Here is a 57,671-nt window from a genome sequence, read left to right as displayed (position 1 = left end):
GTTTTAGTATAGTCTACTGGTCCCCTTAAGTCTAGACAAACGCTTTCTTCTAGCCCTGACCCAACTAGCGCGCGGGGCGAGACTTTGTTATACTAGAGGATGACAAAGGAGCGATATCAACCATGACATTTTCTAAGTTTTCTGACAGCAACTGGGCCAGCTGGGCCAAGATTCTGATTATCACTGCCCTGGCCTATGCCATTGAAAGCCTGGTGCCAGCCCTAGGGGCTTCTATGCTGGCCATTCTGCTGGGCATGGCCCTGTCCGCCTGGCGACCACCTGCCTCGACCAAACCAGCCAAGCAAATCAGCGGCCAACTGCTCAAAATCGGCATTGTCTTTTTAGGCTTTGGCTTGTCCTTTGCCAAGTTACAAGCAGTGGGCCTCAAGGTCTACTTGGTCTTGATTCCGGTCGTGGCGGTGGCCCTCTTGAGTGCCCGCTACCTAGGTCGTTGGATGGGCATTGAGTCGCGTTCAGCCCTCTTAGTGGGTATGGGGACGGCCATTTGTGGGGGCTCGGCCATTGCCGCTGCTGCACCCATTGTGGAAGCTGAGGACTCAGAGATTGCCTTCGCCATCACCACCATCTTCCTCTATAATACCCTGGCCCTCTTCCTCTTCCCTCTCTTAGGGGCTTGGTTGGGCTATGGCGACCAAAGCTTCGGCCTCTTCGCCGGGGCGGCCATTAACGATACCTCTTCGGTCGTGGCTGCTGGCTTCGCCTTTAGTGAGGCCGCCGGCACCACCGCCACCATCGTCAAGATGGCCCGGACCCTACTTATTGTGCCGGTCTGCCTAGGCCTGGTTGGCGCCCGCTATCAACAAGCAAGCGCTCAATTGGCTGACGGCCAAGGGGCTCAAGTCAGCTTGTGGGAACAAGCCCGTCGCCTCTTTCCTAGCTTCATCGCCTACTTCCTCTTGGCGGTCCTGGCTAGCTCCCTCCTGCCTCTACCGGCATGGCTGCTGGACAGCTTCAAGTTATTGGCCCGCCTGACCATGATTGCGGCCCTAGCTGGGGTGGGCTTGGCAGTTGATCTGAGACAGTTGCGCCGGGCCGGTAGCCAGTCCATCTTGCTAGGGGGCCTCTGTTGGGCCCTGGTCATTGCCACGGCTAGCCTAGCTATTCATTTCTTCTATTCTTAAGACAAGCAGCGAAAGGATGAGGACCTTGAAGCATCGCGATAAAGTCGATCTCTTCTTGACCCTACTGGCCGGCCTGCCCCTCCTGGCCAGCGGCCTCTTCGGCCTTACTTATATCACTAGCCTCATGCTAAGTGACTATCAGCATGCCCTCTGGATTGCCCAGGCCATGTCAGCCCTACTCATTTGGATTGGGGGCTATTTCTGCTATTATGCTTGGCGCAAGCGACGACGCATCTTGAGCGAATATGATCTCCTCTACCGCCACTATCCCGAACTGGCCGACGACTGGAGTCGACTCAGTCGCCAGTCTCAGGTGGGGGATGAAGATCTAGGCCTCTATTGCTACAAGGACCACCTGGTCATCACCGCTCAAGGTCTCTATATTTGCCCCCTCAAGCAAATCGCCGCCGTGGGCTACCAGGTGCAAAAGGTCCCAGTCAGCCGCCACCTCAAGGAAGCCCATCTCCTGCTCTACTGCCGCGACCTGGCTGGTCAGAAGGAAATGCGGGACCTAGGCCGACAGACAGGCGACCGTGAACGTGCCCTAGCTAGCTTCTTAACCGACCTTAAGACGCTTGCGCCCCAGGTCCAAGATGTCGGTCATAAAAAATAAGCTCACACAAGAAAGAGCCCAGCTGAGCTGGACTCTTTTTTCATATTATTTGTCTGCCAAGGCTGGCAGAACCGACACCACTTGGTGCTGACAGTCCACCGAAGCCTCAAGCGCCGCTAGAATGTCGTCCACTCGCTCCTGAGGACAGAGGGTCAAAATGCTAGGACCCGCCCCCGAAATGACGGTGGCATAGGCGCCCTTTTCAAGGGCCGTGGCCTTAACCGCTGGAAACTCTGCAATTAGAGACTGACGGTAAGGTTCATGGAACTTGTCTTGCATCATGAGTTGACCCATGGTCGGGTAATCGCCCTGCATCATGGCCATTAACATGACACTGGTCAGGGCATTCTGGGCAATGGAATCCGGCTTGGAGTAGACCTCAGGCAAGACACTGCGGGCAGCCGCCGTCGACAACTCATAGGCTGGGGTGGAAATAATGACCCCGACCCCTTCCAAGTTAGCTACTTGATAGAAGAGTTGATCCGTCTCCGGCTCATAGTAACCCACGAAGAGGCCACCGGTGATGCAGGCCCCCACATTGTCGGGGTGGCCTTCCTTGGCACTGGCCAGGCGCACCTTGTCAAAGGTCGACAGACCCAAATCAGCAAAATCATTGGCTAGCTCAATACCGGCCACAATAGCTGAGGCAGAGCTACCCATGCCATGGGTCAGGGGAATCTGACTCTTCATGGTCAGATGCAGGGGCGCTAAGGTCTTACCGTAGCGGGCCGCCGTTTCCAGGGCCACTGCCACTACTAGGTTAGTCTCATCCTGGGGCAGGCCGGCCATAAAGTCGGTCTCAAAATCCACCTGCCAGCGCTCAGCCGGACGGGCCGTCACCCTTAGATAGCGGTCAACCGCAATTCCGATTGAGTCAAAGCCCGGTCCCAAGTTGGCACTAGAGGCAGGAAAATCCTTTTGCCATACCATGAATTCCGCCTCCTAGACCATGAGGTAGCGGGCTACCACAGTGGCATTGGCTTCTAACTTAGCCAAGACTGCTGGGCTGATGGCTTCGGTCTTAATGGTCAAGCCTGGCGCTTCAGCCAAGGTTAAGTAGCCGATTTCTAAGGTTTGGAGGACAGCGCGAACATGGCTAGCTGGCGCATCAAAACGTAGGTAGTAACAAGCCGGTGCTTCCTGGCTGACAATGGCTAATTCTTGACTTGGCAAGACAGCCGGAATGAAGCCACGGTCGGCAATTTGCAAGATGTCAGACACCACGGCAGAAGCAGTCTCCAGACTACCGGCACCCGGCCCCCAGAACATGGTTTGGCCTACCGCATTGCCTTCCACATAGACGGCATTGAAGGCTTCAGAGACACCAGATAAAGGATGGGCGTTTGGCAAGAGGACAGGCTCAACCCCGACTTGAATGCCGGCAGCTGTCTTGGTGCTCTTACCCAAGAGCTTCATGGTGTAGCCGGCTTGTGCCGCAATGGCGATGTCGCTAGCATCCACTGTGTCAATCCCCTTGACGCTGACTTGATGGAAGTCCACACGGGTGTCATAAGCCAAACGAGACAAGAGGGTAATCTTACGCGCTGCATCAAAACCGCCCACATCATTGGTTGGGTCGGCTTCGGCATAGCCCTTTTCTTGAGCCACAGACAGGGCATGGTCATAGGTCCAGCCGTCTTGAGTCATGTGGCTAAGCATGTAGTTAGTGGTCCCATTGAGAATCCCCATGACGCCAGAAATTTGGTTGGCTGCTAGGCCTACTTGGACCCCGTTAATAATGGGAATCCCACCGGCTACACTAGCTTCATAGAGCAGGCTGACGCCCTTTTCATTGGCTAGGGCTTGCAGCTCATCAATGTGGAGGGCTAGCAGATCCTTGTTGGCAGTGACCACGTGACGGCCTTGGCTCAGGGACTGACGAATAACTTGATAGGCAAAGTCCACGCCCCCCATGACTTCTACCACTAGGTCGATGTCCGCTTCATAAATATCTTCTACCCGGTCGGTGAAGACTGCTGACTCTAATCCTAGACGGTCCACCTTGTCGGGATCCCGGGTCAGAACATGGCTGATGACTAGGTCTTCTTTGTATTTTGCTTGGAATTGGGCTTGGTTCTCAGCTAAGACCTTGACGACCCCGCCACCTACCGTACCGATACCACATAATGCGATTTTCATTCCTGCTCGCCTCCATTTCAATTCTACTCCTCTAAGTTTAGTGGGAATGGCCTGTTTTTTCAAGTAAATTTCATAAGAAAGTATATCGTTTGGGCAAAATATAGTGTATCATAGTAACTGTTAGGCTCTAGCGCCAATCTGATAGAAGGATGGATAGATATGATGATTGTAGCAAAATTCGGAGGCTCCTCCCTGGCCAACGCCGGCCAGATTAAGAAGGTAGCCGCCATCATCCAAGGTAAACCAGAAATTAAAGCCGTCGTCGTTAGCGCCCCAGGCAAGCGTTTCGCTGAGGACATTAAGGTCACCGACCTACTCATCGCCCTCTTCGACGCGGTGCAGGCAGTGGCAGGCCAAGTAGGCCACCAGACTGAGGCCCTATTGCAGGCTGAGCCAGTGGCTGAAGCCCGTCAAAAGGTGCTGGACCGCTATGCCAGCATCCTAATCGAGCTGGGCCTGTCGACAGAGCTTTTGGCTTATTTTGAAGATATCCTAAATGGCTACATGGCCGATATTCAGGAGCCTGAGCGCCTGCTAGATGCTCTCAAGGCTTGCGGCGAGGACTTCAACGCCCAAGTAATTAGCCACTACCTAGTCAGCCTGGGCCTTGACGCCCACTATGTGTCGCCTAAGGAAGCCGGCATCTTAGTGACGGATGAGCCCTCTAATGCCCGCCTCTTTGACGAGTCCTACGCCCAAATCGCCAAACTACGTGACCGGGCTGGCGTCCTCATTATTCCAGGCTTCTTCGGCTACTCCAAGGGTGGCGACATCGTGACCTTCTCCCGTGGGGGCTCCGATATTTCCGGGGCGATCATCGCCAACGGCCTAGGCGCCGACCTCTATGAGAACTACACCGACGAGTCCTTTATCTACTCCATGCACCCGGGCAAAATCGCGCGGCCGCATCCCATTAAGGAAATTACCTATAGCGAAATGCGGGAGCTATCCTATGCCGGCTTCGGGATTTTCCATGAAGAAGCCCTGGAACCTGTCTACCGCAATGACATTCCGGTCATGATTCGCAACACCAATCAGCCTGAGATCGCCGGCACCAAGATCGTCTCCAAGAAGGAGCTAGATCCTCGCTATCCAGTCACCGGGGTCAGCTCGGCGACCGGCTTCACCGCCATCTCCATCAGCAAGTACCTGCTCAACCGGGAAATGGGCTTCATGCGCCGCGCCATCCGCTTCTTCGAGGAAGCCGGCGTGCCGGTTGAACACGTGCCTTCAGGCATCGACAGCATCTCCCTGGTTATTCGCTCGGCTAATATCCAATCGCCAGAGCATTTGGCCGGCATCCTAGAGACCATTCAGGACAAGCTCAATCCTGACTCCATCCAAGTGGAAGACGACCTCTGCATCTTCGCCATCGTCGGGGAAGCCATGCGGGAAAACGTCGGGGTTGCGGCCGCAGCCAGCCGGACTTTCGCTGAAAACCACATTAACATCCGCATGATCAGCCAAGGCGCATCCGAAATCAGCATGCTCTTCATGATCAAGGCCGAGGACGAAGACATTGCCCTCCAAGGCCTCTACCAAGCCTACTTCCCACGCGAAGCCCTAGCCACCCTAGCCGCTGCCGCCCAAGGAGAATAAGTCAGATAAATGAGAAAAGTGCAGTTCAGGACCTGAACTGCACTTTTTGTCTGCTGGTTGGGTTGAGGTTGGTGGCTCGCTCACAATTGCGGCCTAACCACCTTTTTTCTGGCCTAAAGTCTCGAGCTAGTGGTCCACTCGACAAAGTGGTCCACTGGCTCATTCATTTTCGGCGCAAACCACACTTTTCTGGCCTATAAGCCAAACTAGTGGTCCACTCGACAAAGTGGACCACTGGCTCATCCATTTTCGGCGCAAACTGCCTTTTTCTGGCCTATACACCCAAGCTAGTGGTCCACTCGACAAAGTGGACCACTGGCTCATCCATTTTCGGCGAAATCCGCCCTTTTTCCGGCCTAAAGCCTCGAGCTAGTGGTCCACTCGACGGAGTGGACCACTAGCTCGGCCACAATCGGGGCAGAAACCTTTTTTCGCGCCAAAGGGCTTGAGGCAGCTCACCCATTTACCTAGTCCATGACTAGCACCAGAGCTTGATAGGGCGCTAGCTTAAGGACCTGATTTTCTGTTGAGTCTAGCTCCTCTAGATTATTAAGAAGGACACTTTGCCATTTTCGCCCTAGATCAAGGACCTGCTCTTGCTTTTGATAATTCAAGACAACCCAGAGACAATGCGTCTGATTAGAGCGCTCGAAAGCCATGAGGTTCTTGACATCCCGGAAAAGCGGCAAGAAACTTCCCGACACAATGACCTCTCCGTATATGGAGCTAGTTCTGAGTCGAATTAAGGTCTGATACCAATACCAGAGGGACTGCTTATCCTCTAGTTGGCTGGCCACATCTGTCAAGTTACCTTTCACGGCGCCCTGCAACCAAGGCTGGCCCGTCGTAAAACCGCCCCACTTATGCTTGTTCCATCTCAGCGGAATCCGCGCATTATCCCGAGAGTAGCGATTTAGAATCTCAAGCGCCTCTTGGTCCGTCAGCCCGTTAGCAAGGACATTATGATATGCATTAATGGAAGCAATGTCGTTGACTTGCGCTAGGCTCTCAAATTGACGGTTTTCTGTCCCGATTTCTTGGCCTTGATAGATAAAGGGCAGACCCCGGCGCATCATGAGCATGGTCGCCAATAGCTTTTTGCTGCTATCATTGATTTCCTGGCCTTGCAGATAGAAATTCACCCCGCGAGGTTCGTCATGATTCTCAATAATGGTCGACCAGTAGCCTGCCTCTTGCGTTTTGGCTTGGGTCTGGAAAATGGCCTCCTTAATCATTTCAGCTGTTACCGGCTGATGATCATACCAACCTAGAGGGCTCTTGCCTAATTCTGTCTGACTAAAGTCAAAGATAGAAGAAAAGTAGCCCTGATTGCCCATAAACTCATGAAGCTCTGATTCCGATGCATCAAAGACCTCCCCTACCGTAAAGGCCTGGTGGGGCTCAAAACACTCTGCCTTAAGTTCATTAAGGAAGGGCTCAATAGGCTGGGCATCTTGCAGTGAACGTTGCACCGCCACTAGGCCGTCTGGCCGGTCGGCTGGATAAGATTGCCAAGTCAGATTCTTCTTGATATTAATAATGGCATCAATGCGGAAGCCGGCAATGCCCTTTTCTAGCCACCAATTGACCATCTGATAGATTTCCTGACGCAAGCGCGGATTCTGCCAATTTAAGTCGGGCTGGGTCTTGTGGAAACTATGCAGGTAGTAGGTGTTGGTGCCTGGCAGCTTTTCCCACACACTGCCGCCAAAGTAGCTGCGCCAGTTATTGGGTGGGCCATCTGGACTTTCCACAAAGTAGAAATAATCCGCATAGTGGCTGGATAGGTCATTAAGCGCCGCCTGGAACCAAGGGTGCTGGTCCGAACAGTGGTTTACCACCAGGTCCATGACAATTTTAATGTCTCGTTTATCTGCTTGTGCAATCAATTCATCAAAATCCTCCATAGTCCCAAAAATCGGGTCAATGGCATAGTAGTCGGATATATCATAGCCTTGATCAACAAAAGGCGACTGATAAATAGGCGAAATCCAGATAATCCCGATTCCTAGCGAATGGAGATAGTCCAGTTTCTCAATAATACCGCGGATATCGCCCACCCCATCGCCATTACTGTCCTTGAAACTCTTAGGGTAAATCTGATAGGCGACACGATTTTGCCACCAATTGCTTTCAACCATGCTTGTCACTCCTTACTTACAATGTCATCCCAATTGACCTTAGCTAGGTCCCTGGTAGACGATAAATGATAATTGGCTGGGACCTGCTCTAGCGATGGGCCAAGGGCAATCGCGGTCATACCGGCCGCCCGAATGGCTTCTAGTCCTGCTCTGGCATCCTCTACCCCTGCACACTTAGCTGGGCTCAGGCCCAGGGCAGCGGCCGCCTTAAGGTAAATTTCTGGGTCAGGCTTACCCTTGCTCAAACTTCTTGGATCTACCATGGCCTCAAAATAAGACTCAAGGCCTAATTTTTTGATAATCAGCCCAGCATTTTGACTGGAAGAAGCTAGGCCAATTTTGATGCCCTGCTTTTTTAAGTCCCTGAGACAGTCGCCTATGCCTGGCAGTAGATCCTGAGGGCCCAGGCTTTCGAGTGATGCCACATAGGTCCTGTTTTTTCTATCCGCCAAGGCTTGGCGTTCGGTCTCTGTATACTGATCATATAGTCCCGCCTCTTTTAGAATCAGCGTCAAAGTCTCCTGACGTCCCAGACCCTTTAAGCCTTCATTGAGCTCCAGAGTGATTTCCACACCTAGGGAATCCCCTAATGCCTTCCAGGCCAAAAAATGCAAATACGCTGTGTCTGTAATAACGCCATCTAAATCAAAAATGACCCCTTGAATCGCCATCAGCTGTCCTCCCTATCTGGTTTGAAATTCTGGTCGGCATCTTAAGCCTTCTGCTAGCTTACTAGGGCCCTTGGGGCTATCACTCACTCCGTCACCAGCAACTCAATCACAGGCTCCACAAGCTCCGGCTCTAGGCCTAGACCTTGGAGTTCCAACATCTTATAGGCAATCGGCATGTCCTTCTTAACCAAGGCCCAGATTTGGTCCTTGGCCTGGTTCTCCATTTGGGCTTGCTCGATATAAGAGAAAATGACATCTAAACGCACTTGTTGCGAGTCACGTGGCGCCTGCTTGAAGGAGAGGCTGGCAGGCTCGTCCAATTTCAGCCTAAACCACCCTTTTTCCGGACTAAAGCCTTGAGCTAGTGGTCCACTCGACAAAGTGGACCACTAGCTCATCTAATTCCGGCGCAAACCGCCCTTTTTCCGGACTAAAAGTCCGAGCTAGTGGTCCACTCGGCAAAGTGGACCACTGGCTCGTCTAATTTCGGCGCAAACCGCCCTTTTCTGGCCTAAAAGCCTGAGCTAGTGGTCCACTCGACGGAGTGGACCACTGGCTCGGGGCGAGGGCTAAGGCTCCGTCACCAGCAACTCGATAACGGGCTCAATAACCTCCCGCTCTAAGCCTAGGCCTTGGAGTTCTAGCATCTTATAGGCTAGCGGCAGGTCCTTCTTAACCAGGGCCCAGATTTGGTCCTTGGCCTGGTTTTCCATCTGGGCTTGCTCGATATAAGAGAAAATGACATCTAAACGCACTTTCTGCGAGTCTCGCGGCGTATGCTTGAAGGAGAGGGTCACAGGCCCATCAGCTTCAAGGTGCACCAGGCTGTCGCCCTGGTCATTGTGGCTAACATCAACTAGGCGACCCTGACCGGCTAGCTCTAGGTCCGTCAAACAAGCTCCCACAAAGGTTAGCTCATAGGTCCGAAGCCCAGTTCCTTGAGGCGCCAACTTGAATGCTTTGCCTTCAAGAAAGGTCAGCCCGGTCGTAAGGAAGGCCGTGCCATCAGCTACAGTTTCAGCCTCTTCCACCAAGTCAAAGTGACCATCGGCGCCAGTGAAGACCTTGATGGCCAAGACGCTTGGATTAGCCAGCGAGTTGTCAGTCCCATCCTCCCCAGACAGAGGCAGGATGGCGCCCGCCTTGGCGAAGAGCCCCATGCGTTCCAGCGGCCGATAAATCGATAAGCGTCGGCCGCCACTATAGCGCAAGCCAGTCTGAATATCATACCAAGTCCCCTCCGACAGCCAGCCATCGAAGCGAGAACAGAGCGAACGCTGATGACGCGGCTGGGTCAGGGGCATGACCATGATTTGGCTACCAAAATAATACTGATTAGCAATCTCATAGGTCGCCTCCTCTTCAGGGTGCTGATAGTAGAGGGGCTCAATCAGAGGCTGAGCCTGATAGGCCGCCCGGTAGTTCATGGTATAGAGATAAGGCAGGAGCCGGTGGCGCAGGCGCAAGTAGTCCTTCATACTGCTAGCATAAGGCTCCGGATAGCGCCAGGGTTCTTTGCCTAGGAATTCTGAAGACGAACTATGCAGACGCATAATAGGAGAAAAGACACCCAGCTGGTACCAGCGCAAGGCCAGCTCATTGTCGCGGTAGCCGAAGATGTGGCCGCCGATATCATGACTCCACCAACCATAGCCGATATTGCTGGCCGTCGCCGTGAAATAAGGCTGGAAGTCCAGCGATTCCCAGGTCATGTGGCTGTCGCCCGAGAAGCCCACTGGATAGCGGTGACTACCAGGTCCGGCATAACGCGAGAAGGTAATGCCTTGAGGGCCACGGGCTTGAATATCGTGGTAGTGATAGTGGTTGAGCACCCAGAGTGGGTCCACGCCCTTGACGGTCTGGCCTTGTTGCCAGTCAATCCACCAGAAGTCTACCCCCTGCTCTTCTTTTGGATGGTGCAGGTGTTTGAAATAAGCTTCTAGGAAGCGAGGTGAGGTCGGGTCGAAGACCACGTATTCGCCACCCTCCCAGTCCAGGCCCAGCTCTTGAGCCATTTGCTGGTACATGGACTCAAAAGGCCGCACCCCATCGGCCGGATGGACGTTAAGGGTAATGCGTAGCCCATGCTGGTGGAGCCAGGCCATAAAACCCGCAGGGTCCGGGAAGAGCTCCTCATTCCAGGTGTAGCCGGTCCAGCCGCTGCCATATTGAGGCGGAACGGAGACCACATGCCAATCCATATCGATGACCGCCACGGTGAAGGGCAGACCCTCGGCTTCAAAACGTTCAATCAGCTGGCGATAGGTCGCCTCGCTATAACGATAGAAGCGACTCCACCAGTTGCCCAAGGCATACTTAGGTAGGAGGGGCTGGGGCCCGGTCAAACGATAGAAGTCGGCCAAGCAAGCCCGGTAGTCATGGCCATAACCAAAGTAATAGAAGTCTAGGCTGTCGCCTTGCTTGACCTGGTACCAACCATCCTGGGTCAGCTGCAGACTCTGGCTGTCATCCAGGACGCTGAAGCCAAAGCGGGACATAAGCCCCCGCTCTAGTGGCACCGCCCCATTGGCATGGTCCAAGGTTTGAGCCGTCCCACCCAAGTCTTGGATGGGGTCGCCATAATGCCAATCACTGTGGTAGATACTGAAGTAACCCCGCAGCTTGAAGACCAAGCCCTCTCTAGAGAAGGCCTGCTTGTCATATTGGATGAGCACATGGTCGGTGATGATTTCCAGTAGGTCCTCCCGCTCCCGGATCTCATAGTGAGGCACAGGAAAGTCCCGGTTCAAGACCGTCTGGGTCTGACCATCATAGAAGGTCCCCGTCGGACTATACTCGGCCCGAATCAAACGGGAAGTCAGAATAGTGAAGCGATAATTTGGCCCCTGAATGATGGCCCCCGGCGCCGCCAAGGGCTGATAGTCTCCATAGACAGCTTTAATCATGGCTAGTACTCCCTTCTAAGGATAAATTCTTGTTAATGAGGTTGGCGGGGATGTATTGCTGGCGCTGGTCGTGAGCGGTCTGACCTGAATGTAAGACGCGACTCAAGCTAGCCATGGCCTCTTCCCCCTTGTGAACCTGATTGAGGTCAATCGTATTGACCTCGGTCGCCAAATACTGAAGATAAGGAATGTTATCAAAACTCATGAGGCGCCGATCTGGGTCCCACTGGCCTAGCTGGCTTTGGCTGACCTTGACTAATTCCATAGCCAAGACATCGGCAGTCACCATCAGGCCCCGGTAGTTGGACAGGTCCTTGATCAAGTCATCCAATTTAGTGTTAAGGTAGAGGGGCAAATCCCCCTGCCCGCCAGCCGCCTGATAGGCTGCATTGGCTCCCGCATAACGGGCCTGAATAACCCCCACTTGGTCGGGGTCAAATTGATAGCTTAAGAAGGCTAGGTCCAAGCCCTGGCTGCGGGCTAGCAATTCTACTCCGGCATAGGCTAGGTCATAGTCCTTGGAGTTGAGTAGCTGCACATGGTCAGCAGCCTCGACTAGGGCCTGGCCTTGCGCCGTCAAATAGGTGTCAATGAAGACCAAGGGCTCGCTGACACTTTCTATCATGGCCGCTGCCATATGAGCATCACAGCCTACCACGATATGGCCCGCAAAGGCCCACTGGCGTCTGACTTGGTGGACGGCTTCTAGGCTCTCAATATTATGAAGCAGGATGTAGTAGTTCTCTTGCCTGGCAATGCGCTCAATCCCCTCTAGGAGGGAAGCCACAAAGGGGTCAGAATAATTAAAATCCCGTCCGCCACTATAGAACAAGACACTGACCAAGCGCGAAGCCTTAGTCACTAGGGCTTTGGCATTGAGGTTGGGCATGTATTGCAGTTCCTGGGCCAAGGCTTGAATCTGGGCTACCGTCTCCTGGGAGACCTTGTGGTGGCGGTCATTCAAGACATTGGATACAGTCGCGATACTGACATTAGCCGCTTGGGCAATGTCTTTTAGGGTTGCTTTTTTCATTGGGGTCGCCTCAAATCTGACGATTACTTGCTGGAACCTGTCGCAATCCCGGCAATAAATCGTTTTTGGAAAATAATATAGACAATGACAATCGGAATGATTGAAATGGTCGTGGCAGCGAAGAGGCCGCCGTAGTCGGTGCCATACTGGCCATTGAATTGACGTAACCCAACAGCCAAGAGTTGCTTGGACTTGGTGTTAATCATCAGGTAAGGCCAGAGGAAGTCTTCCCAACTCCATAAGAATTGGAAAATGGCTAAACTGGAAATGGTGTTACGTGACATCGGCAAGATCAGGCGATGGAAGATGTAGAAATCCGAACCCCCATCGACTCTTGCTGCTTCAATCAACTCATTGGAGATGCCTGAGATACTTTGTTTGAACATGAAAATCCCGAAGCCGCTGACCATACTTGGGATAATCAGAGACTTATAGGAATCCAGCCAACCGAACTTAACCATCATCTCATATTTAGGAATAATGGTCACGGCCCATGGCAACATCATAGTACTCATGACCACCGCGAACAGCAAGGATTTGCCTTTGAAGGTGAACTTGGCGAAGATGAAGCCAAAGAGCGCGGAGGTATAGATAATAATGGCCGTAATGGTCACCGAAATCATCAAGCTATTCCAGAACATGCCCATGAAATTGAATTTTTCCTGGATATTGGTGTAGTTGTTGAAGGTAGACATGCCCGGGAAGAGACCCCCACCTAACTTGACAATCTCACTATTAGGCGCAAAGGAAGACACCAGCATCCAGATAAAGGGAATAATGGTGATAATGGCCAGCGCCGCCAAAATCAGATTCAAAATCAGGGTTAAGATGCCTTTGGATTTCATTGTTGGTCACCTCCCATATCCATATAGCGGAACATTAAGAGCGTTAGAATGGCAATGACGACGAAGAGAATGACCGCAATGGCCGAAGCCGTCCCAAAGTTATAGTTGACGAAGGCCTCATCAAAGATTAAGTAGGAGATAACGAAAGTCGAAGTCCCCGGTCCCCCTTCCGTCATAATCAGAATTTGAATATAGGTTTGGAAGTAGGAAATGAGGGAGGTAATGGTGACGAAGAGAGTCACTGGCTTGAGCAGGGGCAAGGTAATATTCTTGAAGGTCTGCCAGCCATTGGCCCCATCAATGCGACTAGCTTCATAGACCTCTTCCGGCAGGCCCATGAGCCCCGCTAGGAAGAGGACCGTCGCATAACCAAAATCTTTCCAGACGGTCATGATGATAATGGCAATCATGGCCCAGTTAGAGTTCTTGAGCCAGTTGATGTCCAGATGGAAGAAGCGATTAATGAGCCCAAACTGGGGATTAAACATCCACATCCAGACGAAGGAGACGGCCACCATGGGGGTGACAGTCGGCATATAGAAGAGGCCTTGGAAGAAAGTCCGCATCTTGGTCATGCGCGAGAAGAGCATGAGGGCCAAGGCCAAACCCACTACCAACCGCAAGACGGTCGAGATAGCGGTGAAGAACAAGGTATTAGTCAGCGACTTCCAAAAGAGCTTATCCCCTAATACGAAGCGATAGTTCTCCCAACCAATATAGTTGTACTTCTGGGTCAGCGGATTCCAGTCATGCAGACTCCCGGCAAAGGCCTTATAGATGGGATAGAAGAGGAAGACGGCAAAATAAACGATCAGGAAGAGGACCGACACATTACGAAAGTTGAGTTGTTTTTTCAGGATATTCATCATTTTAACTCCTTTTAACAACGAGAGTGAGTGAGTAGCTGACTACCCCCTCACTCTCAGATTGAGATACTGCCTCATGCCTAGCGGCCTGGGGCAGATCTGCTATTCTTATTGATAGGCTGATTCCAGCGACTTGAAGGACTCATTGCGCATGTCGCGTTCCATTTGACGTTGCGCATTTTCTAAGGCTGAATCCAGATCCACGCCATTATAGAGCACTTCTTCGGCTGCCTTCTTGGCACTGGTTTCCATGGTAGCAGGGAATGGGCCAGGCCAAATCAACTTCTTGATACGTGGCGCAATGACAGATAAGACAGGGTCTGACTTGAGTGATTGATCTTCTTGGACACTATTCTTAGTTGGATAAGAAGCATAGGCTTTGGCTGCTTCTAGTGAGTATTGGTCGTTAGCCAAGAGATACTTGAGGAAGTCTTGGGCCACTTTTCTTTGTTCTTCTGATTGGTTCTTGTTAATACCTGGGGTGCTTTCGCCGTTGTAGCGGTCATAAGCAAAAGGCTGATCCTTGCTGAAGGTTGGAGTCGCGAAGACGCCATATTCCACATCTGGATACTTGGTCTTGAGCTCGTTAGCGAACCAACCCCATTTGTAAACCATAGCAGATTGTTGGTTACCGAAACTTTGGGTATCGTCGGTCCCGAAGTCCTTAGAACCCACGCCATCCACTTCATAGAGGTCTACGAGGAACTTGAGGTTTTCTTTGGTTGTCTCGTTATTGTAGTTAGGCGTAGTACCATCTTCTTGGAAGAGCAAGGTCCCCTTTTGGTAGTTGAGGCCTTGATAGAGGCCGGCATAGGAGCCATTCCAGTTGAAACCGGCTTGAACTAGGTTGTCGCCTTCCTTGATGGTTAATTTCTTAGCCACTTGGCGGAACTCATCCCAGGTCTTAGGAATGTCCTTGTCCGTTAAACCGGCTGCTTGCCACATCTTCTTGTTATAGTAGATGTTACCCGTATTCATGACGATATCGATATAGTTGACTTTACCGTCCACGACATGGGGCTCTACCCCGGTGAAATCTGCCTTGAGATCTTCGGTTGGAATATCATAAGCTTCTAGGTAGCTTGATAGCAGCTTGTCTTGGGAGTTATGAATATTGAAAATGGCTGGACCATCCGAACCTTGTAAGGCCAATGGCAACTTGGTCCAGTAATCATCCCAAGGATGGTTGACCACTTCAATTTTGACGTTAGGGTGTAACTTTTGGTAGGACTCCGCTAACTTGATAGCTGGGTCGCCGTCATTCCAGGTCCAATACTGAATGCTGATATCCTTGCCATCATTGACAGGCGCCTTGGTGTCATATTGGACTTTCTGGCCGAGCGTGTCGTTAGCCTGAGCAGAGCTGAGGGGCACTACACTGGTAGCTAACAAAGCAGAAAAGGCCACTAGTAGTGACTTCATCAACGGTTTTTTCATAGGGAACAGTCCTTTCTTCTGGTTAGGTTAAACGTTTAACCTTTACTTGAGTGTAGCACTCGGCTTAAGGTTTGTCAAGCGCTTTCTTTTTGTTTTGGAGAAAATTCCTGATTTCTGCCTAAAACCGCCGAGCCTCCCCCTTTTTCCGGCAAAATCAAAGGAGCTAGTGGTCCACTCCGGAAAGTGGGCCACTAGCTGGCACGAAATCGGGGCTTTTCCCCGCGTTTCCGGCTAAATCTAAGGAGCCAGTGGTCCACTCCGAAAAGTGGACCACTAGCTGGCACGTAATCGGGCCTTTTCCCCCGTTTCCGGCAAAATCAGAGGAGCTAGTGGTCCACTCGAGAAAGTGGGCCACTAGCTCATACGAAATCGGCGCTTTCCCCCGGTTTCCGGCTAAATCAATGGAGCCAGTGATCCACTCTGGAGAGTGGGCCACTAGCTCATACGAAATCGGGCCTTTTACCCGGTTTCCAGCCAAATCTAAGGAGCCAGTGGTCCACTCTAGAAAGTGGACCACTGGCTCGCACGTAATCGGGGCCTTTACCCGGTTTCCTGGATAAATCTGAGGAGCTAGGCTTGGGACTTGCGGAAGGAGCGCCACCAACGCCAGACTAGGACTAGGGAGAATAAGCCTATCAAGCAAAATAAGGTCGGTAGGACGACTTGTGGCACTAGTAGGTCAGCCTGGAAGTTGGCGCTTCTGACTAGGGCGGAATTTAGCCAGTCAAAAATCACATGCGCCAATAGATGAATGACATAGAGGACTTCCAGAATGAGCACGGCAATGATCAGCCCTTGCGACTTGTGGGCAAAGCGCTCTGATAATAGGACGACTTGAATGGCGAAATAGACTACGAAGACTAGGATTGAATTGAGGCTGGTAGGCTTAAGCGAAGCCTGCATCTGTAGGAATCTCAGCAAAACGAGTCCAGCAAGCAGTAGGATTCTTGTGAGTAGGTAGAAGGACTTATAGCGCGCACGTTGCTTGCGCCCTTGCTCTTGAATGGAAGAAAATTGGTCGGTCATGATATTACTCCTTTGTTAAGGTGGCTAGGGTGTACTCTAAAATCCTTACCGCTAACACCGCTTAAGTAATTACTAATCTGATTATAGCAAATCTTAGCACAAGAGGTAAATGGAGAGGTGCTTTATTAAGCGAGAAGTTGCTCTGGCATCCGCCGCGATGCCGTCACCGTCTACGATGAAGTCGCTTGAGCTAGTTACACCTATTGCCACTTGTCAAGGACTTTTTAATCAAAATCATCTTTTTTTTCATTCGATTTTCTCCTAAGCTCCCTCAGCATTATTCTTGTAAGTTTATCTTGCATTGTTTCAGTTGCATTTTCATCGAAATGGACAACAACCTCATAGGTGGTCTTTCCAATCTTTCTCTTTGTGCTAATGCCTTTTTTATCTGTGTTTTTCAGTTCTTCCATAAATTCTCCTTTCCTCGTTGAAATAAAAAAAGCGATTAGATTTTTTATTTTCTAATCGCTCTTACCAATATTTTGAAATTAGTTCTAAAACCAAGAAGCTCAATCATCTCTAAATTGAGGTTTCTCACTATTTTCATATGGATTATAATGATTGATGTTGCAGCCAAATTCTTTTAGTTTCTTGATTTTATTCTCCTTTGTCCACTCAACCAACGATATACCATCAAATCCTTCTATTCTTCCATCATTCATCTTACTTTTGAAGTACCATTCAACAACTGTTTGATGTTCACTATGGAAAAACTGCTTTATATCCCACGCAAGCACTTTTCCTCTTGTATTCCACTCATTAAACCAATGCTTTACAGTTGCTCGATTTTCATATTTAGGACACCAACTTTCAGTATAAACAACATCTTCCGCAAATATATCGTCTATTCCTAAATCTTGTTGTTTGAGCCACATATCAAACCATAAGCTAATGATCTTCTCTCGGTTTTTCATATTTATCACGCTCCTAATGCTCGGACTTATAAATCCATTTTTAGATAAATCATATGCACCCTTGCTCTTGAATGGAAGAAAATTGATTGGTCATGATATTACTCCTTTGATTGAAATGAGGAAGGGTCCGGGGCTTCCTGCGACAGTCCCTGTCACCTCTATAACTCTAGGCGCCCCTATGAACGCATCATCTGAGCACCTTCCTGTTTGCCGTCTAACTTTCTATCGCCTTGTCTTCCTCAGTCGCGGCAATATCCTGCTGGGACTTGCGATAGGAGCGCCACCACAGCCAAGAGAAAGTAAGCGACAGCAGACCTAGGCCCAGTAAGATGGCTGGAAAAAGGAATTTGAAATAAAACATTAGTCTCTCGGTATTCTGTGACTTTACATAAACAAAGTTCATCCAACTAAACACAAAATGAACAAAAAGGTGTAAGTCATAGAGGGCATCCGATACGACAACGCCCACCAATATCGCGGCTGACTTACGTCCAAAGTGCTCTGATAACAAAACTAACTGTGCAGTGAAGACTAGTGCGAAAAGCACCAAGGGCATCGCTTTAAATTCTTTGATTTCCGCGAGAGCTTGTAGGGCACTTAAGACTATCAGACCAAGGAGAAGCAGATATTTTGTCAGCATATAGAAGGATTTATAGACTAAGCGCTGATTGCGTGGCTTGTCTTCTAGATTAGGCGACACTTCCAATCCTTGAATCAGAAGATAGAGAGAATCACTTGGGCTATCTTCTATTGCGGACCATTCCGACTCCCAGACTTCCAATGCAGTGCGACGAACTTTTTTAAGGGACATGACTAGCAGTAGCATAGATAAAATAGATAAACAAGCGCCTATAACTAATCCAGCTGTCAAGAGTGCGACATAGATAAGAAGAGCCAAACCTAATCCACCTTCACCATAACCATGTCGACCATTCGTATTAAATATCATAGCAATAATCAAGGCAATATTGACTAAATCCCAGACCATGAGAACAACATAGGCACTAGACTGGTAGCGAAAGCGTCCGAAGAGAGAGATACCTAAGCCAATTAAAGCCGGTAGCCCCACCCAAAGCCATATTCCATATACCGGTCTATACTCCAAAAGTAAATCAGGTATCCACCAGAAAAAAGCATAGATAATCAGCATAGTCAGACGAAAGATAAGCGTGACATGGTGAGTGAATTTAAAGCCTCTTTTGGCTTGCCAGAAATCCTCGCGATTCTTTCTATCTTTGTCAGAAAGTTGTCTTGTCATCGGAACACTCCTTTATTTAAGCGGCTGGGATGGCCCCTCTATCCCTAGCCCTGTAATGGAAAATCATTAACCTAATTATAGCAAATCTTAGTATAGAAGGTAAACGGATTATTTTAGGAGTTTTAATGGAGGGTGGCGGTTGGCTAGGGTTGGATGCTTTTTCTGCCTGAGCCCGTCCATTGTTCTGGCTATCTATGGACGGGCTCAGAAATAGATGCTGCCTCCCCATTAAATAGAGAAGCCCAGTGCAATTGAATTGCGCTGGGCTCTTATCAAACTAGCTGACTAGTTATTATTGAGATAATGGTAGAGCGAATAAGGGACTTCGTGCTCCAGTTCCAAGTTCATAGACACTACCGAGACGGGCTTATCGCCTGTCTTCATAATCTCTTGGAGGGCTGAACCCTTCTGATAGTGGACCCGCCCCAAATAATAGAAGTCGGTCCCTTCGCTATTGTCCTTCTTAATGAAGAGGTGCATGGCCAGGCCCGTCTCATCCGCATTCATCATTTGTTGAACGTCATTGGATTCCAGGCGTCGCTTGCTCTTGGAGAAATAATGCAGCATCTTCTCATTGATGAAGGCATCTTCATACTTGGTCGTATCACTAATCTCATCACTCTTATGATAAGTCACATAAATCGGCATGGTGTTAGTCTCGGCATCGATGAAGTAACCGCCGATATTCTGCGGCACCACATTAATCTTCCAATTAAGGAGATGGCAGACATCCTTCCGGCTATAGCGCTCACCCAACTTGAAAGGCGAGTCTTGGCTGTCGTCAGCATAGCGCTCTGACCGCTTCAAGGCCGTCTCCAGCATATCCAGCGTCAGTTCCTTAATTGAGGCATGGCGTAAGAAAGTCTGTATGGTCGCATTCAAGCGGAACACCGGCAGTCCTGGCAAAATAATGGGTTCGCCATACCTCCCTGCGGCTGTCTGAGCGAAGAAGGACAGATCTAAGAAGCCTTCAATAGACCGCCGGATAGCTGGCGACACATCCAGGTTCATTTGCGCTAGAAAGTCATAGAAGGATTCCTTATCCAGGTCGCCTTGCCCTTCCACTAAACGCTTCATAAGCCAGATTTCATGCGGCCGCTTGCCAGGCAAGAGCTCTTCGCAGATAAATTGCAGGAATTGGTCCAGTTCTTTTGAACTTGGAAAATCAACATCCTCTTCAAACTTATCAAGGACTTGCCCATAATGCTTGAAGCTTCCTTCGAAGAAAATAATGGGATCCAGGCTGTCTTCCAAGAGGAAGTCCATGAGACGAGGCACCCGGCCCTTGCGGTTACGCATCTCAACGTAGGCCTCCTTGAGGTTCTTCATGCTAGATAACTTGGTCTGCTTAATTGAGGAGAAGATCTGCTCACGAGCCACCGCCTCGAAGTTAATGGTGGTCATACCGCTCAACTGCTGGCGGTTGACCAGCTTACGGCGATACTCATCCTTGTTCATGGAACGGTCGCCATAGAGGGCGATTGGGATTAGGTAGTTGTTTTTATAATTGCCGATGAAGTCAATAATGGTCACAAATTCCTTGCTGTCATGCTTACGCAGACCGCGACCTAGTTGCTGGATGAAGATAATGCTGGACTCAGTATTACGCAACATAATGACCTGGTTGACACTTGGAATGTCGATCCCCTCATTGAAGATATCGACAGTCAAAATATAATCCAAGTCTCCCGCTTCTAATCTTGCCACCACATCTTGGCGGACTTCCTGGGAATCTTCCCCTGTCAGGGCTTGAGTCCGGTAACCACGTTCATTGAGCTTATGCGATAGCTCATAGGCTTCATCCTTACGCGAACAGAAGATAAGACCCTTGACGGTCTGCCCGCTGACGCCATAATAGCTGACCTTCTCAATCAGGTGGTTGACCCGATTATCCGCCACCAATTGGGAGAAGTCGCTGGTCTCATCTAACAGCTGGCCGTCTAGTTCGATATCTTTAACCCCATAATACATAAAGGGACAGAGCATATCTTCGTCCAGGGCTTCCTGGAGACGAATCTCATAGGCCACATTATAGTCGAAAAGCTCATAGATATTGAAGCCATCCGTCCGCTCTGGCGTCGCCGTCATACCTAGGAGAAAGTCCGGCTTGAAGTGGTCGATCACCTTCTGATAGGTGGCCGCCCCTGCCTTATGGACCTCGTCAATCAGCATATAGTCGAATAAATCAGGCGCCAATTCCGCCAAGTTAGCATCCCGCGATAGGGTCTGAATGGTGACGAAGACATATTGCTTATCTGCCAGGTCCATACCAGGCCGGTAGATGCAGGACTTGTCCATCTGGAAGCCAATAACCCGTTGGAAATCCGACTGAGCCTTGCGCAGAATCTGCTCGCGGTGAACCACGAATAGCATGCGACGGGGCTTATATTGCTCCACATCGAAGGCTGACAGATAGGTCTTACCAGTCCCGGTGGCACTGACCACTAGGGCACGACGGGCGCCCTGATCACGAACTTGCTGCAGTGAGGCTAGGGCTTTGACCTGCATCTTATTAGGTCGAATGACTTGCGTCTCATAAGGCGCTAGCGGCTCCTTGGTCAGAGGCGCAATGGACTCCTGGGCATGCGACGTTTGTTGGAAAAGTGGCCGTTGCCAATCCCGTTCAGGTAGGTGATCCCGCCCTGGCGTCTCGCCAAGCACTGTCAGCTCCTTCTGACGGGCCAGGTCATATTGATTAATGATGAGCTCGTCCAAAGGCAGGGACTCCTGCCAAAGCTGGTCGTATTCCTGGTACATCTTCTGAATGAAGTCCCCACTCTCAGCCGAGGTCAACTTAATGTTCCATTCATAGTTTTTCTTAAGTGCCGTATAAGTTAAGTTAGAAGATCCCAGAATGACTACATGCCGCTCCCCCTGTTGGAAGAGATAGCACTTGGCATGCATATTGAGCTCCTCACGGGTCAGCCGCACCTGAACATTGGATAGCTTGAGCAGCTCCCGCATAGCATCCGGATCATTGAAACCTAGATAGGGCGAAATCAGGATGTAGCCTTCTACCCCGCGATCAGCCAGATCCGAGAGTTGAGTCTTAAGCATGGCAATCCCAGCCTTGGAGATAAAGGCCACAGAGAAGTAGAAACGATCACACTTAAGAAGCTCATCTTGAATAGCGGTGAGAACATGGGCCCCCTTGGCCGGCTTATTAATGAGAATCTGCGGGGCATAGTTGCCATCCGGATAGTCATGGCGATGAATGAAGCCATGCTGGAGAGATTTAGTAAGTTGCGATTGAAAATAATTGGACACGGTGAGGGCTCCTTTTGATGGTAGGATACAGTCATATTATACGAATAAAATACTATAAAAACAACGCTAGTTGACGCTAGCGTTGTTTTGTTTATATAAGGCCAACCTAGGGTTAGTACTAAGTTATGGTTGTGCCTTTTTGACCCCTTGCGGGGAATGAGGTATCTAAATGTTAAAAAAACCACAATCGCAGTACGCTTTAGAAGTTTCCGTCCCCTCGCGGGGAATGAGGTATCTGAACAGACCAATTCAATAAGAAAACCAAAGATTATACATATTTCCGTCCCCTCTCGGGGATTAAGGTATCTGAACGACTTAACGCCGATTGATGATGAACTGAACGGCGGTAGTTTCCGTCCCCTCTCGGGGATTAAGGTATCTGAACTCTATATCTTGTGTCACCCTAGACACGATATACAATATATAGATTTCAAGGGTTTTCTAGTATCAGATACTCCCTTAATTACTACTCTTTATTATACCATAAATGCCTAAAATTCTCAATATTATAACAAAAAAAGCGCCCTCCCGGCGCTTTTTCTCTTATCCTCTAACTTGCCAATTTCTCATTCACCAATTCCTGCAGAACTTGCGCATCATAACCCGCATCAGTTAGCCGGTCGATTCGTTCCTGTCCATTGCCCCAGTCACCTCGGATAACTGACCAGACCACTTCATCTAGGTCGCTAGCTGCATCGACACAGCCATTCGGATGATTAGCTCCCCCAGCTTCACTGCCAGTGGCTACACTCCCAGCCCTCGCATCATATTGAGGCCGGGCATAACCTAGGATGCGCCAGTCGTCACTAGCATAATGACGGCGGACAACCTGGTTGAGCCAGTTACCCTCAATAGTATTGACGGTTTCGCTGTCGCCGTCCACACTTTCCACAATGCCGATGTGAGATGCAGGCCCACCCCCAAAATCGAAGAAAATCAGATCGCCAGCTTGAGGCCAGACATGGCCTAGCCAGATGCCCTGCTCTTGGCACCAGGTCAGATGACGAGGCACGCCGCATTCGCGCCCAATCAGATGAGCGATGCCGGCCTGGTCTCCCATGACGGTAACGAAGACATCGCACCAGTCGTCGCTGTAGGTAACTGCGTAGCCGACCGGCAGGGGTTGGACAGCGTTATAGGCATCAACGAGGCCCTGATGGGTGGGACTTCCGCCTTGGACGCCTAGGTAGGCTTGGGCCTTGGATAGGAGTTGTTGAATTTGTGGCTTCATGAGTGGGTTCCTCCTTTGGATGGGATGAGATGGGTTTGGAGTGCGGGCTATGTGGCTAAGGGCGTGAGCGGAGAGCCTAAGCGGACTTTGCCTTGCTCCTAGTCTTGCGTCGGCCATAATGCCAGCCTTGAAGTAGCGCCCCTAGGAAGACGCCGACTAGATTGAGGGTGCCAACCAGGCGACGAGGCCAGGGGTCGGGCCAGGCATAGAGTTCGGCTAGACCTTGGACTAGGACCGCTAGCGCCGGAATCAGGATCAGTGCCATCCATTGAATCGTCGTATAGGCCTTGCGACTAGTGGGAAGATGCATAATGACTGCCTCGCTTTCTTTGCTTAGAGATAGAAGTGCCTGGCTGCGTCAAGCCAGACTGTGGACCCGCTTGTCTTCCAGACGTCCCAGACGTTGGCGGACGCGGGACAGGTCCTGTGCAACTGTTGTGACTTGAGTCTGGGTGGCACCTAGGTCGGTCTGAGTGACCTGGAGCTTGGCTTGGGTGGTGGCTAGGTCATTTTGCGTGGCATGTAAGTTATCCTGAGTTGTCGCAAGACTGGCTTGCGCGCCTTGCAGGTTACTCTGCGTGCTAGCTAAGTCCGTCTGCATGCGCTCGATTCGAAGAATCAGCGTCTGGATCGCCGCAATCAGGCGCACCAACTTGCCCAGGAGGGTCGCGCCCGCGACTAGGCCGGACGCCAGCGTCGTAAGCTGTAGCCATGTCATGATGAAGGCTCCTTTCTGAATAATGATGGGGTGGCTGAGTGGCTGGCGCCAGTCCATTGTTCTAGCTATCCATGGACTAGCTTGTCGCAAATCCAGTAAAATGCCCGGTTTTCGCCACCTAGCGACCGAGCCAGTCCACCGTTCCCCCTATCTATGGACTGGCTCGTAAGATACTAGGTGTCTTTGGCTGAGCCATGTCGCGTTGGAAGCCCAATGCGACGTGGCTCACGCCCAACACGACGTGGCGGGTGCTCTTTCGCCATTTTTCAGGCTAAAAGGGAGTTTCCTGCCGCAGCCATGTCGTATTGGAGCCCCAATGCGACGTGGCTCACTCCCAACACGACGTGGCGGGCGCTTTTTCGCCATTTTCTGAGTTAAAAGAGGGCGTACCGCCTTAGCCATGTCGCGTTGGAAGCCCAAAGCGACGTGGCTCACGCCCAACACGACGTGGCGGGCGCTTTTCGCCATTTTCTGAGCTAAAATAGGGCGTGCCGCCTTAGCCACGTCGCGTTGGAGGCCCAATGCGACATGGCGCTCTTCCAACACGACATGGCGGGGCGCCCAACTCACCCTAAGCCTCAGCCTTGTAGACTTCCTCTACGGTGCGGGTGACGTAGTTGGCGGTCTTCTCCTTGGCGAACTGGTCGACGGCGTCCTTGGTGAAGATGTCCTTGCCTACGATGGTGGCCATGGCGGCTTTGGCCTGGTCCTTGGTGATGTCTGCCTTGGCGTGGCGCAGGCTAATCTTCTTAGACTTGCCGTCTGCGGTCGCGAAATTCATCTCAAAAGTCTTAATGGTTTTGTTAGCCATGATGGGTTCCTCCTTAATTCACTGCTCTACTCAACAAGCCGACTAGTTGACGCTGAAGACCTCGGTCACCTGGGTCTCGGTGATGGGATGCTCAACCAGGGTAGCAATAGCGTCGCGCACGGACTTGATGTCCTCGGCGCTAGCGTTCTCTACTAGGTTGGGCATGGAAACATTCTCCGCCTTCTTGTTCTCATCTAGGGACTTGAACTTGAGGATACCCTTAACATATGATCGTGCCATAATGAATCACTCCTTGAACTAGTTTCTTGTAACGTTACATACTTAAAAAGAATTAAGCCCCCTCCTCATGCCCAAGTCAGCCCTAAAAATTTATTTTTCTGCAAAATAAAAAGCCCCCTCTGCGGGAGCTGGAGAAAAAGAGCTGAGCAAGGCACTCAAGCTGACCAGTCACTGGCTTGCAGTGTCTGACGCAGGCACTCAAGCCGACCAATCGCTAGCTTTCAAGGTCTGGCGTAGGCACTTAAGCCGACCAGTCGCTTGCTTGCAGGGTCTGGCGTAGGCGCTTTAGGCGGGCATAGTAGGTATTCTTACATATGCCCAGCTCTTGGCATTTGGCCCCAAGCGAGAGTTGCTCGTTCTGGGCCACACAGAGGAAATGATAATCGGTTGGCGACAAGACTTGCGACAGCAGCAGCGAGTTGACCAAGTCGTCCATAGGCGGGCGACTGGCGCCAGCCTGTTCGGCAAAATGCAGGACCTTCTGATTGCCAATCAGGCCTTGAGCCTGACGTGATCGTTTGGCTAGGAGTTGACCCAGATGCCAACTCAGGCCCCGCTGAGCATAGCCCACGAATCGGAAGCGGTCAGACTCGCTGAGCGCGTCCCCATCGAAGTCGCGGGCTAGGCGGACAAGGTGTAGGTAAAGTTCATTGTAGTAATCGTCATAGTCTTGATCCTCAGCCAAGAGATGGTATTGGTGCAAGACATGATGTAACAAAAGTCGGTAGCGGGCCAGGAGTTGCTCCTGGTCCAAGGGATAATGGTCGGAAGTCATAGCTGTTCCCTCCTTATCCCTAGTTAGGCAACTGCATGGAGTTGAGGCCGGTCTTGAGCCAAGTCCTTATAGGCTTGGTCTAGCTTAGCCTGCAAGTCGACCGGGACCTTCCATTCCTTCCAGAAGCTGACAGCAGCTTCATATCGCTCTTGTGGTAGATGCCCATAGCTGGATAAGCTAAAATGACTGAGGAAGGCCAGGCGTGCCGTCCGATAGACCAGACGCACCAGTTCCGGACGTCGAGCCGTTAGTAAGCGGTCCTTGTCCCCTAGGCGTTGGTGGATCTCATGACGGCGCAAACGCGTTAGGGCATAAGTGGCCTCAGGTGACAGGGGTTGGTGCTCTAAGAGAGTCGTTAAAACTTGGAGATGGCTGTTAATCTGCCCCAGCAACTGGTGTTGAGCTTGGACTTGGGCTTCTAGGCTAGTCATTTGATTGTTCAATGTACTTGGTGTTGCTGTTTCCATGGTAGTTCCTCCTTATATTATGCAACGGCTTGATTTTCTTGTGTTGAGTTAGAGAAGTTAGTCTTAGGTTCGCTAGGGCCATAGCTTGCTTGTTGAGGCCGAGCTTGGCCATCAGCCCCCTCAGATGTCACATCTCGCCGGCCTACTGCTTGGGCTTGATGGATGCTAGCACGCATGGATTGGACCCAGTCATCTACTCGGTCAATCTGCTTGAGGTAATGGTCGACCATGACCTGATTCTGAATCGCCTTAAAGTCATCGATATAGCGCATAGGCGCCAGCTTAACTAGCAAGTGGTCAATCTCATGACTGAAGGCGATGATGCGATTAAGACCCTCCAAATCCGGAATGAAGGTCGTGGACCGATTAGCGAAATGCGATAAACCCTCCCGGAATCGCTTGAGATAACGGTAGCGCTCCTCGATAGATTGTAGGTCTTCCTGATACTTGGCATTAGCCTGCTTAAGGGATTCTCTTAGGCGCTGGTTAGTCGCCTCCGCCTCGGCTAGCTTGGGAGCTAGGGGGTTGGACTTGAGATCTTGACTTGGGGTAAGCAACTTAGTCTGGGGCTGTCTAGATTGGTGTATAGCATCGTCCGATTGGGCGTCAGGCTGAAGCCCGTCAGCTTGAGGGCTGGTTGGAACCTGTTGCGTAGTAGCTTGATTGGTAGCAGGAGCTTGCGGTGCTCTAGCCTGACTTGCTTCAGGCGAGACGGCATCCTGTGTCTCCTTCTTCACCTCTTGACAGTCAACTTGTAACTGACTATCTCCTTGGAAGCAAGACTCCAACTGTCCCGCTTTCAACAGCCGCTTAACGGTCCGAAGTTCTAACTGAGACATTTGATGCAGGTACTTACATTTGCCTGAAGGTAAAGTATAAATCTTCTGACGATGTTCCTCGGGGATAGTTGCGATCAGATAAAGTAGCGATAAGCCTAGATGCTCGTAGCACTTCATCTTAGGTAAATTCTTGGCTACATACATCATGCGATTAGCCTCGGGATAATCGATATAAAGCGTCTCTAACCATGGTAGAAATCCATCTTCTGACAACAAAGACTGCTTGGCATAATGCAACCGCCGACCAATCTCCCAATAGGACTGAGTAAGCTGAACCGCATAGGCTAAAATCTGCTCCCTGATGCTATCTAAATTTAAATTTTCTAAATCATCGAATTTCATGGTTTTTCTTCCTTCCAAATAGTCATAAAAACCTATTCAACAACATTATCTATTCTTATGTATAACTTTCTTGTCCAGTCACGATTCTTTTCTGAGTTGTGGTTAACCACAACTCGAGTAATTATATTGAGCCAATATAACAACTTTATAAACTGTGCCTCCTGATGTCATATGTCGAATTTAGTGTCTTGGGTATCGCCCATACTCACCCCTAAATGGTGCAAGATACCCATACAAGAGAAATAGAAAATCTCAAGCTGCTCTTCAACTGTTAGTTTCATAGCTAGACAGACCATAATGATGGTCTCAATGCTTAGACGGCCACAACCATTGAAGATGCGAGAGACCGTAGCGGGCGAACAATAGATTTTCTCTGCCAACGCACGCTCGGTCATGCCTCTCCGCTTAAGTGCCTCATAGAGACGCTCATGATCGTATTGGTAGCTGATCTGAATTTGCTGCATCTCTCTCATAAAGTAACTCTCCTTTCTTATAGAATTTATCTTGATATAGCAAAAAGACGACTTCTACCTAACTGCTTAACCATGGAGCCAAACGAGAGAGAGAATCCGCCTTAACTTACTATAGTTATATTATACGCCCAGAAATTCTAGAAAGAAAGCCCTTCACTAAATGATTTCATAATTTGCAACAAAATTCATTTTGAGCAATATTATGGTCTAAGGAATGGCTTAGTGATGGGCTGTTGGTATTTGAATCATCAAATGAGCGTGTGCACATTACAGTATGAGACGAGAGAGTTTTAAAGGTAGACAAGCGAACGATTGAGACAGAAACTGTCAATTCTGTTGGCCTGATTTGATCGAATATGATTGCGCCATGTCCCTCAAATGGTAGTGTCTTATTCCAAAAATAAAAAGAGCCTTTTACGGCCCTCTTCTATAGGATACTTAACACGTCCCCTGCGCGCATGATACAATCATTTATCATGCTTGACATGTCGCATGCTCAGTATATCTAGGTTATTTTCTGGCATACCTTCATCCCTTTACCTTATTCATTCTAGTAAACGCTAAAGCGACTCAAAAACTAGTGTAGCCTGGATTCTATCTCCGCCCATAAAGCCTTTGCTGCCACCATTACTTGTCGCAATAGTATGAAGTCTATATCCTTTTGCAGCTTGTCTGTTAATGACTTCCTCTAGCTCCGCTAGATTTCCAGAACCCGTCCCAATAAATTTTTCCTTCAGGGTTACCTGTAAAACCACATAATTCAAATCTCTACCAGACGCTACTGAATAGCTACTTTCATTCTTTGCATTATCCAAAAATCCCATTAATATCCCTCCAAAATTTGGTAATCTATCCTGAGTATAACTTAGCAGCCTCAAAATATCTTGCTCATTCTTGCGCTAGAGTTTAGAATTCTTGTGGTTATTTGATTTTTAAATCCATACAAATAACCCGTGCTTTATAAGCACGGGGTGACTTTATTGGACAACCTACTCATTGATGTCTTATTTTTTCAATTACTCTTTACCTTTTTATGGTTAATTCCCTTTACTTGGTTCCATTAACCCATCTTCATATGAAAATTTATAACTTGCTATTGAGCTATAGTCTCTCCCTAGGCTTCCCATATTTGGAATTACAACACAAAATGTCTCTTGCTCATCGAGCAGCCCACAAGAATCGTAGAATCTCGCACATAATAGATTAGCTCGTGGAACCTTATCGCCCGGACTCTTAAATAAGGCACGAACTTCGTAATTGACATAGCCCTCTTTATATTTTAAATAGTCTATGATGTTCTTTTCAAAATAACTTTGCCCTTTTCGAGTAAAACAATCACTATAATAACAATTAGATTGTTTAAATTGAGCGTATATATTATGTCTGTGCTTTTTAGAACGAAACATATGACACCGTTGATCTTGTATTCTCTTATTAATATAGTCTCTAATTATTTCATTTGCCATCAAGTGGCCACGATGAAGGAATTCATTCATACTACTGGCATTTTTGTTAATAACTCTACGAGGGTAACCAATTGCCCTCTGTGAATTACGCAAGTAATTTATGTCAATATTATCAATTTCATCCTTTGATTCCTTCCCCTCTTTACTATTTCTTAAATTTGCTATCCAGCCACTATTCTTTTTCATACCATCTATTTCTTCATTTAGGAGTATAGGCTTTATTAAAACCTTATCGTCCGTTGAATATTGCTCCCAATAGTTCCCTACCTTATAATAGCCACCGTCCTCTATGAAGACCAAATCAAGATCAAGTTCTCCTTCGTTACTTACACTTTCCACGCTTAAATCTTTTCCCGCCCTAATCAAACATTCCAACTCATCTCGACTTAAATCAATAGCCTCTAATGCTTTATCTGATGTATATTTTTCCATACCCAACCTCCATTGATATTACAGATTTCTTTATACATATCTTATAACATTTTCTAACCAAACTCACCCGTAATTGAATGAGATGATTTACAAATTCGATACTACCCATATTATATCCGATTTAATGAACTAACAACAAAAGTATTTTTATCCTGAACATTATAGTTTTGACTTCCCCCAAACCCTTACGAAATAATAAGCACAAAAGGAGTCGAGGGCGAACTCGACTCCCGTTCAGAGCTATATAAGAAGGTTATGCGAAGATGACTAAAAATAGCCATCCCGCGAGTCAAAGTGGGGACGGCTATTTTTTGTCGTGTTTATTGAAGAGTTTGTGGCAGAGCGAATCTTAACTTATGTTCACAAAATAAACTTCCCCAACACGAACAAACAATTCAACTTTTGTGAGCAGCTTATTTACCATCGATAAAACATCTAAAGACGAAGTTTCAAATAGTATCCTCTTCTTTCGTTACTTGCACTTCGTCTACTTGCTTACGTACTTCCTCCGTTTTACTCTTAATATGGGAAAATAAGTCCTTACTACATTCAACAATAATTCGATTTCCTATAGTAGCCATGTTTTCTGAGCTACTACATAGTTTACTTCTGACCCTATTCCGGACTCTCTCTACCTGGCTATTATGGGTTCTCCGAAGTGTTTCATAGCTAAAAACTATCGCGATTGAGTTTTTATACCCTAAAAGTCTCTTTTCAATCGCCTCCCACCAATCTTTGTCCGTCTCACCGCAAGACATCCCATATATTATGATGATATCAGCTATGGAGATTCGTTGTAGAGCATCCTCATATTGATTATCTTGCCCGTGCTCTTTATTTCTAGGTTTAATCATAAATTTAGCGGTATCCGCCTCCAAAACACTTTCCCCTTCTTTATAACCTAATAACTGAGTCTCATCATTCACTCCAATTGTAGTCCCTATTTCACTAGTCCCATGCGGATAGAGAGTAGCGTATCGAGAAAAACTTCTCCCAATGCTATAATCACTACTCTCGATTTTATTAAACAGATAAGAGAAAGAATCTGTATAGTTGAAGCTAATAGTATAAAAATATATATCTTCTCCATACAAGCTCTGATGATTTTTTAAAATATCTTGATCTCTTTCAATCGTCGGAGAAAACAGGCGTTGTATACCTTCGATCATGTTATTTTTTACTTCGTCATCAATTTGAATTTTTCCTAGTATTTTTTCTTCTTGTTTGAGATGCTCTATTAAGTCATCAATAAGATTTTCCCTTGCTTCATTAATTGAAAACTGTAACTCCTCTCCATCTAAAACAGAATCAGAGTTTTTAAAAATACCTTCCCATGTAGATTTCTTGAATATTTCCCCTAATTTTTTCTCTAAATCACTCCAATTGCCCCCCGTATGCTCTTCGAGTGCTTTATAAATCAGATTTTCGGACATTTTACTCCCATGCTTAAGCTCTATGAAGTTTCGAAAATCCGTATATGATGTTCTGAGACCCAGAGCTAAATCAAATCCATTACCTATTAAACATACTACTTTTTTACTCATTAGCTTTCCCCTAATTTTGTAATTTAAATCCCTTGAATTTCATATAAATCTATATCTCTAACTCATTAATTAGTGCTGAAAACTCTTCCACTGTTCCATCTACTTTAACTTTAAGCACATAGTTCTTCAAATTCCCTACACCTTCTACATTTGTCCACTTCTCAAGCTCCTGGTTAGATTTTATCTCTACCAGTACCAATTGAATCTTCTCCTCCGGGTATTTACCTAGAAAGAAATCTTCTTTTGACATATCTTTACGAGTACTACTGTGGTCTTCAATAATCTGGAAATCTTCAATTGGCTTATCTCCTAGATAGACAAGATAGGTGCCAAAGTACTTGCCATCCATCTGTTTTTGAGGTGGACGCGCTATGTAAACCACTTTCCCTTTGATTGTTACATCACGTCCAATGATATCGAAGTCATCTTTCAATTGCGTTCCTTTTTTGTGCCCAAATAAGATTACTTCCTTGAGCTTCTCGTCTTCAAGCTTAATTAAGTCTTGAGTAAATTCTGAGAGTGTTCGATCCTTTAGATGCTCATCTATCCATTGTTTACTGCGTTCCTCTATGGTCACTGATGATGGTGCTGCAGCAATAAATGACGTGCCCCCAACTACTAGGCTAGCGCTAATTAGAAAAGGTAAAAGGCAGCCAACTGTCGTTTTACGATAGATTTTGTTATATAGTGCTTTCCGAGGGTTGGTAAGCCACCCTCTCCCCCTACGCCCATAGCCGGGAATCAAAGCTCTTTTAATTTTTCGTTTCATCGCGCCACTTGTTCGGGCCGAGAGGCGTTTTTTTAAACTTGGTGTTCGTAAACCAAACTTCATACTTAAACTCCTAACATTCTCTTGGAATTTTGGGGTTGCATACGTTACCGCCCATCTGTGCATTAATCCACTAACTCCATTATACTCTTGCCTTCTGTCTTCTCCAATAATGGCACAGTATTATTTTTAAACAATAGTTTATCTATTTTAGTGATTTGACCCCTTCTTGCACCTATATGCGCTAAAAAGCACGCCATTCGCGACTTTTGGGGTTCTCCCTCACCTTTTTCAGCTTAAACCTAGCTTACATTTTGAGCCACGTCGCGTTGGACCTCCATCGAGACATGGCTGCCTCCCAATACGACGTGGCTCACGCTTTTTCGCCCTTTTTGACTCAAAATACTCGCTTCCTTGCCGAGCCACGTCGTGTTGGAGGTCCATCGAGACATCGCTACCTCCAATACGACGTGGCTGCCTCCCAACACGACGTGCCTCTATCTAATATGGCAATATTCCCTCACCTCACTTCCCCATATTAAAAATCAGCCACCGATTACAGGTGGCTGATAGTATCTTATATTCTCAATTTATATTCCCTAAACATTCGATCTAGTGCCTCTGATACTTTCTCACGCTGCATACCTATATTCAAGCGGACATAGCCTTCGCCATTCTGGACGAAGTAACTCCCTAGCACCATTGTAAGTGCGCATGCATCGAAGAATGCCTTCACTTCACTTTCTGTCTTAAGTAGATCTCCAACCCGTACCCAAACTAGGAAGGATGATTCGGCAGGCATTACTTCGAATCTCGGCATGTACTCCTTGACGAAAGATTCTACTAGTCGATGATTTTCCTCAATATATGCTACCATGTCCTCTAGCCACTGTCTTTCCTTGTTATAGGCGGCTACAATAGCTGGTACCGCAAAAACATGGGGGGAAGTGACATAGTTAGCTGATAGGCGTTCATAGATTTGAGCCCTTATTTGAGGATTAGGCACTACAATATAAGAGGTTTTAAGCCCCCCAAGGTTGAATCCCTTATTGGGAGAGACGCATAAGACGCTATTCTGCATAATGGATTCATTGGCCTGCCATAGACTTGTGAAGTGTTGACTCCTAAAAACGATATCGCGATGAATCTCATCTGACACAAGGCAGACCTGATACCGTTGGCAGATTTGGGCGAGTCGATTCAATTCCTCCTTGGTCCAAACCCTTCCTGAAGGGTTTTGTGGATTACAGAGGATGAATAATTTCACGCCTTCTTGTTGGATGTCACGTTCCATGCGTTCAAAGTTCATATAGTAACGATTATCTCGAATCTCAAGGTCATTACAGATTAAGCGTCGCCCATTATGCTGCACAGCTTCTGCAAAGGGGGCATAAGCCGGTGTCTGAATCATCACGGCTTCGCCCTCTTCTGTCAGAGCTTGCACAATATTATGAAGGGCTGAGACGGTCCCAAACACTAATCGAATCCAATCCTTCTCTATCTCTAGCCCATAGTAGCGACGATTCCAATCGATAACGGCTTGATAGAAGCTATCGGGCACATAAGTATAGCTATAATCGGCCTGCATAGCGCGCTCCACAAGGGCTTGTTGAATGGCCGGGGCACACTCGAAGTCGATATCGGCTAAGTCCATCGCAATTACGTCCTTCGCTCCTGGCATCTTCTCTTCTAATAAGCTTGGATCCCATTTGCGTGTTCCAATAGCGCTTCTGTCGAATGCTTTATCAAATTTATCCATAAATCATCCCACCAGTATTAATGACTTATCGGTCTTAGTCAACGCTTGGCTGCCGCTTGAAGTGACTAGCACGACATCTTCAATTCGCACGCCACCAACTTCCGGGACATAAATACCTGGTTCGCAAGTCAGGACCATATTCGCCTCCAAGCAGAACTTACTGGTCGGATTAAGCATAGGATAATCGCCTCCTATCCCAATTCCATGCCCTAGGCCATGCGTGAAATAGGCGCCGTAGCCCTTGTCTTCGATGATTTGACGAGCAAGAGCATCTACTTCCTGGCCCATGAGACGGGGCCGAACGGCCTCTACTGCTGCTTGCTGAGCTAGTTGGACGGCCTCATAAATATCCAAGAGTTCTTGCTTAATCTTACCAATACCGACAGTCCGTGTCATATCTGACATATAATCTTCGAAGACAATCCCGAAGTCAATGGTTACAAGCTCACCTTCCTGAATCACCTTGTTGCTTGGACGCCCATGAGGTAAGGAGCCCCGCCAACCACTTGCTATGATTGGCTCAAAGGACATTCGATCCGCTCCCGCCTTGAAGCATTCGAAGTAGAGATAAGCTACCAGTTCCTTCTCCGTCATACCAGCACGGATACATGGAAGTAGGCGATTGAAGATCTCATCAGTAATCTGACAAGCTGTGCGAATCTTTGCAATCTCGTCTTGATCTTTGATACTTCTCATGGTCACAATCAATTCTCCTACCGAACGAATCTCGAAGAATTCTCTCATCTCTAGGTATTTTGCTACAGAGATTCCTTCATCTTCAAGACCAACCACCTTAGACCCCACCTCCTTTAAAAATGGGATAATGGCCCCATAGTAGTTCCGATTGTCTAGGACCTTTTTTTCTGCGCTCCTTAATCGATAGCTTTCGTTCTGATAGCGTCCATCCATAAATTGGACGACGCGATCAACTAAGACAACCGGTACACAGCCACTCCCTGTTATTAAGCCCAGGTATTGCTTAGTAATCTTGTTAGTTACCACGATAGCATCCAATCCTTGATCCCTCATCATGGCTTGCAATCTCTCAATTCGTTCCATAAGAATCACCTAGAAGTCTAAGTCTAGATCCGCTAATAAGGCCTCATCTTCCGCATTGAAGATTGCCTTATCAGCCTTGGCTTGTGCGGCTTGTAATTCATCATTTCGTTCCATAATTTTGAAGAATGGCCAGTAAATTGCCACGGAAGCAATCAATTGAATGGCGCAAGCGATAATAGTCCGCCAGTCCCCGTTAGTAAGAAATCCTTCTAAGAAAATCCCGACATATGGCGGATCAAAAACCGGCTTATTCAGCAAGCCCCAGTGCATGAGGAACATTGGGAAGGTCCCAATAATGGCACCCCCAAAAACATGCGGGATAAACATAATAGGGTTCAAGATAATGGGTGCCCCGAACAAGATGGGTTCGTTAATCCCGAATAAGGCTGGGAAGAGAGAGACCCGACCAATTTGTTTGTAGCGTTGGTTCTTAGACATCATGCAGGCGATAATACAGCCAATACTAATCCCACATCCTGTAAAACCGAAGAAGGCACTAGATGTCCCTGCTGTATAGAAGTGTGGCAGTGGTTCCCCAGCTTGGAAAGCTGCAATATTTTCTGCAATGAAGGCCACCATAATAGGTCGCGTAATTGGACTGAAGACGGATGAGTGAATCCCGAAGAAGAAGATGGTACAGATAGCGAAGTTAAGCATAAGTACAGCCCATGGGTTATCCATACTCCCTACTAATGGAGTCAAGAAGCGGGTCAACAGGCTTGGTGGTAATTCTCCAATGACATTAAGGAAGATAAAGCGTAGGACGATAAAAGTCCCCCCAACAATCAGCGTAACCGGAATTAACTCGAAGGATTGAGATACGAAATCAGGCACCCCTTCTGGCATCCGGATGGTGATATTACGCTTCTTACAGAAGTTATAGAGTTCTACTGTTAACAAGCCAACAATCATCGCCGTAAAAAGGCCACGCGCTCCTAGGTTCTTCAGAATTAGCTGTCCCTCATCATTGAAAGTCGCTACCATAAAGAGGAAGGAGAATGTCGACAGGGTAACACAACCTGGAATATAGAGCTTATAATATTTCCCTAAGTTATAGGAAATCGCCATGCAAGCATACATCCCAATCAATCCAATTGATAAAGTCACCGGCAAATCTATTAGTGCTGCATTATCATTGATGAATACAGCTACTGGATTAGTGGGCGATAGCATATTTGGAATAGCAGGGATGACCGCAAAGAAACTCCCTAAAATCGTGAAAGGTGTTAGAGCCATCATACCGGCCTTAATAGCACTTAGATGTCGTTGGTTATCTACCTTACGAGCTAAAGGTAGGAAAAAACGGTTCATAAATTCGGCAAACTTATCAAACATTTTACTCACTCCTTTAAATCTTTGTCCTCATTATTTTTCTTTACTGAGTTGATGTTTCTTATAGGTTACGAGCGCTAACTTCATAACTGTCGCTCCATCCATCTCTCCATACACGTCCTTATCTATGATGGCATAAGGAATATCTAACGGCGTTAGGATAGATTTGATAAAATCAATCTTATGTGCAATTTGTGGCCCTACCAAAACAATATCCCAATTCTCAACCGTTCCTTCAAGTGAATCAGCGGGAATGGCAGTGAAGTCAAAATCTGCTTCATTGAGTTTTTCACTCTGCTTCACAACCTTCTTCATGTTCTGCATCAGCATATTGGTTGAGAAACCACCCGCACAACATAATAGGATTTTCATGATACTTCCTCCTCTATTCTATTTATTCCTCAAATATATCAATTAAAGCCTCAATTAAATCACGAGCTAACTGGCAAGTCATATAATGATCCTGCGCGTGAACCATGAGTAAAGTCACGGCTTCTTTGTTATCAGGATCTAGCGCATCAGCAATGATTTGGGTCTGCGCATTATGGGCATCCACCTCTACCTGGCGTGATTCTTTCAACAATTCACGTGCCTTCTTGAATTCCTTCGTCTTGATGCACTTGAGCGCTTCAAAGGCCTTCATTTTGCCTTCACCTGAGTTGGCAATAATCTTGACAATATCTTGTTCCTTCACTGACATCTCGTCACCTCCTCTAGAATTGTCTGAATTGCGTCAATCGCGCTGAGTCTAAGGACTCGAGAATCGCTTGGAATAAATCGGTCATCTGATCCACATCTCGGCTATTAACCAAGGAAGCTGTACAGTGCCCATAGCGGACGGGTACAATAGTCACGACTGTAGGCTTACCGTCATGGACCTTATGTGCTTCACCACCATCCGTACCACCAGAATTAAACATATCACACTGAATTTTGATGCCTTTGTCCTTGGCGATGTGACGAATGTATTGCGTCATCTTGCGGTTTGGTGACAGTGTTCGATCGAAGAAAGTCAGGATAGGGCCTTGCCCCATTTGGCGCTGATTGGTATGGTCCCGAATCAACTGGTTAGGAGCAGTCGCAACATCAATTACGAAGACTGAGTCGGGATTGATCATCTGGGCAGCTGTCCGAGCGCCACGAATCCCAACTTCTTCACTGCTGGTGAAGGCTAGGTGTAAATTATAAGGTAAATCAACTTTATCCAAGCGCTTGGCTAACTGACACATTATATAACAGGCTAGGCGATTATCCATAGCCTTACCGGCATAGATGTCGTCTACTTGGTAGGCCTTGAAGTCTGTATCGAAGGTCACCATGTCGCCAGTCTGAATCCCTAAAGCCTCAACTTCTTCACGTGATTGGGCACCGATATCACAGAATACACGCTGCACTGTTTCATTTTGGTACTGAGCAATAGCCATGCCTTTCACTTTTCGCCCGTCTTGAGTTGTAACTCGCACATGTTGATAGCACTGACCGTAGGTCTGGACCCCTCCTACCTTCATAAGATGAATCAAGCCTAGTTCATCAATTGTCCGAACCATGAAGCCTACCTCATCCATATGCCCACATAGCATCACACTCTGACTATTTTGCGGACTCTCTTTGCTGTAGATTAAGCTACCTAAGCCGTCCGTTCGCTCTACCCAGCCCAACTGGCTAAGCTCCGAGCGAATCACTTGTCGGACTTCCTCCTCATCTCCAGCCAGAGCATCCGCATTGCAGAGTGCCCCTAGCAATTCATAATCCATCTTCCTCGCCTCCTATAAGCAGATTCTTAATAAGTTGATGAATTCTTGATAATTTTGACAATTAGCTAATTCCTGGACCACAGAAGATTGTTGCATTAGACCATATAGCTTCTTAGAGATATGCTGATGAACTTCAACTTGGTTGGGTTTAAGAGCTAACATAAAGACTAATTTGACCGTCTTCCCCTGGTGGATGATCCCCTTAGGAAGTAAGGTAACACTAATTAAATTTTCTGAATGTTTCATTTCCATGGGATGGGGAATGGCTAAGCCATTGTCATACACGGTTGAGACATAAGACTCCCGCTCCAAGATAGAGGTGACATAGTTCTCACTATGCGTATAAGACTCTAGTTTGCTTGCGACATCTTCTAGTAAATCGCGATACTGGTCGTAGTCACCTATTGTGAAGAGATCAGGAGATATCATTTCCAACAAACCCTTATTGGCGTCTAAGAGTGTCCCCATCTCAGTTAAGTACTCCAAATTGTTCTGGATACTAAAATAATCTAGCTCCTCCAAAACTTCCTTAACTAGAACCACAGGACAATCAACCGGATAATCTAGAAGTTTAATGGAAAAGACTAGATTAGGTCGAAAGGCTAAGAGCTCTGTCTTCTGGTCTAGTGAAAATAGTTTGATTCTGGCAGATGGGAATATCTTAGAGAATCGCATCTCCATGAGTTGAGCCAAACCCCCACCGGAACTTGAAACTAGGGCGATATGGTAGTAGCTACGTATCTTACGATCGTTCTGACGCTCATAAGAAACCGCCATATGGGAAGTGAGGTAGACGATTTCCTCTTCCGTAATGGTCATATGATACTCTTGCTCGAGACGCTTAACTAGATGTAGCGCGCAGTTCATAATTGCTGGGAACTCTCGGCAGAGTGAATCGATTAGACTACTCTTACTACTATCCGCTAGATGATTACTCTCCATCATCACGGCAACGTGAAGCTGAATCATCCGCATGAAATCCACATCTTCAACAAATCGTGTATCGAACTGTTGATCAATCTCTGTATAGACTTGATAGAGAAATTTACGCAACGCAGTCTGGGGTACTAGGTTAATCGATTGGTGTTCTAAGAGTAACTGATAAATGACTTGAGCATGTGGAAGACAAGCCCTCGTTAGCTCATACTGGTTAAGAATCTTTTTTAGAGGCTCCATATCGGACAGATTAAGACTCTGATACTGAGTCTCCACATTCAATATATGGTAACAGATTAATAATTCTAGCCATCTCCGTATAATACGTGCTGAATCACCATCAGGCCTTAGGCGATACTCCTGACAAATGAGTCTCACCCCTTGGCTGATATCGTCTGGATTAGTCACCAAGTGGCTAATGTAATCCAGTATTAAATGTTGTCCTTTGATATAGTAAGCGTCAATCAGTTTAATCTTATCGTAGAGATTGCCTTGTAGCCGAATCCCGTGATGGGCTTTAGTTACTAATTTAATTTCACTGCCTTCAAGCAACTTGGGCAAAGCCCCACAGTCTAACTTAACCTGGGCAATACTAATCCCGCATAAATCAGCTAGTTGACGATAAGTGATATATTGGGAATGTAATAGAAGATGTACTAAGAGCGTCTCAATTCGCTTGTTCTTGGTCTCGTAGCCATCCTCTGTCCAATCTGATAAGAAATCCTCAAACTGATTAGCGTCACTAATAACTAAATAATAGCCGCGTTTACGGGACAGTTCGATTCTGAAAGAAGCCGACTCATCGTTCAGTGCTTTCACATCATCACGAATGGTCCGAGTCGATACATCAAAGGTATGTGCTAAGTCATCTAATTTAATGAAGCTTTCCTGCTTCAATTTCTTCAATAATTCCTTACGCCTCATATATTCTCCCCCTTCATATTAACTGTCCTATCCTCTATCTTCATTATATAACAGCGCTTTCTTAGGGAAAAGATTATCTTTTTCTTTTTTTGTGGAAAAAAGTGTTGGATAAGAAAGTCAAACACACTCGGACTACTCCCCACCAAATGCAATAATAGAAAGAGCTCGAGGTACTATCTACCTCGAGCTCTAATATACTGATTCACATAGAAGACTATGACTACTATTTTTTCTCTATGGATCTGACGTTATTTGAAGCATCCTCAACACATTCATTTTGCCCACATTGCTTATAGGCATTTTTTCTATCTAATTCATATTTGCAGTCTAGAAGATAAAGTCTTATTTGTCTTCTCCTAAAACTGAAGCCCTGAATTAGAACATAGCTAATAGTAACAGGTAAAATAAGAAGTATAATTATAGCACCTACTTGCTGAAGTCCAGTTCCCCCAAGTAATGTGTCAAAAAGTCTCTGGAAATCATTTAATGCTCTCACTTTTTCTGAAGTAGAGCTTAATAATTCATATCTCTTTTCCGTATACAAGGTGATTGCACTGCCAATACCTGTTCCTATTAAAAGAGTTATAGACGCAACGAAGCCACACACCCATTGCGCAAATTTTGTTGTTTTAGCTAATGAACTATCAATTTCGTTAATGATATTACTTATATTAGGCTCATTAACTAGATCTTTTTCCATCAATTCAGTCACTACACTTTTTTTCTTATCGATTAAAAAATAATCTGCACCAAAATAAATAGTGTATGCAATGAGGGGCACTAGCAAAAAGCCAAAACCCTTAAGGTTATTCAAATCAAAAAGCCAATAATATACAAGTACTAGAGAACCCATTTTAAAAATCGCAGAAAAGACTCCTGCACTTAACATTTCCCATTTGAACAACTTACGTATTTCATAGTATAAATAACTCATGCAATATCTCCTCTCTTAACTTTGAACTTTTTTCATCTGACCAATATATTTGATTTGACCGTTCGCTACTTCTACCCATAATCTATCTTGGTATTCTTATCCCCCTCTCTAGACCTCCAACAAATTTCGATATTTAGCGGAAGATCAATACATTAATAACCTTATCTTGGACCTCTCCTCCCCTTAGGATTCCTTGTACTTTTTACCCTTTTGCCGTGGAAACTAGAAAGAGATTTGACTTCTTCCAAACCTGTACAGTATAATAAACATAGAAGGAGTCGAGGGCGAACTCGACTCCCATGCAGAGCCGTATAAGACGGTGATGCCAAGATGACTAGAAATAGCCGTCCCGCGTGTCAAAGTGGGGACGGCTATTTTTTGTCGTGCTTATTGAAGAGTTTGTGGCAGAGCCCAATCAAGGCAATGACAAAAGTGCCAAATTCCAAGATAAGCCTTACCACAGCATCAGCTGACAAATTCAGTGTCCTCCTTCCCTCTAGATTTTGATGGATGCACATAGAGCACCACCTCCTCCTGAGTGGGAGTCACCACCGTCTTCACTTCTCTACAATCTCTATTATACGCCTATTGGAGGGAATATGGAAGAGCCGATGCGAACTTCAGTTCGCTTTTTACCATGGATAGAGCCCACCAATTGGCGGGCTCTCTAAGTGTATATAAAGTTTATTCCATCGCTTGGACTTTTTCTTCAATGAAGGCAATCTCTGACTCACTCAACCCATACTTTTTGTAGAGTTGTTGATCAATGTCAGCAATAGATTGTGACCAATCGATATCGGAATTGGATGAAAAGTCTTGAAGTGGAACGTTTTTCCAAGTATCTTTATTATTGTCTTGAGTAATTTTCAAAGTTCCTAACAAAGCTCTTACAAATTTTGTTTTAATGTATTTGAGACAATTGCTAGCATCTATAAACTTCTCAAATGCCCCAAAAGAAATAAATGATTGGGTATATCCAGTTAATGGTTCTCCAATTAGGGGTTCTCCAATTAGAGGAGTAGGCCCTGCATCTCCAATTGCTCCACTCCCATTAGATTTTGGCAAAATTATTTTATATTTCTTTAGATTTGAGTGGGCTTCGATATATTTATTGTTAATATACTTATACTTCCGGATATTTTTTATCAGACCGAGCACCTTAATATCTTCTTTATTACCTCTACTATCATAGAATATAGGCACTTGTTCAAATATGGAGGTTGTTAACCGCCTTTCTTTCCCTTCGCTTCCAATTACATGCCGTAATTCATTATAATCTTCAAAAAGTTGATTCAAATCAAATCGATTCTGTAAATATATAATTGAAACAATAGAATGAAAGTCATTTGAATTTATCACTTTATTTAAAATTTTATTTAACTCATCATACGTGGTAAACGTTCTGATGGGGCCAATTTTGCTACCTTTCTCTCTATATGAAACTACTAAGCCTCCTGTAATGTCCGTATTTGGAAATACACTAGCAGAATCCTGTTCGTAAAATACAACTTTTAGATTATCATCAGACAGCATTTTTTCATTCCATGCCTTTGGAGTTTTGCCCGCATTAAACAAAAATCTTCCTGGTGTTATCAATATTACTTTGTCAGCTATTTTATATGATAATTCCATAAAGTAATTATATAAAGGACGATCACTAGTTCCCTCCAAAGTTTCCTGATACGGCGGATTCCCCACCACAACATCAAATTTCACGTGACCAAACGCCTCCTCTACTTTTTCTTTACCCTTGTCTATATCCTGCTTTAGGATGTCCGTTAGCCCCGGGATATAGACCACATTCGTCTTATAACCTCTGTATCCTGCTAGTGTCCGCTCCGTAATGGTTTTGGCCATTGGGGTTTGGGCAATAACATAGATATTTCTGCTTAGAATCGACTGATAGACCTGTCTATCAATAAATCGCTTGTCTTCATTCGCTAACATGGCCTGATAGTATAAGCTCATCGCAGCATGCAAAGGATATAGGCCAGTCTTGGAGTTTATATCAATAATCTTAGTATCTGGGTGGTAGATTTCCTTAGTTACTTCACGCTCTACCCAATGTAGGTTAGGCCTTCCGCCATCCGTCATCACATGGAAATCATCATCGTAGAAGTTCAAGCCACCTATTCCCTTGGCAATTTGCATGTTGACAACACGCCATGGGGTGAGGACTGTTTCCTTGTCGGGGTTCTTGAAACTACCAAATAATTCAGCAATCCGTTCAGCACGTTCAATAAAGTCTAGCTCGTCTAATTCTTTGGCGCGGTGTCGAATAATTCGGCCTGCTTCCACGAAGACTTCTGCATCATAGAATTGGGTGATTTCCTGGAACATCTCCTTAGTAAAGCCCTTAGGCATAAACTCCTTCCAAGACTTATCATCCACCTGCTTGACGAATTCCTCAATCGAGATATCATCTTGAATATCGACATCCATCCCGTAAATCATGAGAGGAATCTTAGTTGATACCCCTCGCAAGATTGAAATCATGGTCTTGCGCTGTTGCTTAGCCTTCTTAATCTTCTCAATTGCTTCTTGCTCTTCAGGGGTGCGGTCTCGTTTTTTCTTTTTCTTGCCCTTCTCACCCTTCTCGTATTCTTCATCGGTCAAACCATTGTCATTCACCGTAATCGTCTTAGGTGTTTTCTGTTTGCTCGTTTTACCTACAATCGCGTTCAAGTCTTGGAACAACTTAGCATCGCCCTCTGTTAGGGTTAGAAGCTTATCATTATAGAGACTGTCGTCTTCAAATCCAGACCGTACTGCTTTCTCCGCATAGACCTTCTTCAATTGAGTTAACATGCGATCAACATCATAAGTTTTCATGCCATTGTCTGCTTGACCAAGAATTGGCAAGAAGTTCAAGAGGTGAGACATGGCTTTCTTCTGCTGGTGTGTATTTTTCTTACCCACACCAGAATTAATCTGCGCACTCTCTGCCATCACGGTCAGCGCTCGATCTGGCGCAAAATCAAAGATATAACAATGTTTTTTCATCCCTAATTTTTCATGAGAAAATGGTGTTTGAGCTCGAAAAGCGGCCTGTAGATAGTTCATAGCAGAATTAGTATTGGATAAAAATATAACAGCCGTCCATTCAGGAATATTGACGCCAGTTGTTAACTTTCGAACCGTTAGGGTAATGGTTCTTGTCTGAGAGGGATCTTTTGTTATCGCCTTGCGAACTTTCTCTAAGTCCGCCTCATTGGCAACACCATCGTCACTATCCCGCTCGCTTCCTCGAACTACATTGACAATTTGGTACTCCTTACCAAAAATTGGATGCTGCTTCATAAGGTCTTCTAAGGCGTTGGCTTCTTTAACTCCTGGTAATAACCAGAGTGTGTGCCGCAACTCCTCTCGGTAGGCCTTGGTTGAAAAAGGATAGTTTGTTCGGCTATCAGGATTGGTAATATTATCAAGAAAGGCTCGAACCTCTTGCTTATGGACCAGGCAACCTGAATCATCTGTGCGGAAGAACTCTCTGAAATTAAAAGATTTCCGTTCATCTAAAAATTTCTTGTTCTTCATCTCGAAGGTATACATAGATACCTTCGGTAACTTCTCGTAAGGGTTTGGTTCATTTGGTTTCTCGAGCGCCCACTTAAGCTTAGCCGTCTGTTCCATGGTATAGTCCCAGGTATAAACTTGATCTTCTTCAAATTTATCCAAGAGATTGAAGGGGGTCCCAGATAGCTCCAGAACTTTGGTTTTATCCTTAACTAACTGCTCCATTACAAGTTCACTTAGCTGAGTCTGAGTACCTTCATGGGCTTCATCAATCAGAATAAGATCCCAGTCTACCTCAGCAAATTGGCTCAAGTTCGTTTGCGCATTATTATGACGTAAGAGCTGAATGGAAGCAAAATAAACAAAAGGCTTGTTTCCCTTTTTGAGCGATTCAAGCGAGGCACCTTGGGTCACTGAACCATATTCATAACCTTCTTGGCTCATCATCATTTTCTCAAAGTCCTGGAACCAAGAATCTGACACAACGGGACGGTGCGTCATAATCAGTACTTTTTGGAAACCTTCTTCTTTGACCAACTGAAGAGCCGTTAATGTCTTGCCAAAGCGCATTTTAGCATTCCATAGCATTGTATCCTTAGTCTTGAAGGCCTGACGCGTCTTCGCTACTGCTTCTTCTTGTTCTGGACGTAAAATGACCGCCGTCTTCTCTTCTACCGACTCATTGATATACTCACGTCCAGCCTTTACCGCTTGAATAGCTGATTTAGCTGTCTCCAAATCCGTATCAAACCACTCATTGCCTTCTAGCAATTCCGCATGCTTAATTCCAGAACGTCTCAATACATTATGGACATCATAATCATGAAACCAGGTCTTGTCTGATTTGCGATAGGCTAGTTCAACCCATCCCAACATAAAAGGCAGACCTGAGGTCTTCATGTATTGTTTAATTCTTTTAGGAGCTAACTTCCGTAAGAAACTACTATTCGGACTCCAGTCTCCCTCGACTTCGTCTTCTGGAACGGTTCCTTCGCCAACTTTGTAAGTCCCATCAAAAGCAGGAAATTGGCCACTCGCATTGTCAACTGTCTGAACATAGATAAATTTCCGCTCAGCCGTTTTGTAGAGGGCTTGAGCTTTAGGTTCTAAAAATTCATCGAATAAATTAGCCTGAATTTCATCGTCAATATAGTTAATAACGAACCAGACTAAGATATAGAACATATGCTCTAAGGCTCTAAGCGCATTCTCTTGCGTTGCGTCAGAAGGGTTCAGAACGTGGGCAGAATTATTGCCTTTCCCTTTAATCTCGTAAAAATAATCCACAACATGTTTATCATTAATCGAGTACTTAATTTTCCGAAGAATCTCATTGAAATTATCCCGTTCCCCCAATTCAATGTAGGCACGGTCTGCAAATAACTTGGCTGTATTTTCCGCGACTTTACGGACTTTGGTCAAGGTCCCTTCATAGTCTTTCTGAGCGTAGTTTTCTTCCGCCATATTGATAGTCGCATACAATTCTGCTGTATCTAAATCGACACTTAGAAAATCAAAATTTGAAACCACACTCATCCTTAATCCCCCAATAAGTATACTTTTTGTATTTCAATTTCTGTTATGACTTTTTCAACCTCTGGCTTGCTAGCAACCTCTTCCTCCCATTCAAAGAGGCTAAGTTGTTCCATTACAAGTTTTTTCTCCTCTTCCACTTCTTCACCGAATAATTCAGCAAAGGCAAAAGGAACAGCTCGAACTTTGCTCGGATATCCCGGAACTTTCTGCCATTCAATCATTCGAATTGGCTCTTCAGTTATGGGGTGACGTTTGGTTAAGGTATTCCCTCTTACAATATTCTTGTGGATGATATAATTCGCCGATTTGTAGATATTGGTCTGACTATTGAGTCGCTCACCAAAAGCCTCTTCATACCAATCGAGATAGTAATTAAACATCCTCGAGCGTGCTACATCCAGATTGTCTGCAAGATACTCGATGCCATAAATTGAGGCTAGAGCTACTAACGCCTTGGTTTTCCAATTGCGTTTATCATACTGTTCTGTTACAGCCTTCAGCTTCCGTTCTAGAATTGCTAAGAGGAAGTTGCCATCTCCTGCTGCTGGCTCTAGAAAAGTAGCATAAATATTTTCGCAGGCTTCTTTTATGCCTGGAGTATCTAGCATCTTCTTCACCATCCAAGCAGGAGTAAAGACTTCCCCATGCTGCTGAACGCGTTTCTTACTTTTTATTAATCCCTCTGACATGCACTCACCCAGCTCTCATTCCCAGTCCACAAACCCGAGGTTTTTCGGACTAGAGGTGAACTATGCTATGGTGAACCCAGCACTACTAACTAGATGGGTGCAAAAAGGAGTATGAAAATGACAAAGAAATATGGCTATGTACGGGTATCGACTGCTCAGCAGAAGACGGATATTCAATATGAAGAACTGCGTAACTACGGCGTCTGCCAAATATTCGTCGACAAGACAAGTGGTACTACAACTGAGAATCGGGAAGCTTTGCAGAATCTTTTGGAGATAGCGCAGCGCGGAGATGAGGTGGTTGTTACCAAAATTGACCGACTAGCACGTAGCATTATTGACCTTAATCAAATTGTGACTACCCTCAACAGCAAAGGTGTTCAAGTGCGATTTTTACAAGATAATTTGATCTTCGAAGCTCACGAAAAGCCAAGCCCCTTAAGCTTGCTGATGTTCAACATATTAGGGGCATTCGCTCAGTTCGAACGTGACTTGATTATCGAACGTACAGGGGCAGGAATTGAGAAAGCAAGACTAAATGGTATTAAGTTAGGCCGACCACGAGAACACTATGACCGAATTGAAAGGGCACTAGAGCTATATCTAAATCGGCCGCAAAATCAATTGTCAATCCAAGAAATTCTTCAACTGACCCAGGTTAAAAAATCCAAGTTTTACTACTACCTAAAGCAACTAAAAAAAGGCAATCTTAACCTCTAGCAGAAAGTCCAAAAAATGGTATAATAAGTCTTGTGAGAAGGGGCCTAAAACCGCCTTCATTAAATGATAAAAAAAGAGTCCGAAAAACCTCGGTTTCTCGGACCCTTAGCTTAGACAAGGCGGTGGCCTAATGGCGGATTTTATACTTGAAGAAGTACGATTTGACAAGGACTCGATTGGACAAATTACAGAAGAGTTACTTACCGACTATCCCATTATCTACATTCTACATAATACGGACAAGCGCCGACCTGATGCCTATATTGGCGAAACAGACCAAATGCCCAAGCGCATGAAAGCGCACCTAAAAGATCTGCGTCGCTGCAAAATGACCCAGACACTTCTAATTGGGAACCAGGACTTCCATAAGTCCGCTACCTATGACTTCGAAACCAAACTCATTAACTATTTCCTAGCGGATGAGAAATATAAGCTGCAGAACCGGAGTCAGACCAAGCAGAAGAAGACAGCTAATTATGCTAACAAGGCCTACTTCCAGCAAGAGCTATTTCCCCAACTGTGGGAGAGCTTACGAGCCAAGAAACTTGTCAACCACACCATAGATGAAATAGAAAATAAGGACATCTTTAAGCTGTCGCCATTCAAAACACTGTCTACTGCCCAACAAGCCATTAAAGATGAAGTGCTCAACTTCTGCCAACAAGCACTCTCCGACAACCAACACCATCTCTTCCTAGTCGAAGGCGAGGCTGGCACTGGCAAGAGCGTCGTCCTCTCAGCTATTATGCATCGGCTGGCAGATCTGGCTGCGGACAAGAGCTCTCCTTTCCATGGGGTTAAGAGCCGTCTCCTAGTCAACCATAGCGAGATGCTGAAGACCTATAAGGCCATCGCTGCCGGCTTGCCCAATCTCAAGAAGAATTCCTTCGACAAGCCTACCCCTTTCATTAACAAGGGGCAGGAAGTCGATATTGTCCTGATTGATGAAGCCCATTTGCTCTTATCCCAGTCTGATGCCTATAATAATTTCAGGCAGGATAACCACCTAAGCGAGATTCTCAAGTTAGCCAAAATTGTGGTCTGTATCTTTGACTCTAAGCAAGTTCTCAAAGTAAAAAGCCACTGGGACAAGGAACGACTCTCGGCCGTTATAGGGAGCGAGCTCAAGCTCCATCATTTCCATCTGACCGACCAGTTCCGTATGCAGGGGGCTGGGGCTGTCATTGATTGGATTGATGACTTAGTGGACCAGCGACTGCTCTCGCCTTGGCCTGAAACGGATGGTTTTGACTTCCAAGTAGTAGCAGATCCAAGTCGCTTCAAGGATATGATTTGGGAGAAAGATCGGATTCTAGGCCTATCCCGCATCATTGGAACCTTCGACTATGAGCATAAGAAGGATGGTAATAGCTACCTAGTCGATCCCGGCGGCATTAACCTGCCTTGGAACTCAACCGTAGACAACCAAACTTGGGCCGAGCGTCCTGAGACCATCCGTGAAGTAGGCTCTATCTACACCATTCAAGGCTTCGACCTCAACTATGCTGGCGTGGTGATTGGTCCTTCGGTCGACTATGATCCTGAGACGGATCGGATTGTTGTGGACCCTAACCGTTACATGGACCGTGGCGCCAAGGTCCGGCGGGCTGATATGGATGATGACACCTATGCCCAAGCCTTGGAGCAGATGATTCTCAATTCCTTGAATGTCCTGCTCAAGCGCGGTGTCAAAGGCCTCTACCTTTATGCCGTTAATCCACGCCTACGCGACAAATTACTGGCTCTACAAGCCGCAGCAAAATCTACAGAGGAGTGATATCAATGACCATTATGGACGAAATCAATGCCTTCCGCGATGCACGCAACTGGCGTCCCTTTCATAATGAAAAAGACCTAGCCATGTCGGTTGCTATTGAAGCAGCGGAGCTTATGGAAATTTATCAGTGGCGGTCACCCGAGGACGTTAACGGCCCTGAGTTGGAACATATCAAAGAGGAGTTAGCGGACGTCCTCATTTACACCTATATGTTAGCCGATAACCTAGGCCTCGATATTGATCAGATTATCCGGGAGAAGTTAGTCAAGAACGCTCTTAAGTATCCGGCACCGAAAGAATAAGCAAAACCGCCCGTTCCCACGGGCGGTTTTTTTCTTACACTTCTTTTAGCTTCCTCAGTTCTGCTAACAGCGGCTCATAATGGACCTTAGAATAGTCTGTAACGTCCACTTCGTAGAGTTTTCCCATTTCGAAGTGATTGTAGCCTCTATCCTCAATGATTTTAGCAAACTCTTCCTTAGTAATGAGCTGGTCTGCTCGCCTTCTGTCTTCCAATCTATCACCATAGTGATAGCAGCTAGTGATATAGCTTAAATGACGTTCTGGCGATAAGTCTCTATTAATCCTCCGTTCCCATAAAGTCTCAAAGTCACATATTAATCGAATAGTAATAACGTCATAGTGATAGGTGGCAGATAATTCTCCTAGCTTTTTTTGTTGCTTGTAGGAGAAGGGGTATTCGGATAAGATAAATTGTTTCCCTATCTTCATATATAGGTCAAGAGCTTGATAATAATAGGTCCAAACCAATTTTTCTAATTCAATCTTCTCTTCACTTGAGTTGAATCCTACATTATCTGCTAGATTCTCCTTCAACTCATCTGGCGAGACGGTATAGGTCTCAGGAAGTTCGTGGCAGATGAGGCGACTTAAATAACTCTTACCTGTCGCTGGAGGTCCAGCAAGTAGAATTAGGTATTTTTTCTTCATAGTCATCCCTACCCAACATTTAAGGGTTGATTTTTATTCATGAAGAGCCCGATTTTATGCTTCACGATTTCCTTTACTTTTTGATTGGCTGGAATAATGTTATAGCGAAGCGACTTATTCACGGGAGTCTCGGCGAAGCAATCTTTGGCTTGCTGGGTCCAGTTGACGAGCAACTCCGTGCCAACGTTAAACTTGCGAATCCCATTATTGATTAAATCAGGGTAATCTCCTTCCTTAACACCAGTCCCACCGTGAATCACTAGCGGAACATCCACTACTTGATGGATTTCTTTTAAGAGTAGGATCTTCACATTTGTTTTCGACTTGAATTGCCCATGGTTGGTGCCAATCCCTACTGCCAATACGTCAACACCTGTTTCTCGAACGAAGGTCACCGCATCATTAGGTCTGGTATATTCCTTATCTTCTTCGGACACGGAGATTCCTTCTTCCGTTCCACCAATGGTCCCTAGCTCCCCTTCAACCGATACGCCTCGTGCATGGGCGTATTCTACAACTAGTTTAGTCTTCTCAATATTTTCCTTGAAGGGAAGACTTGACCCATCGAACATGACGCTAGAATAACCTGCCTCGATAGCATCCTTAATCGCATCAAAATCCTTAGCATGATCTAAATGCAAAGCTACATCCACAATCATAGAATTGGCTAACTCTTCTACTACGGCAACGATGACATTGTAACCAATGTATTTTGCGGTATCGACACTCGTTTGTATGATAATAGGAGCGCCCATTTCCTTGGCTGCTCGAATCATATCGGGGAGCATTTCTAGGTTATGCATATTGAATGCTCCGATGGTCATATTCAGTCGTTCTGCATCTTCTGTTAGGTCTCGAACGGTCTTATACATACTCTTTCCTCCCTTCAGTCCCTAGCGAGAAAGCGTCAATTTCTTGGCAAGATTTCTCATGTCGTCTAACTTATTCATGTAGTAATCGATGCTAGCATCATCCCGGTTCTTAGCAGCTTCTGCACGCTTGCTATTATAGAGCAACATGAGCTTCTTATATCCTTCTCCCATGGAAGGTTTCAATTCTTGGCTTTTTTCCAGGTGTTCAATGGCATCGTCTACCTCGTTTAATTGCCAGTAATAAATTCCCACCTGCTCATATAGCTTCGCTAGTACTTCCTCATCTGAAGTAGCCTTAATTTTCTCTAAATCTCTCTGGATTAATTCTTGAACTTCTTCCTGGGAGATTAGTCTTTCTGGCTTTTCTTCAGTTTTCGTTTTTTGAGCTTCCTTCTTTTTAGATTTGAACCAATCGAACATGGCGGTCACCTCACCTATTAGAACATTTTAAAGATTGGATTGAGAATCCAGAAGTATAGTAAGGCTGCGGTTACCGTATCGACGTCAGTAGCTGTCGCATTGATAAAGCCTAGCTGATTGAAGGCTGTAACAAGCAAGGCTGGTAGCAAGGTAATGAAGAACCCATGGGCAATACCACCAATGATAGCCCCTCTTCTACCACCTGTTGCGTTACCGAAAATACCCGCAGTACCCCCTGCGAAGAAGTTAGTTAACATCCCTGGCAAGATCATGGCTAATCCGAAGAATGGTAAGGTAAACATGGCGATAAGAGTACCAATGGTTGTGGTGATAAAGCCTAAGATAACAGCGTTTGGTGAATATGGGAAGAAGACTGGACAGTCGAGCGCAGGAATGGCATCAGGCACCAGTTTCATGGCGATACCACGGAAGGCTGGCACGATTTCACCAAGCAATAAGCGCACCCCTGCTAATAGGATGTATACCCCAACAACGAACTGAATTGATTGCAAGAAGGCATACATGATGTAGTTTTGAGTACCAGTATCAACAGCTTCTGGTCCTGCGAAGAGAGCGGTAATGATGAACATTGGAACCATGACAACCATTACGGATAAATAGGTATCCTGTAGGAACTCGAATGATTTTGGTAGCTCGATTTCTTCAATCGACTTCTTATTCTCGCCACGTTCGCCAAAGAGCTTAGCGACCCCTGCTTCAAACATATAGCCGATAGTACAGAAGTGACCTAGAGCAATATCATTTGACCCTGTAATCTTGCGAATGATTGGTTGGGCGATGGCTGGCATAGCCACTGTGAAGATCCCACCAACTAAACCACCAACCAGGATGAGCACAGGACCTCTTAATCCGCCAGCATAACCAAAGACGGTAGTCATAGTGGCCATCCAAAGTAAGGCTTGGCCTGTTAAGAAGATATACTTCCATTTAGTAATACGGGCTAAGATGATATTGAAGACGAAGATAGCAAGAAAGGTTAGGGCGATGGAACTCCCAAGGCCTAGATCATTCATGGCTTGACCGTTAATCGCTTCAATGGATGGCACTATCCCTTGAGTATGGAATCCTTTTTTGAAAATTTCACCAAAGTAAATCAGACTTGCGACAATAACACTTGAGCCAGCACTTAGCACTTGAAAACCAAGCAAGGTTTTTAAAGTACCAGAAACTACTTGCCCAACGGATTTTTTCTGTAAAATGAGCCCCAACATTGCAATGAGAGAGACTGTAATCGCAGCATTTGTCAACACATTATTAATAATGAAATTTAGAATACTCATTTCCATTTCCTCCTTCTAATGGATGAAGCCTTTTGCTTTCAAAATGGGGATTACCTTTTCTTCTATTTCAGAACCTGAGACAATATTTTTAAGGAAAACAATGGCTGTCTTTTCCGTATCAATATTGAATTTCTCGAATTGCTTTCTGAAGTTTTCAGCTGTAATAATAATATCTGGGCTCATAGAAGCAGCAGTAGAAATATCGACATGATCTAAATGAGCATCCACATGATACTTATTCAATACATCCTCCGTCGCCATCTGCGCTGCAAAACTAGACCCTAAACCTGCACCACATACAAATAACATTTTGACCTTTCCCGACATTCGAATCTCCTCCCTAGTCTTGTAATAAGATTGTTTTGGCTGATCGGATATCTCTCGCTTTTGAGAGTTCCTCAATTTTATTTGTAGCACGAATCAAGTTCACCAAGCTCTTCATAATATTGAGATGTGAGAAAGAATCAATGGCTGACAAACAAAACATGACGGATACCTGTTGCTCCTTACTCTCTCCAAAAGAAACAGGACACTTAAAAATACTTAAGCTGAGACCTAGTTTTTTTGCACCATCTTGTGGTCTTGCATGAGCTAGCGCCATATGAGGGGCTAAGACAATGTATGGTCCATATTTTTCTACTGTGCGAATCATCTCATCGATATAGTGTTCCGTAATCGCCTCCTCATCCAATAAAGGTTTTGCTGCAAAGCGAATTGAGTCTTTCCAATCCATTTCCTCTGACGTAATCTGAATGTTTTGATCCATTAAAATATCTTGAATCATAGGCTGTACCTCTCTTGGATTAATATCTAATCGATATTTCTTGAAAATTGTCTCTAAGTCTGTATACACCTCACCATCGACTGATTGATTCTTTTCAAAAATCGTGAGCACTTCTCTTAGCATTTCCGTGTAATCTTGCCGATTAGAAACTAATCTCCTTCTTGGTTGATTTAACTCTAAAAACTGACGAATTTGCTGCTTGGTATTTTCATCTAAGACTGAGTTAACTACTAAGACTGGTTTGGTGACGTCCTCTAACTCAATAGTTGAAAATACAATGTCTGCATCTAGTTTCTCAATCACTCCCACTTCACTCGAATTTAAGACGGCTACGATTTCGACATTGAAGAATTCAATAAGCGTTTGCGCCAATAATTGGCTTGTTGCGATGCCATAATGGCAAACAACGACTGTCTTATAGTAATAGGCTGACTCTTTATTGAGTTGGCTAAGAATTGTAGAAAAGTGAATACATAAGAAAGCTAACTCATCATCAATAATTTCGCTTTCTAACACCTCCTCTATCCGGCTTTTAAAGACTGTCATGGCTTCAAAGATTTCTGTATAGTTTTCAATAATCTTCTCCTTTAAAGGATTAGTTAATTGAATATGATTATTCACCCGAGAAGCCAGTGCAATGAAATGATTGAACAGTGCTTGTTGCAAGGTGTTCTCCTTGTGGGAGAAAGGAATACTTGTACGCTGCTCTATGAAGCGAATGAGATCTACTACTAAGATTTGTAGCTGTAACCAGTTGACGGTTGAAGATAATTTCTGCAAATTAAAGGATTGTAGCATACGGAAAATATAGTCTTTTTCGATTTCTTTTTCCTTGAGCTTGAAGTTTATGGCTACTCGCTCAACAAACTGCTTAGAGAGTTCATCTTCTTCTAATTCTCCAATTGGGAGTTCCCTTATCTCAATATGCTCTCCTTTACGAACGCGCAGAATCCAGATTAGAGTAAACAAGATATAATTTAGCTGATAAAGCTTATCTACACGTGACTCGAATACTTCTTCAAATAATTGATTCAGTTGCTTAACTTTCTGAGCAAAATGCTTAAACAAGACTTTTGACTGCTTCATTTTATTCTCGGCTTTTGAGAGATGATTGCTAATAAGTGAGTACAACATGATGCGAATAGAAGATTCTTGTCCACTTAACAGGACACCTAATTTAGGTTGGCTCACGATTTTTACTGAATAATCTCTCAATAAGGAACGAAGCACTCGCATATCTTCATCAATTGTAGATTTAGAAACTCCGTACTCTTCTTCTTTGGTATAGAGATAGACCGGATTGGTGCTAAAGGCTATTTCGACTAGTAAATCCAACACCCGTTCTTCTCGAGTTAGGTATTCCTCATCCAATTTCAAGCCAATGAATTCCTGAAGCTTAGACTTTTCTTCCCTATCAAGAGATAAAGAGAAACCCTTACGCCTATCAGAATGAATCCTTGGAAAATGATTTTCTTCCAAAATTTCGTTTATTTCCGCAATATCATTTCTGATTGTTCTGCCACTTACTCCAAATTGCATTTCAAATTGCCGAAGATGTATTGGCACATAGGAAAGTAGTAATAGATTAATAATCTCTGTTTGACGCGCATTCATACTTTTCCCTTCCTTATCTAAATTATATATGGCTCCTATAACTAAATGTAGTAGATATTATTTCACTTCATACCGGAAATTTAATAAGCTATGATATTTTGTTGGCTGCCAAGTACTTTAACTCAATATATGATGTTAAATCACTCACACCAAAATACTATTTTAGAAAACTGATAAACGATGAACAGACTAAAGATCTTTGATGGCCTAAATATATTAAAATAACCCCAAAAGTTGGGTAATCAATCCAACCTTTGGGGTATAGTTAAGCATATTTACGGCCTAGATTACATATGCACCTTAGATTCTAGGTAGCTATGACTGGAGTTAGCCGTTTTTCATTTTGTATTTGAATCGGGAAAAGGAATTAGTGGACCACTAGCACCTAGTTATTCTAACTTTTTAGTAGCTTTTCGGCGCTTCCCGGCCTAGCCAGTGGTCCACTCAACAAAGTGGACCACTAGCTCCCTACTTTTCTGCCTTTTTAGTAGCTTTTTGGCGCTTCTCGGCCTAGCCAGTGGTCCACTCGACGGAGTGGACCACTAGCTCCCTACTTTTCTGCCTTTTTAGTGGCTTTTTGGCACTTCTTGGCACAGCCAGTGGTCCACTCGGCCGAGTGGACCACTGGCGCCAAACAAGTCACATACTCTCCTAACTCCGATAGGTCACGCCAGGCGTTAGGCAGTCTTCTAGAATGGCGCGTACATCTTTCGCTGCGAGCGGCACATAGCTAGCCGTCAGGCGGGGCGCCACGCGCTCGGCAATCACATCGAATTTGGCGTCATCGATGCCGACTTCTGGTAGGGTCATAGGTAGGTGGGCCAGGTCTTCGAAGAACTGATAGGTAGCTTCGATGCCGGCCTTGGCCATTTGGTATTTATCGGCCTGCTCGGGCACCAGCCAGACGGTGCGAGCATAGTGGGCGAAGCGGTCCACGGTCTGATCATTGAGGACATAGGCCATCCAACGCGGGGTCAGAATAGCTAGGCCGACTGCGTGGGTAATGTCATAGTAGGCCGACAAGAGATGCTCAATCGCATGGCAGGTCCAGGCACCGGCCCGGCCTTTGGAAGTCAGGCCGTTGAGTGCCATGGTGGAAGCCCACATGAGGTTGGCCCGGGCCTCGTAGTCATCAGGGTTAGCCAAGGCCACTGGCAGATAGCGGATGCAGCAAGACAGAATGGCCTCGGCTAGGCGTTCTTGGATAAAGGCTTCTTGATGTTGGAAATAATTCTCGAAGGTATGGGACATGATATCGGCGGTCCCGGCTGCCGTCTGATAGGCTGAGACCGTGAAGGTGTAGGTCGGGTCACAGATTGAAGCGTAAGGATAGAGGACATAGGCGCCGGTCCCCTTCTTATCATCTGTCTCGAAATTAGTAATAACGGCCCCCGTATTCATCTCGGTCCCGGTCGCTGACAGGGTCAAGACATCGATCAAAGGCAGGGCTTGGCTGATCTTGCTTGGGTCTAGCACTAGGTCCCAGGCATCCCCCTCATAACAGGCGGCCGCCGCAATGACCTTGGAGCAGTCAATGGTAGAGCCACCCCCTACGGCCAAGATGACATCAATGTTGTGCTCCTTACAGAGGGCAGCCCCCTGACGAACGGACTCAATGCGGGGATTAGGTTCTACGCCAGCTAGTTCCACGATTTGGCAGTCGGACAAGAGCTCCAAAATGGTATCATAGAGGCCTATCTTCTTAATGGAGCCACCGCCGTAGACCAGGAGGACGCGCCGGCCCTTGGCCTTGACTAGTTCTGGCAGATGGGCGATTTGGCCCCGGCCGAAGTAGAGCTTGGTCGGAATGTCGTAAATAAAGTTATCCATAAATTTCTTCCTTTCTATGGTAAAGCTGGGGGAAGGGAAATGAGGAAGCTAGGCTGGCAAGCTCAGTTAGCCTACCAAGACAATTTGAAACAAGTCTCACTCAGATAGGCCTGGTCTGGCGTCAGGACAATAGAGCCCATGTCTGGGTGGTGAGGGGCGTCAGGCGCCACCTGGGTCTCGAAGCTGACACCGATATAAGGCACCTGCTCCTTGCCACCTAGGATAAAGCCTGGAACTTGATGGTTATGGGTATAGATGACCGCGCACGGCCGGTCGGTCCAAACCTTGACCTGGCGACCGCTAGCCGGTTCGGTTAAGCTACCTTGAGGCGCGACTTCCTGGCCATGGCCTAAGGCGTGAGCCTGGCCGACTGGCTCCGGGGCATCCAAGACATAGGCATGGTCCAGCCCCTTGCCTCGGATGGCCAACTGCTCTTCATGAGGATGGCGGTCAATGACCTGGCCTAGGGTCTGGTCCGCTAAACGCAAGTCCAAGCCTGGATGCTGATCCAAGGCCCAAGTCCCTCCTAGGGGCAGGCCTGCTGGGGTTAGCGGAATCATGCGGCTGGCCTCAACTTGTAAGATATGGTTAGTGATGGGCGCTTGGGCATTACCGTTGAGGTTGAAGTAAACATGGTTGGTTGGGTTCCAATAGCTAGGCGCATCTGTGCTAGCCTCATAGCGGACGGTCCAACAATTATCCTGGTCCAGGCTATGGATGACCCGGGCTGACAAGTTACCTGGATAACCATTGTGGCCGGCTGGGTCCACTAGGCTGAAGATGACGGAGACTTGGTCCGGCCCCTCTTCAATTTCATAGTCCCAGTTCGCCAGGTCTAGACCTTCTGGTCCCCCATGCAAATGGATGGATCCTTCGTTAGGCGTCAAGGCCAAGGCTTCCTGCCCTAAGCTCAAAGGCTCAGGCCCAATGCGGCCGGCTACGCGTCCCACTGTGGCCCCATAATAGGTATGGTAAGTGGCTTCGTCCTCTAAATTAGTC

53 protein-coding genes (1 of these 53 running past the window's edge) are annotated in these 57,671 nt (G+C 46.3%); 6 read left to right on the top strand and 47 right to left on the bottom strand.

Going from position 1 to position 57,671, the window contains the following annotated elements; genetic code table 11:
• Positions 1–122 precede the first annotated feature (122 nt).
• Together V7R82_RS01960 and V7R82_RS01955 are read left to right on the top strand one after the other, a co-directional pair.
• Positions 123–1,142 carry a YeiH family protein gene (locus V7R82_RS01960; protein ID WP_291432308.1) on the top strand — a complete coding sequence of 340 codons (1,020 nt, stop codon included), beginning with the start codon at positions 123–125 and terminating at the stop codon, positions 1,140–1,142.
• A gap of 25 nt (positions 1,143–1,167) precedes the next feature.
• Positions 1,168–1,755, top strand: coding sequence for a hypothetical protein (locus V7R82_RS01955; protein ID WP_338543106.1), 588 nt, complete (start codon positions 1,168–1,170; stop codon positions 1,753–1,755).
• A gap of 45 nt (positions 1,756–1,800) precedes the next feature.
• Here the strand turns inward: V7R82_RS01955 and thrB are convergent, their stop codons facing one another.
• Positions 1,801–2,685 (bottom strand): homoserine kinase, encoded by an 885-nt coding sequence (gene thrB, locus V7R82_RS01950; RefSeq protein WP_338543105.1) that lies wholly within the window; start codon positions 2,683–2,685, stop codon positions 1,801–1,803.
• A 12-nt stretch (positions 2,686–2,697) separates the two neighbouring features.
• Positions 2,698–3,894, bottom strand: a complete 1,197-nt coding sequence (locus tag V7R82_RS01945; protein ID WP_268445131.1) for a homoserine dehydrogenase — start codon at positions 3,892–3,894, stop codon at positions 2,698–2,700.
• 159 nt (positions 3,895–4,053) lie between these two features.
• On the opposite strand from V7R82_RS01945, the gene V7R82_RS01940 reads away from it, so the two are divergent.
• Complete coding sequence (locus V7R82_RS01940) at positions 4,054–5,493, top strand: aspartate kinase (RefSeq protein WP_338543103.1); 1,440 nt, start codon at positions 4,054–4,056, stop codon at positions 5,491–5,493.
• 467 nt (positions 5,494–5,960) lie between these two features.
• On the opposite strand, the gene V7R82_RS01935 is transcribed toward V7R82_RS01940, so the two are convergent.
• The 37 genes from V7R82_RS01935 to V7R82_RS01755 all read right to left on the bottom strand — a co-directional run bounded on the left by V7R82_RS01935 (position 5,961) and on the right by V7R82_RS01755 (position 46,403).
• Positions 5,961–7,634: an alpha-glucosidase gene (locus V7R82_RS01935; RefSeq protein WP_338543102.1), complete on the bottom strand. Its 1,674-nt coding sequence runs from the start codon at positions 7,632–7,634 to the stop codon at positions 5,961–5,963.
• A 5-nt stretch (positions 7,635–7,639) separates the two neighbouring features.
• A complete protein-coding gene (pgmB, locus tag V7R82_RS01930; RefSeq protein WP_338543100.1) occupies positions 7,640–8,305 on the bottom strand; it encodes a beta-phosphoglucomutase in 666 nt (221 codons plus the stop codon).
• An 83-nt stretch (positions 8,306–8,388) separates the two neighbouring features.
• Positions 8,389–8,625, bottom strand: coding sequence for a hypothetical protein (locus tag V7R82_RS01925; protein WP_338543098.1), 237 nt, complete (start codon positions 8,623–8,625; stop codon positions 8,389–8,391).
• A 249-nt stretch (positions 8,626–8,874) separates the two neighbouring features.
• Positions 8,875–11,211: a glycoside hydrolase family 31 protein gene (locus V7R82_RS01920; RefSeq protein ID WP_338543096.1), complete on the bottom strand. Its 2,337-nt coding sequence runs from the start codon at positions 11,209–11,211 to the stop codon at positions 8,875–8,877.
• Entirely contained in the window at positions 11,204–12,244 is a 1,041-nt protein-coding gene (locus V7R82_RS01915) for a LacI family DNA-binding transcriptional regulator (RefSeq protein WP_338543094.1), read from the bottom strand. Before V7R82_RS01915 ends, V7R82_RS01920 begins: the two co-directional genes overlap by 8 nt.
• A 23-nt stretch (positions 12,245–12,267) precedes the next feature.
• Positions 12,268–13,089: a carbohydrate ABC transporter permease gene (locus V7R82_RS01910; RefSeq protein WP_291432294.1), complete on the bottom strand. Its 822-nt coding sequence runs from the start codon at positions 13,087–13,089 to the stop codon at positions 12,268–12,270.
• Positions 13,086–13,955: a sugar ABC transporter permease gene (locus tag V7R82_RS01905; protein WP_314255751.1), complete on the bottom strand. Its 870-nt coding sequence runs from the start codon at positions 13,953–13,955 to the stop codon at positions 13,086–13,088. The genes V7R82_RS01910 and V7R82_RS01905 overlap by 4 nt, the downstream gene beginning before the upstream one ends.
• Before the next feature lie 108 nt (positions 13,956–14,063).
• Positions 14,064–15,392, bottom strand: a complete 1,329-nt coding sequence (locus V7R82_RS01900; RefSeq protein ID WP_291454662.1) for an extracellular solute-binding protein — start codon at positions 15,390–15,392, stop codon at positions 14,064–14,066.
• A 570-nt stretch (positions 15,393–15,962) separates the two neighbouring features.
• Entirely contained in the window at positions 15,963–16,418 is a 456-nt protein-coding gene (locus V7R82_RS01895) for a hypothetical protein (protein WP_338543088.1), read from the bottom strand.
• A 224-nt stretch (positions 16,419–16,642) separates the two neighbouring features.
• Positions 16,643–16,828 carry a transposon-encoded TnpW family protein gene (locus V7R82_RS01890; protein ID WP_268445227.1) on the bottom strand — a complete coding sequence of 62 codons (186 nt, stop codon included), beginning with the start codon at positions 16,826–16,828 and terminating at the stop codon, positions 16,643–16,645.
• Between the two features lie 99 nt (positions 16,829–16,927).
• A complete protein-coding gene (locus V7R82_RS01885) occupies positions 16,928–17,332 on the bottom strand; it encodes a nuclear transport factor 2 family protein (protein WP_070755722.1) in 405 nt (134 codons plus the stop codon).
• A gap of 214 nt (positions 17,333–17,546) precedes the next feature.
• Positions 17,547–18,590, bottom strand: coding sequence for a hypothetical protein (locus tag V7R82_RS01880; RefSeq protein ID WP_338543084.1), 1,044 nt, complete (start codon positions 18,588–18,590; stop codon positions 17,547–17,549).
• Between the two features lie 285 nt (positions 18,591–18,875).
• Positions 18,876–21,857 carry a DEAD/DEAH box helicase gene (locus tag V7R82_RS01875; RefSeq protein WP_338543082.1) on the bottom strand — a complete coding sequence of 994 codons (2,982 nt, stop codon included), beginning with the start codon at positions 21,855–21,857 and terminating at the stop codon, positions 18,876–18,878.
• 550 nt (positions 21,858–22,407) lie between these two features.
• The gene (locus V7R82_RS01870; protein ID WP_338543080.1) at positions 22,408–23,088 is read right to left on the bottom strand and encodes a CHAP domain-containing protein; all 681 of its coding nucleotides are present in this window, start codon (positions 23,086–23,088) and stop codon (positions 22,408–22,410) included.
• A gap of 76 nt (positions 23,089–23,164) precedes the next feature.
• Positions 23,165–23,398: a phage holin gene (locus tag V7R82_RS01865; RefSeq protein ID WP_338543078.1), complete on the bottom strand. Its 234-nt coding sequence runs from the start codon at positions 23,396–23,398 to the stop codon at positions 23,165–23,167.
• 48 nt (positions 23,399–23,446) lie between these two features.
• On the bottom strand, positions 23,447–23,806 hold the full coding sequence (locus V7R82_RS01860) for a hypothetical protein (protein ID WP_338543076.1): 360 nt from the start codon (positions 23,804–23,806) through the stop codon (positions 23,447–23,449).
• A 571-nt stretch (positions 23,807–24,377) separates the two neighbouring features.
• Positions 24,378–24,617, bottom strand: coding sequence for a DUF2922 domain-containing protein (locus V7R82_RS01855; protein ID WP_291431321.1), 240 nt, complete (start codon positions 24,615–24,617; stop codon positions 24,378–24,380).
• 42 nt (positions 24,618–24,659) lie between these two features.
• Positions 24,660–24,857: a hypothetical protein gene (locus tag V7R82_RS01850; RefSeq protein WP_268445269.1), complete on the bottom strand. Its 198-nt coding sequence runs from the start codon at positions 24,855–24,857 to the stop codon at positions 24,660–24,662.
• A gap of 241 nt (positions 24,858–25,098) precedes the next feature.
• Complete coding sequence (locus V7R82_RS01845; protein ID WP_338543075.1) at positions 25,099–25,632, bottom strand: hypothetical protein; 534 nt, start codon at positions 25,630–25,632, stop codon at positions 25,099–25,101.
• A 23-nt stretch (positions 25,633–25,655) separates the two neighbouring features.
• On the bottom strand, positions 25,656–26,099 hold the full coding sequence (locus V7R82_RS01840; RefSeq protein WP_338543073.1) for an ORF6C domain-containing protein: 444 nt from the start codon (positions 26,097–26,099) through the stop codon (positions 25,656–25,658).
• Between the two features lie 17 nt (positions 26,100–26,116).
• Entirely contained in the window at positions 26,117–27,280 is a 1,164-nt protein-coding gene (locus tag V7R82_RS01835) for a hypothetical protein (RefSeq protein ID WP_338543071.1), read from the bottom strand.
• A gap of 167 nt (positions 27,281–27,447) precedes the next feature.
• A complete protein-coding gene (locus tag V7R82_RS01830) occupies positions 27,448–27,753 on the bottom strand; it encodes a helix-turn-helix transcriptional regulator (protein ID WP_338543069.1) in 306 nt (101 codons plus the stop codon).
• A gap of 560 nt (positions 27,754–28,313) precedes the next feature.
• A complete protein-coding gene (locus V7R82_RS01825) occupies positions 28,314–28,577 on the bottom strand; it encodes a DUF4177 domain-containing protein (RefSeq protein ID WP_338543067.1) in 264 nt (87 codons plus the stop codon).
• A 213-nt stretch (positions 28,578–28,790) separates the two neighbouring features.
• Positions 28,791–29,651, bottom strand: a complete 861-nt coding sequence (locus V7R82_RS01820) for a hypothetical protein (RefSeq protein ID WP_338543065.1) — start codon at positions 29,649–29,651, stop codon at positions 28,791–28,793.
• Between the two features lie 449 nt (positions 29,652–30,100).
• Positions 30,101–31,195, bottom strand: coding sequence for an AbiH family protein (locus V7R82_RS01815; protein ID WP_338543064.1), 1,095 nt, complete (start codon positions 31,193–31,195; stop codon positions 30,101–30,103).
• 49 nt (positions 31,196–31,244) lie between these two features.
• Positions 31,245–32,027: a hypothetical protein gene (locus V7R82_RS01810; RefSeq protein WP_338543783.1), complete on the bottom strand. Its 783-nt coding sequence runs from the start codon at positions 32,025–32,027 to the stop codon at positions 31,245–31,247.
• Positions 32,028–32,541: 514 nt separating this feature from the next.
• Positions 32,542–33,723, bottom strand: a complete 1,182-nt coding sequence (locus V7R82_RS01805; protein WP_338543062.1) for a PatB family C-S lyase — start codon at positions 33,721–33,723, stop codon at positions 32,542–32,544.
• Positions 33,724–33,726: 3 nt separating this feature from the next.
• Positions 33,727–34,782: a Xaa-Pro peptidase family protein gene (locus V7R82_RS01800; protein ID WP_338543060.1), complete on the bottom strand. Its 1,056-nt coding sequence runs from the start codon at positions 34,780–34,782 to the stop codon at positions 33,727–33,729.
• Between the two features lie 9 nt (positions 34,783–34,791).
• Entirely contained in the window at positions 34,792–36,117 is a 1,326-nt protein-coding gene (locus tag V7R82_RS01795) for a PTS sugar transporter subunit IIC (protein ID WP_338543058.1), read from the bottom strand.
• A gap of 30 nt (positions 36,118–36,147) precedes the next feature.
• Positions 36,148–36,486 carry a PTS sugar transporter subunit IIB gene (locus tag V7R82_RS01790; protein WP_338543057.1) on the bottom strand — a complete coding sequence of 113 codons (339 nt, stop codon included), beginning with the start codon at positions 36,484–36,486 and terminating at the stop codon, positions 36,148–36,150.
• A 22-nt stretch (positions 36,487–36,508) separates the two neighbouring features.
• Positions 36,509–36,814, bottom strand: a complete 306-nt coding sequence (locus tag V7R82_RS01785; protein WP_303886249.1) for a PTS lactose/cellobiose transporter subunit IIA — start codon at positions 36,812–36,814, stop codon at positions 36,509–36,511.
• A gap of 13 nt (positions 36,815–36,827) precedes the next feature.
• Complete coding sequence (gene ypdE / locus V7R82_RS01780) at positions 36,828–37,868, bottom strand: aminopeptidase (RefSeq protein WP_314943819.1); 1,041 nt, start codon at positions 37,866–37,868, stop codon at positions 36,828–36,830.
• A 12-nt stretch (positions 37,869–37,880) separates the two neighbouring features.
• Positions 37,881–39,728 (bottom strand): BglG family transcription antiterminator, encoded by a 1,848-nt coding sequence (locus tag V7R82_RS01775; RefSeq protein WP_338543049.1) that lies wholly within the window; start codon positions 39,726–39,728, stop codon positions 37,881–37,883.
• Positions 39,729–39,951: 223 nt separating this feature from the next.
• Positions 39,952–40,662 carry a hypothetical protein gene (locus V7R82_RS01770; protein WP_338543047.1) on the bottom strand — a complete coding sequence of 237 codons (711 nt, stop codon included), beginning with the start codon at positions 40,660–40,662 and terminating at the stop codon, positions 39,952–39,954.
• 371 nt (positions 40,663–41,033) lie between these two features.
• Positions 41,034–41,138, bottom strand: a complete 105-nt coding sequence (locus V7R82_RS01765) for a putative holin-like toxin (RefSeq protein ID WP_311466354.1) — start codon at positions 41,136–41,138, stop codon at positions 41,034–41,036.
• Positions 41,139–41,346: 208 nt separating this feature from the next.
• The gene (locus V7R82_RS01760) at positions 41,347–45,708 is read right to left on the bottom strand and encodes an Eco57I restriction-modification methylase domain-containing protein (RefSeq protein ID WP_338543729.1); all 4,362 of its coding nucleotides are present in this window, start codon (positions 45,706–45,708) and stop codon (positions 41,347–41,349) included.
• Positions 45,709–45,716: 8 nt separating this feature from the next.
• Entirely contained in the window at positions 45,717–46,403 is a 687-nt protein-coding gene (locus V7R82_RS01755; RefSeq protein ID WP_338543044.1) for a methylase, read from the bottom strand.
• A gap of 117 nt (positions 46,404–46,520) precedes the next feature.
• Here V7R82_RS01755 and V7R82_RS01750 point away from each other — a divergent pair, with 117 nt between their 5' ends.
• From V7R82_RS01750 to V7R82_RS01740, 3 genes are all read left to right on the top strand, one after another.
• Positions 46,521–47,123 carry a recombinase family protein gene (locus tag V7R82_RS01750; protein WP_338543042.1) on the top strand — a complete coding sequence of 201 codons (603 nt, stop codon included), beginning with the start codon at positions 46,521–46,523 and terminating at the stop codon, positions 47,121–47,123.
• A gap of 130 nt (positions 47,124–47,253) precedes the next feature.
• Positions 47,254–48,900 carry a DUF2075 domain-containing protein gene (locus V7R82_RS01745; RefSeq protein ID WP_338543040.1) on the top strand — a complete coding sequence of 549 codons (1,647 nt, stop codon included), beginning with the start codon at positions 47,254–47,256 and terminating at the stop codon, positions 48,898–48,900.
• A 14-nt stretch (positions 48,901–48,914) separates the two neighbouring features.
• On the top strand, positions 48,915–49,202 hold the full coding sequence (locus V7R82_RS01740; RefSeq protein WP_422388391.1) for a nucleotide pyrophosphohydrolase: 288 nt from the start codon (positions 48,915–48,917) through the stop codon (positions 49,200–49,202).
• Between the two features lie 34 nt (positions 49,203–49,236).
• Here V7R82_RS01740 and V7R82_RS01735 read toward each other — a convergent pair whose 3' ends face one another.
• The 8 genes from V7R82_RS01735 to V7R82_RS01700 all read right to left on the bottom strand — a co-directional run.
• Entirely contained in the window at positions 49,237–49,851 is a 615-nt protein-coding gene (locus V7R82_RS01735; RefSeq protein WP_338543036.1) for an AAA family ATPase, read from the bottom strand.
• An 8-nt stretch (positions 49,852–49,859) separates the two neighbouring features.
• Positions 49,860–50,723, bottom strand: a complete 864-nt coding sequence (locus tag V7R82_RS01730) for a class II fructose-bisphosphate aldolase (protein WP_338543034.1) — start codon at positions 50,721–50,723, stop codon at positions 49,860–49,862.
• Between the two features lie 21 nt (positions 50,724–50,744).
• Positions 50,745–51,143: a tetratricopeptide repeat protein gene (locus V7R82_RS01725; RefSeq protein ID WP_338543032.1), complete on the bottom strand. Its 399-nt coding sequence runs from the start codon at positions 51,141–51,143 to the stop codon at positions 50,745–50,747.
• A gap of 17 nt (positions 51,144–51,160) precedes the next feature.
• Positions 51,161–52,444 (bottom strand): PTS sugar transporter subunit IIC, encoded by a 1,284-nt coding sequence (locus tag V7R82_RS01720; RefSeq protein WP_338543031.1) that lies wholly within the window; start codon positions 52,442–52,444, stop codon positions 51,161–51,163.
• A 15-nt stretch (positions 52,445–52,459) separates the two neighbouring features.
• On the bottom strand, positions 52,460–52,771 hold the full coding sequence (locus V7R82_RS01715; RefSeq protein ID WP_268445335.1) for a PTS sugar transporter subunit IIB: 312 nt from the start codon (positions 52,769–52,771) through the stop codon (positions 52,460–52,462).
• A gap of 13 nt (positions 52,772–52,784) precedes the next feature.
• Positions 52,785–54,842 carry a BglG family transcription antiterminator gene (locus V7R82_RS01710; RefSeq protein WP_338543028.1) on the bottom strand — a complete coding sequence of 686 codons (2,058 nt, stop codon included), beginning with the start codon at positions 54,840–54,842 and terminating at the stop codon, positions 52,785–52,787.
• A gap of 651 nt (positions 54,843–55,493) precedes the next feature.
• Positions 55,494–56,672, bottom strand: a complete 1,179-nt coding sequence (locus V7R82_RS01705) for an iron-containing alcohol dehydrogenase (protein ID WP_338543027.1) — start codon at positions 56,670–56,672, stop codon at positions 55,494–55,496.
• Between the two features lie 71 nt (positions 56,673–56,743).
• Positions 56,744–57,671, bottom strand: partial view of an aldose epimerase family protein gene (locus V7R82_RS01700; protein WP_338543026.1) — the 3' portion only. It continues 164 nt past the right edge of the window; the window shows 928 of its 1,092 coding nt (coding positions 165–1,092); its start codon lies beyond the right edge, outside the window — the gene reads right to left on this strand; it ends in the stop codon at positions 56,744–56,746.

The sequence above is a fragment of the Abiotrophia defectiva ATCC 49176 genome, assembly GCF_037041345.1.
Lineage (GTDB): Bacteria > Bacillota > Bacilli > Lactobacillales > Aerococcaceae > Abiotrophia.
The sequence above is the reverse complement of the archived record's forward strand: the minus strand, read 5'-3'. Positions and strand labels throughout refer to the sequence as shown.

Coding starts and splice junctions, on each gene's coding strand:
- V7R82_RS01960 (WP_291432308.1), top strand. CDS start 123: ATGACATTTTCTAAGTTTTCTGACAGCAACTGGGCCAGCTGGGCCAAG.
- thrB (WP_338543105.1), bottom strand. CDS start 2,685: ATGGTATGGCAAAAGGATTTTCCTGCCTCTAGTGCCAACTTGGGACCG.
- V7R82_RS01945 (WP_268445131.1), bottom strand. CDS start 3,894: ATGAAAATCGCATTATGTGGTATCGGTACGGTAGGTGGCGGGGTCGTC.
- V7R82_RS01940 (WP_338543103.1), top strand. CDS start 4,054: ATGATGATTGTAGCAAAATTCGGAGGCTCCTCCCTGGCCAACGCCGGC.
- V7R82_RS01935 (WP_338543102.1), bottom strand. CDS start 7,634: ATGGTTGAAAGCAATTGGTGGCAAAATCGTGTCGCCTATCAGATTTAC.
- pgmB (WP_338543100.1), bottom strand. CDS start 8,305: ATGGCGATTCAAGGGGTCATTTTTGATTTAGATGGCGTTATTACAGAC.
- V7R82_RS01920 (WP_338543096.1), bottom strand. CDS start 11,211: ATGATTAAAGCTGTCTATGGAGACTATCAGCCCTTGGCGGCGCCGGGG.
- V7R82_RS01915 (WP_338543094.1), bottom strand. CDS start 12,244: ATGAAAAAAGCAACCCTAAAAGACATTGCCCAAGCGGCTAATGTCAGT.
- V7R82_RS01910 (WP_291432294.1), bottom strand. CDS start 13,089: ATGAAATCCAAAGGCATCTTAACCCTGATTTTGAATCTGATTTTGGCG.
- V7R82_RS01905 (WP_314255751.1), bottom strand. CDS start 13,955: ATGAATATCCTGAAAAAACAACTCAACTTTCGTAATGTGTCGGTCCTC.
- V7R82_RS01900 (WP_291454662.1), bottom strand. CDS start 15,392: ATGAAAAAACCGTTGATGAAGTCACTACTAGTGGCCTTTTCTGCTTTG.
- V7R82_RS01895 (WP_338543088.1), bottom strand. CDS start 16,418: ATGACCGACCAATTTTCTTCCATTCAAGAGCAAGGGCGCAAGCAACGT.
- V7R82_RS01890 (WP_268445227.1), bottom strand. CDS start 16,828: ATGGAAGAACTGAAAAACACAGATAAAAAAGGCATTAGCACAAAGAGA.
- V7R82_RS01885 (WP_070755722.1), bottom strand. CDS start 17,332: ATGAAAAACCGAGAGAAGATCATTAGCTTATGGTTTGATATGTGGCTC.
- V7R82_RS01880 (WP_338543084.1), bottom strand. CDS start 18,590: ATGACAAGACAACTTTCTGACAAAGATAGAAAGAATCGCGAGGATTTC.
- V7R82_RS01870 (WP_338543080.1), bottom strand. CDS start 23,088: ATGAAGCCACAAATTCAACAACTCCTATCCAAGGCCCAAGCCTACCTA.
- V7R82_RS01865 (WP_338543078.1), bottom strand. CDS start 23,398: ATGCATCTTCCCACTAGTCGCAAGGCCTATACGACGATTCAATGGATG.
- V7R82_RS01860 (WP_338543076.1), bottom strand. CDS start 23,806: ATGACATGGCTACAGCTTACGACGCTGGCGTCCGGCCTAGTCGCGGGC.
- V7R82_RS01855 (WP_291431321.1), bottom strand. CDS start 24,617: ATGGCTAACAAAACCATTAAGACTTTTGAGATGAATTTCGCGACCGCA.
- V7R82_RS01850 (WP_268445269.1), bottom strand. CDS start 24,857: ATGGCACGATCATATGTTAAGGGTATCCTCAAGTTCAAGTCCCTAGAT.
- V7R82_RS01845 (WP_338543075.1), bottom strand. CDS start 25,632: ATGACTTCCGACCATTATCCCTTGGACCAGGAGCAACTCCTGGCCCGC.
- V7R82_RS01840 (WP_338543073.1), bottom strand. CDS start 26,099: ATGGAAACAGCAACACCAAGTACATTGAACAATCAAATGACTAGCCTA.
- V7R82_RS01835 (WP_338543071.1), bottom strand. CDS start 27,280: ATGAAATTCGATGATTTAGAAAATTTAAATTTAGATAGCATCAGGGAG.
- V7R82_RS01830 (WP_338543069.1), bottom strand. CDS start 27,753: ATGAGAGAGATGCAGCAAATTCAGATCAGCTACCAATACGATCATGAG.
- V7R82_RS01825 (WP_338543067.1), bottom strand. CDS start 28,577: ATGGGATTTTTGGATAATGCAAAGAATGAAAGTAGCTATTCAGTAGCG.
- V7R82_RS01820 (WP_338543065.1), bottom strand. CDS start 29,651: ATGGAAAAATATACATCAGATAAAGCATTAGAGGCTATTGATTTAAGT.
- V7R82_RS01815 (WP_338543064.1), bottom strand. CDS start 31,195: ATGAGTAAAAAAGTAGTATGTTTAATAGGTAATGGATTTGATTTAGCT.
- V7R82_RS01810 (WP_338543783.1), bottom strand. CDS start 32,027: ATGAAGTTTGGTTTACGAACACCAAGTTTAAAAAAACGCCTCTCGGCC.
- V7R82_RS01805 (WP_338543062.1), bottom strand. CDS start 33,723: ATGGATAAATTTGATAAAGCATTCGACAGAAGCGCTATTGGAACACGC.
- V7R82_RS01800 (WP_338543060.1), bottom strand. CDS start 34,782: ATGGAACGAATTGAGAGATTGCAAGCCATGATGAGGGATCAAGGATTG.
- V7R82_RS01795 (WP_338543058.1), bottom strand. CDS start 36,117: ATGTTTGATAAGTTTGCCGAATTTATGAACCGTTTTTTCCTACCTTTA.
- V7R82_RS01790 (WP_338543057.1), bottom strand. CDS start 36,486: ATGAAAATCCTATTATGTTGTGCGGGTGGTTTCTCAACCAATATGCTG.
- V7R82_RS01785 (WP_303886249.1), bottom strand. CDS start 36,814: ATGTCAGTGAAGGAACAAGATATTGTCAAGATTATTGCCAACTCAGGT.
- ypdE (WP_314943819.1), bottom strand. CDS start 37,868: ATGGATTATGAATTGCTAGGGGCACTCTGCAATGCGGATGCTCTGGCT.
- V7R82_RS01775 (WP_338543049.1), bottom strand. CDS start 39,728: ATGAGGCGTAAGGAATTATTGAAGAAATTGAAGCAGGAAAGCTTCATT.
- V7R82_RS01770 (WP_338543047.1), bottom strand. CDS start 40,662: ATGAGTTATTTATACTATGAAATACGTAAGTTGTTCAAATGGGAAATG.
- V7R82_RS01755 (WP_338543044.1), bottom strand. CDS start 46,403: ATGTCAGAGGGATTAATAAAAAGTAAGAAACGCGTTCAGCAGCATGGG.
- V7R82_RS01750 (WP_338543042.1), top strand. CDS start 46,521: ATGACAAAGAAATATGGCTATGTACGGGTATCGACTGCTCAGCAGAAG.
- V7R82_RS01745 (WP_338543040.1), top strand. CDS start 47,254: ATGGCGGATTTTATACTTGAAGAAGTACGATTTGACAAGGACTCGATT.
- V7R82_RS01740 (WP_422388391.1), top strand. CDS start 48,915: ATGGACGAAATCAATGCCTTCCGCGATGCACGCAACTGGCGTCCCTTT.
- V7R82_RS01735 (WP_338543036.1), bottom strand. CDS start 49,851: ATGAAGAAAAAATACCTAATTCTACTTGCTGGACCTCCAGCGACAGGT.
- V7R82_RS01730 (WP_338543034.1), bottom strand. CDS start 50,723: ATGTATAAGACCGTTCGAGACCTAACAGAAGATGCAGAACGACTGAAT.
- V7R82_RS01725 (WP_338543032.1), bottom strand. CDS start 51,143: ATGTTCGATTGGTTCAAATCTAAAAAGAAGGAAGCTCAAAAAACGAAA.
- V7R82_RS01720 (WP_338543031.1), bottom strand. CDS start 52,444: ATGAGTATTCTAAATTTCATTATTAATAATGTGTTGACAAATGCTGCG.
- V7R82_RS01715 (WP_268445335.1), bottom strand. CDS start 52,771: ATGTCGGGAAAGGTCAAAATGTTATTTGTATGTGGTGCAGGTTTAGGG.
- V7R82_RS01710 (WP_338543028.1), bottom strand. CDS start 54,842: ATGAATGCGCGTCAAACAGAGATTATTAATCTATTACTACTTTCCTAT.
- V7R82_RS01705 (WP_338543027.1), bottom strand. CDS start 56,672: ATGGATAACTTTATTTACGACATTCCGACCAAGCTCTACTTCGGCCGG.